The 56,698-nt window shown below is 66.0% G+C and carries 52 protein-coding genes and 4 pseudogenes (1 of these 56 cut by a window edge); 36 read left to right on the plus strand and 20 right to left on the minus strand.

All coding sequences use genetic code 11. From position 1 onward, the window contains the following. The first annotated feature begins 52 nt into the window (after positions 1-52). The 13 genes and pseudogenes from BLW44_RS18130 to BLW44_RS00295 all read left to right on the plus strand — a co-directional run bounded on the left by BLW44_RS18130 (position 53) and on the right by BLW44_RS00295 (position 11,275). Positions 53-433 (plus strand): DsbA family protein, encoded by a 381-nt coding sequence (locus tag BLW44_RS18130; protein WP_254775101.1) that lies wholly within the window; start codon positions 53-55, stop codon positions 431-433. Between the two features lie 51 nt (positions 434-484). Next, a complete protein-coding gene (locus BLW44_RS18135) occupies positions 485-679 on the plus strand; it encodes a DsbA family protein (protein ID WP_254775135.1) in 195 nt (64 codons plus the stop codon). Then, positions 679-924, plus strand: coding sequence for an NAD(P)-binding protein (locus BLW44_RS18140; protein WP_254775136.1), 246 nt, complete (start codon positions 679-681; stop codon positions 922-924). The genes BLW44_RS18135 and BLW44_RS18140 overlap by 1 nt, the downstream gene beginning before the upstream one ends. A gap of 795 nt (positions 925-1,719) precedes the next feature. Continuing rightward, positions 1,720-2,575, plus strand: a pseudogene (locus BLW44_RS00250) (cation diffusion facilitator family transporter). A 284-nt stretch (positions 2,576-2,859) separates the two neighbouring features. Beyond that, positions 2,860-2,997: pseudogene (locus BLW44_RS18620) on the plus strand (copper resistance protein CopC); the annotation flags it as partial. A gap of 228 nt (positions 2,998-3,225) precedes the next feature. Continuing rightward, positions 3,226-3,765, plus strand: coding sequence for a signal peptidase II (gene lspA, locus BLW44_RS00260; RefSeq protein ID WP_053098498.1), 540 nt, complete (start codon positions 3,226-3,228; stop codon positions 3,763-3,765). 101 nt (positions 3,766-3,866) lie between these two features. Then, the gene (locus BLW44_RS00265) at positions 3,867-4,094 is read left to right on the plus strand and encodes a DUF6804 family protein (protein WP_338061374.1); all 228 of its coding nucleotides are present in this window, start codon (positions 3,867-3,869) and stop codon (positions 4,092-4,094) included. Positions 4,095-4,280: 186 nt separating this feature from the next. Then, positions 4,281-5,065 (plus strand): annotated as a pseudogene (locus BLW44_RS00270) (cytochrome c oxidase assembly protein). Continuing rightward, positions 5,049-6,653, plus strand: a complete 1,605-nt coding sequence (gene lnt, locus BLW44_RS00275) for an apolipoprotein N-acyltransferase (protein ID WP_079112071.1) — start codon at positions 5,049-5,051, stop codon at positions 6,651-6,653. The pseudogene BLW44_RS00270 and the gene lnt overlap by 17 nt, the downstream one beginning before the upstream one ends. Further along, entirely contained in the window at positions 6,638-7,084 is a 447-nt protein-coding gene (locus BLW44_RS00280) for a DUF3515 family protein (RefSeq protein ID WP_254775102.1), read from the plus strand. Before lnt ends, BLW44_RS00280 begins: the two co-directional genes overlap by 16 nt. 246 nt (positions 7,085-7,330) lie before the next feature. Then, the gene (locus BLW44_RS17660; RefSeq protein ID WP_167347460.1) at positions 7,331-9,046 is read left to right on the plus strand and encodes a bifunctional copper resistance protein CopD/cytochrome c oxidase assembly protein; all 1,716 of its coding nucleotides are present in this window, start codon (positions 7,331-7,333) and stop codon (positions 9,044-9,046) included. After that, positions 9,043-9,726, plus strand: a complete 684-nt coding sequence (locus BLW44_RS00290) for a copper resistance CopC family protein (protein ID WP_026049677.1) — start codon at positions 9,043-9,045, stop codon at positions 9,724-9,726. Before BLW44_RS17660 ends, BLW44_RS00290 begins: the two co-directional genes overlap by 4 nt. Before the next feature lie 193 nt (positions 9,727-9,919). Next, complete coding sequence (locus BLW44_RS00295; protein WP_026049678.1) at positions 9,920-11,275, plus strand: M23 family metallopeptidase; 1,356 nt, start codon at positions 9,920-9,922, stop codon at positions 11,273-11,275. A 98-nt stretch (positions 11,276-11,373) separates the two neighbouring features. Here BLW44_RS00295 and BLW44_RS00300 read toward each other — a convergent pair whose 3' ends face one another. Together BLW44_RS00300 and BLW44_RS00305 are read right to left on the minus strand one after the other, a co-directional pair. After that, entirely contained in the window at positions 11,374-12,135 is a 762-nt protein-coding gene (locus BLW44_RS00300; RefSeq protein WP_060926728.1) for a cytochrome c biogenesis CcdA family protein, read from the minus strand. Continuing rightward, the gene (locus tag BLW44_RS00305) at positions 12,132-12,701 is read right to left on the minus strand and encodes a TlpA family protein disulfide reductase (RefSeq protein WP_053098497.1); all 570 of its coding nucleotides are present in this window, start codon (positions 12,699-12,701) and stop codon (positions 12,132-12,134) included. Before BLW44_RS00305 ends, BLW44_RS00300 begins: the two co-directional genes overlap by 4 nt. A gap of 445 nt (positions 12,702-13,146) precedes the next feature. Between BLW44_RS00305 and BLW44_RS00310 the strand changes: the two genes are divergently transcribed. The 4 genes from BLW44_RS00310 to BLW44_RS17665 are packed head-to-tail and all read left to right on the plus strand — an operon-like array spanning position 13,147 to position 19,361. Next, on the plus strand, positions 13,147-13,968 hold the full coding sequence (locus BLW44_RS00310; RefSeq protein ID WP_167347459.1) for a TnsA-like heteromeric transposase endonuclease subunit: 822 nt from the start codon (positions 13,147-13,149) through the stop codon (positions 13,966-13,968). After that, positions 13,961-15,997 carry a Mu transposase C-terminal domain-containing protein gene (locus tag BLW44_RS00315; protein WP_053098495.1) on the plus strand — a complete coding sequence of 679 codons (2,037 nt, stop codon included), beginning with the start codon at positions 13,961-13,963 and terminating at the stop codon, positions 15,995-15,997. The genes BLW44_RS00310 and BLW44_RS00315 overlap by 8 nt, the downstream gene beginning before the upstream one ends. Beyond that, positions 15,994-17,037, plus strand: coding sequence for a TniB family NTP-binding protein (locus BLW44_RS00320; protein ID WP_053098494.1), 1,044 nt, complete (start codon positions 15,994-15,996; stop codon positions 17,035-17,037). The genes BLW44_RS00315 and BLW44_RS00320 overlap by 4 nt, the downstream gene beginning before the upstream one ends. Beyond that, positions 17,034-19,361 (plus strand): zinc-ribbon domain-containing protein, encoded by a 2,328-nt coding sequence (locus BLW44_RS17665; protein WP_139305201.1) that lies wholly within the window; start codon positions 17,034-17,036, stop codon positions 19,359-19,361. The genes BLW44_RS00320 and BLW44_RS17665 overlap by 4 nt, the downstream gene beginning before the upstream one ends. Before the next feature lie 70 nt (positions 19,362-19,431). Here the strand turns inward: BLW44_RS17665 and BLW44_RS00330 are convergent. Further along, positions 19,432-20,399 (minus strand): annotated as a pseudogene (locus tag BLW44_RS00330) (IS481 family transposase). Between the two features lie 187 nt (positions 20,400-20,586). Here BLW44_RS00330 and BLW44_RS00335 point away from each other — a divergent pair. Further along, the gene (locus BLW44_RS00335) at positions 20,587-21,237 is read left to right on the plus strand and encodes a hypothetical protein (protein WP_139305202.1); all 651 of its coding nucleotides are present in this window, start codon (positions 20,587-20,589) and stop codon (positions 21,235-21,237) included. A 51-nt stretch (positions 21,238-21,288) separates the two neighbouring features. Here the strand turns inward: BLW44_RS00335 and BLW44_RS00340 are convergent, their stop codons facing one another. Further along, entirely contained in the window at positions 21,289-25,047 is a 3,759-nt protein-coding gene (locus BLW44_RS00340) for a hypothetical protein (protein WP_139305203.1), read from the minus strand. A gap of 377 nt (positions 25,048-25,424) precedes the next feature. Here BLW44_RS00340 and BLW44_RS00345 point away from each other — a divergent pair, with 377 nt between their 5' ends. The 3 genes from BLW44_RS00345 to BLW44_RS00355 all read left to right on the plus strand — a co-directional run bounded on the left by BLW44_RS00345 (position 25,425) and on the right by BLW44_RS00355 (position 27,613). Further along, a complete protein-coding gene (locus tag BLW44_RS00345; RefSeq protein WP_139305204.1) occupies positions 25,425-26,081 on the plus strand; it encodes a hypothetical protein in 657 nt (218 codons plus the stop codon). Next, entirely contained in the window at positions 26,078-26,716 is a 639-nt protein-coding gene (locus BLW44_RS00350; protein WP_053098490.1) for an RES domain-containing protein, read from the plus strand. Before BLW44_RS00345 ends, BLW44_RS00350 begins: the two co-directional genes overlap by 4 nt. 93 nt (positions 26,717-26,809) lie before the next feature. Then, positions 26,810-27,613 carry a hypothetical protein gene (locus BLW44_RS00355; RefSeq protein ID WP_139305205.1) on the plus strand — a complete coding sequence of 268 codons (804 nt, stop codon included), beginning with the start codon at positions 26,810-26,812 and terminating at the stop codon, positions 27,611-27,613. A 337-nt stretch (positions 27,614-27,950) separates the two neighbouring features. On the opposite strand, the gene BLW44_RS00360 is transcribed toward BLW44_RS00355, so the two are convergent. Beyond that, positions 27,951-28,706 (minus strand): SDR family oxidoreductase, encoded by a 756-nt coding sequence (locus BLW44_RS00360; protein ID WP_060926724.1) that lies wholly within the window; start codon positions 28,704-28,706, stop codon positions 27,951-27,953. 264 nt (positions 28,707-28,970) lie between these two features. Here BLW44_RS00360 and BLW44_RS00365 point away from each other — a divergent pair, with 264 nt between their 5' ends. Together BLW44_RS00365 and BLW44_RS00370 are read left to right on the plus strand one after the other, a co-directional pair. Next, entirely contained in the window at positions 28,971-29,888 is a 918-nt protein-coding gene (locus BLW44_RS00365; RefSeq protein WP_060926729.1) for an RNA polymerase sigma-70 factor, read from the plus strand. Positions 29,889-30,261: 373 nt separating this feature from the next. Then, positions 30,262-31,014, plus strand: a complete 753-nt coding sequence (locus tag BLW44_RS00370) for an SDR family NAD(P)-dependent oxidoreductase (RefSeq protein WP_060926723.1) — start codon at positions 30,262-30,264, stop codon at positions 31,012-31,014. 342 nt (positions 31,015-31,356) lie between these two features. Here the strand turns inward: BLW44_RS00370 and BLW44_RS00375 are convergent, their stop codons facing one another. The 4 genes from BLW44_RS00375 to BLW44_RS00390 all read right to left on the minus strand — a co-directional run bounded on the left by BLW44_RS00375 (position 31,357) and on the right by BLW44_RS00390 (position 33,757). Then, positions 31,357-32,580, minus strand: a complete 1,224-nt coding sequence (locus tag BLW44_RS00375; protein ID WP_060926722.1) for an MFS transporter — start codon at positions 32,578-32,580, stop codon at positions 31,357-31,359. A 67-nt stretch (positions 32,581-32,647) separates the two neighbouring features. Continuing rightward, on the minus strand, positions 32,648-32,932 hold the full coding sequence (locus tag BLW44_RS00380) for a hypothetical protein (RefSeq protein ID WP_060926721.1): 285 nt from the start codon (positions 32,930-32,932) through the stop codon (positions 32,648-32,650). Positions 32,933-32,934: 2 nt separating this feature from the next. Then, positions 32,935-33,264 (minus strand): DUF7882 family protein, encoded by a 330-nt coding sequence (locus BLW44_RS00385; RefSeq protein WP_060926720.1) that lies wholly within the window; start codon positions 33,262-33,264, stop codon positions 32,935-32,937. A 73-nt stretch (positions 33,265-33,337) separates the two neighbouring features. Then, entirely contained in the window at positions 33,338-33,757 is a 420-nt protein-coding gene (locus BLW44_RS00390) for a MarR family winged helix-turn-helix transcriptional regulator (protein ID WP_245647391.1), read from the minus strand. Positions 33,758-33,906: 149 nt separating this feature from the next. On the opposite strand from BLW44_RS00390, the gene BLW44_RS00395 reads away from it, so the two are divergent. Together BLW44_RS00395 and BLW44_RS00400 are read left to right on the plus strand one after the other, a co-directional pair. Continuing rightward, on the plus strand, positions 33,907-34,158 hold the full coding sequence (locus BLW44_RS00395) for a hypothetical protein (RefSeq protein ID WP_060926718.1): 252 nt from the start codon (positions 33,907-33,909) through the stop codon (positions 34,156-34,158). Next, a complete protein-coding gene (locus BLW44_RS00400) occupies positions 34,158-34,715 on the plus strand; it encodes a MarR family winged helix-turn-helix transcriptional regulator (RefSeq protein ID WP_060926717.1) in 558 nt (185 codons plus the stop codon). The genes BLW44_RS00395 and BLW44_RS00400 overlap by 1 nt, the downstream gene beginning before the upstream one ends. An 87-nt stretch (positions 34,716-34,802) precedes the next feature. On the opposite strand, the gene BLW44_RS00405 is transcribed toward BLW44_RS00400, so the two are convergent. After that, on the minus strand, positions 34,803-34,973 hold the full coding sequence (locus BLW44_RS00405; RefSeq protein ID WP_060926716.1) for a CsbD family protein: 171 nt from the start codon (positions 34,971-34,973) through the stop codon (positions 34,803-34,805). A 74-nt stretch (positions 34,974-35,047) separates the two neighbouring features. Continuing rightward, complete coding sequence (locus tag BLW44_RS00410; protein WP_139305206.1) at positions 35,048-35,302, minus strand: hypothetical protein; 255 nt, start codon at positions 35,300-35,302, stop codon at positions 35,048-35,050. Between the two features lie 91 nt (positions 35,303-35,393). Between BLW44_RS00410 and BLW44_RS00415 the strand changes: the two genes are divergently transcribed. Further along, a complete protein-coding gene (locus BLW44_RS00415; RefSeq protein WP_082724516.1) occupies positions 35,394-37,013 on the plus strand; it encodes an SDR family oxidoreductase in 1,620 nt (539 codons plus the stop codon). 732 nt (positions 37,014-37,745) lie between these two features. Here BLW44_RS00415 and BLW44_RS00420 read toward each other — a convergent pair. The 3 genes from BLW44_RS00420 to BLW44_RS00430 form a co-directional block, all read right to left on the minus strand. Further along, positions 37,746-39,839 (minus strand): BCCT family transporter, encoded by a 2,094-nt coding sequence (locus BLW44_RS00420; RefSeq protein ID WP_082724602.1) that lies wholly within the window; start codon positions 39,837-39,839, stop codon positions 37,746-37,748. 129 nt (positions 39,840-39,968) lie between these two features. Further along, positions 39,969-41,666: an ABC1 kinase family protein gene (locus BLW44_RS00425; protein ID WP_060927935.1), complete on the minus strand. Its 1,698-nt coding sequence runs from the start codon at positions 41,664-41,666 to the stop codon at positions 39,969-39,971. A 24-nt stretch (positions 41,667-41,690) separates the two neighbouring features. Then, on the minus strand, positions 41,691-42,278 hold the full coding sequence (locus BLW44_RS00430; RefSeq protein ID WP_060927940.1) for a PadR family transcriptional regulator: 588 nt from the start codon (positions 42,276-42,278) through the stop codon (positions 41,691-41,693). Positions 42,279-42,443: 165 nt separating this feature from the next. Here BLW44_RS00430 and BLW44_RS00435 point away from each other — a divergent pair, with 165 nt between their 5' ends. The 3 genes from BLW44_RS00435 (at position 42,444) to BLW44_RS00445 (ending at position 45,652) form a co-directional block, all read left to right on the plus strand. Beyond that, positions 42,444-42,821 carry a YciI family protein gene (locus BLW44_RS00435; protein WP_060927934.1) on the plus strand — a complete coding sequence of 126 codons (378 nt, stop codon included), beginning with the start codon at positions 42,444-42,446 and terminating at the stop codon, positions 42,819-42,821. Next, positions 42,818-44,005, plus strand: a complete 1,188-nt coding sequence (locus BLW44_RS00440; protein ID WP_060927933.1) for an RNA polymerase sigma factor — start codon at positions 42,818-42,820, stop codon at positions 44,003-44,005. Before BLW44_RS00435 ends, BLW44_RS00440 begins: the two co-directional genes overlap by 4 nt. 72 nt (positions 44,006-44,077) lie before the next feature. Next, the gene (locus tag BLW44_RS00445; RefSeq protein ID WP_082724601.1) at positions 44,078-45,652 is read left to right on the plus strand and encodes a glycosyltransferase family 2 protein; all 1,575 of its coding nucleotides are present in this window, start codon (positions 44,078-44,080) and stop codon (positions 45,650-45,652) included. A gap of 33 nt (positions 45,653-45,685) precedes the next feature. On the opposite strand, the gene map is transcribed toward BLW44_RS00445, so the two are convergent. Then, positions 45,686-46,453, minus strand: a complete 768-nt coding sequence (gene map, locus BLW44_RS00450; RefSeq protein ID WP_060927931.1) for a type I methionyl aminopeptidase — start codon at positions 46,451-46,453, stop codon at positions 45,686-45,688. 56 nt (positions 46,454-46,509) lie between these two features. On the opposite strand from map, the gene BLW44_RS00455 reads away from it, so the two are divergent. Both BLW44_RS00455 and BLW44_RS00460 read left to right on the plus strand, forming a co-directional pair. After that, positions 46,510-46,788: a helix-turn-helix domain-containing protein gene (locus BLW44_RS00455; protein ID WP_060927939.1), complete on the plus strand. Its 279-nt coding sequence runs from the start codon at positions 46,510-46,512 to the stop codon at positions 46,786-46,788. A 1-nt stretch (position 46,789) separates the two neighbouring features. Continuing rightward, the gene (locus tag BLW44_RS00460; RefSeq protein ID WP_060927930.1) at positions 46,790-47,548 is read left to right on the plus strand and encodes an SDR family NAD(P)-dependent oxidoreductase; all 759 of its coding nucleotides are present in this window, start codon (positions 46,790-46,792) and stop codon (positions 47,546-47,548) included. Positions 47,549-47,640: 92 nt separating this feature from the next. Here BLW44_RS00460 and BLW44_RS00465 read toward each other — a convergent pair whose 3' ends face one another. Next, positions 47,641-47,946, minus strand: a complete 306-nt coding sequence (locus BLW44_RS00465; RefSeq protein ID WP_060927929.1) for an ArsR/SmtB family transcription factor — start codon at positions 47,944-47,946, stop codon at positions 47,641-47,643. Between the two features lie 53 nt (positions 47,947-47,999). On the opposite strand from BLW44_RS00465, the gene BLW44_RS00470 reads away from it, so the two are divergent. The 3 genes from BLW44_RS00470 to BLW44_RS00480 all read left to right on the plus strand — a co-directional run bounded on the left by BLW44_RS00470 (position 48,000) and on the right by BLW44_RS00480 (position 50,164). Next, entirely contained in the window at positions 48,000-49,280 is a 1,281-nt protein-coding gene (locus tag BLW44_RS00470; RefSeq protein ID WP_245647459.1) for an MFS transporter, read from the plus strand. Between the two features lie 192 nt (positions 49,281-49,472). Beyond that, complete coding sequence (locus tag BLW44_RS00475) at positions 49,473-49,961, plus strand: DUF2975 domain-containing protein (protein ID WP_060927928.1); 489 nt, start codon at positions 49,473-49,475, stop codon at positions 49,959-49,961. Then, the gene (locus tag BLW44_RS00480; protein WP_060927927.1) at positions 49,961-50,164 is read left to right on the plus strand and encodes a helix-turn-helix domain-containing protein; all 204 of its coding nucleotides are present in this window, start codon (positions 49,961-49,963) and stop codon (positions 50,162-50,164) included. The genes BLW44_RS00475 and BLW44_RS00480 overlap by 1 nt, the downstream gene beginning before the upstream one ends. A gap of 444 nt (positions 50,165-50,608) precedes the next feature. On the opposite strand, the gene panB is transcribed toward BLW44_RS00480, so the two are convergent. The 4 genes from panB to BLW44_RS00500 form a co-directional block, all read right to left on the minus strand. Further along, entirely contained in the window at positions 50,609-51,475 is an 867-nt protein-coding gene (panB, locus tag BLW44_RS00485) for a 3-methyl-2-oxobutanoate hydroxymethyltransferase (RefSeq protein ID WP_060927926.1), read from the minus strand. After that, positions 51,472-52,326 carry a pantoate--beta-alanine ligase gene (panC, locus tag BLW44_RS00490; RefSeq protein ID WP_060927925.1) on the minus strand — a complete coding sequence of 285 codons (855 nt, stop codon included), beginning with the start codon at positions 52,324-52,326 and terminating at the stop codon, positions 51,472-51,474. Before panC ends, panB begins: the two co-directional genes overlap by 4 nt. Beyond that, complete coding sequence (locus tag BLW44_RS00495) at positions 52,323-53,195, minus strand: Rossmann-like and DUF2520 domain-containing protein (RefSeq protein ID WP_074731492.1); 873 nt, start codon at positions 53,193-53,195, stop codon at positions 52,323-52,325. Before BLW44_RS00495 ends, panC begins: the two co-directional genes overlap by 4 nt. Before the next feature lie 168 nt (positions 53,196-53,363). Next, positions 53,364-54,602 carry a hypothetical protein gene (locus BLW44_RS00500; RefSeq protein WP_060927924.1) on the minus strand — a complete coding sequence of 413 codons (1,239 nt, stop codon included), beginning with the start codon at positions 54,600-54,602 and terminating at the stop codon, positions 53,364-53,366. Between the two features lie 169 nt (positions 54,603-54,771). Here BLW44_RS00500 and BLW44_RS00505 point away from each other — a divergent pair, with 169 nt between their 5' ends. Together BLW44_RS00505 and BLW44_RS00510 are read left to right on the plus strand one after the other, a co-directional pair. After that, positions 54,772-56,274 carry a SulP family inorganic anion transporter gene (locus tag BLW44_RS00505; RefSeq protein ID WP_060927923.1) on the plus strand — a complete coding sequence of 501 codons (1,503 nt, stop codon included), beginning with the start codon at positions 54,772-54,774 and terminating at the stop codon, positions 56,272-56,274. 99 nt (positions 56,275-56,373) lie between these two features. After that, on the plus strand, positions 56,374-56,698 hold the 5' portion of the coding sequence (locus BLW44_RS00510; RefSeq protein WP_074731968.1) for a glycoside hydrolase family 127 protein. 1,568 nt of this gene lie beyond the right edge of the window; 325 of the gene's 1,893 nt are visible here — the first part of the coding sequence; it begins with the start codon at positions 56,374-56,376; its stop codon lies beyond the right edge, outside the window.

Genomic DNA, 56,698 nt, shown 5'->3' on the forward strand with positions numbered 1-56,698 from the left:
TGTGTGTCTGGAGTGTCTATGAAATCTTCTATGAAAGCGGTAACTTGTCACCGTGGCTCTCGCCGTGGTGTTGCTGATCGTTGCGCTGGTGTTCGTCCTTGTCAATCAGAGTCGAGCTGCCGCACCCGAGACGGGGGCCGCTGATGGTCCACAGGTCGTCCGTGAGAACTCGCATGTCTCGATGACGGAGGAGATGGGGCGTGACGGTGGTCGAGTTCCTCGATTTCGAGTGCGAGCCTGCGGTGCTTTTTATCCCCTCGTCGAGGATCTCCGTGGCAAGTTCGATGGCGAGATCACGTACGTGATCCGCTACTTCCCGTTGCCGGGTCATCTCAACTCGAAGAATGCCGCGATCGCTGCGAAGCGCAGCGCAGCAGGGACGGCTGGAAGAGATGTATCACCGCCTGTTCGAGACGCAGTCTCAATGGGGTGAGGCTCAAGAGTCTCGTGCGGACCTGTTCCGGGGATTTGCGGAGGAACTCGGATTGGATATGCCGCGTTCGATGATGCGGTCGCTGATCCGGCGACTGCAGAACGGGTCCAGTTCGATCTAGACGAGGGTGAGCAGCTCGGTGTCAGCAGTACCCCCTCGTTCTTCATCGATGGGGAGCCTGTCGTGCTGGAGACGTGGAATGACCTGGAGGACACCATTGAAGCCGCGGTGAACGGTGCTGAATGATGGCGCGTTCGCTATCGCACCGTCGCGTCATCATCGTCGGCGCCGGGCACTCCGGGTTGGCGACAGCCGCCGCACTCAGGTCCTCCGGGCTTGAGCCGCAGAAGGACTTCGTGATCATCGATTCTGCACCTCCCGGTCGACGAAGCTGGGCCACACGGTGGCAGTCGATGAAGCTACGCAGCGCGGCCCGCCACAGTGTCGTCGCGGGTTTCCTTTCCCGGCGATGGAGACCGTTATCCGAGTAAGGATGAGATGTCCGATTACCTGTCTTCGGTGGAGAACGCCCTCGGTGTGAAGACCGTGTGGGGCACTCGTGCTCTTGGAATCACCCGGTTGGGCGACGGATCCACACTGCATCTGTCGACCTCCGCCGGGAAGTGCAAACCCGAAATGTGGTCTGTGCAACGGGAGCTGCCGCGGTGCCGCGCGTGCCGGGCTGGCGCCTGGAATGGCAGTACCCGGTGTTGTGCTGCATTCCAGCCAGTACCTCTATCCGCCCAGATACCTCCCGGCCGCGTGTTGATCGTTGGCGGTGGATTCAGCGGAGTGAGATTGCAGAAGAGCTCGCTTCCTCCCACGACGTCACCCTCTCCACTCGAGCGGAATCCTCAGAGGTGTCGGAGCGGCCCATCTGGTCGAGGCTGCGACGTCGGGGTCCGATGTCTGAGTCACGCCCCCGCGTAGCTTCGACAGACGTCACTCATGCCGCCGCCGTGACGGAGGTACACGGAGACACCGTGATGTTCGCCGATGGGGCGTCCGTGAAGCCGCATTCCGTGATCCTTGCGACCGGGTACAGGCCGGCGGACGCATGGCTGCCCGATTCGGAGCCGCCCGGGCAGCCTTTGCACGTCAATGCACGCATCCCGGGACTGTTCACTGTTGGCATGCCGCGTTACTCCCGGGCAGATGCGGGCACCCTCGCTGGGGCGGGTCGTGATGCGGCGATCGTCGCCGGCACATCGTTGGACGGCCGTAAAGGAGCACCATGACAGACACAGGGCACAGTCACGTATCGGTGACGCCACTCCCGCAATCGCCTGGTCATCGCGTTCGCGATCACCTCTTCGGTCTTCATCGTCGAAAGTGATCGGCGCAATCATCACAGGCAGCCTCGCACTGCTTGTTGATGCGGCGCACATGCTCACCGATGTCGTCGGGTTGGCGATGGCCGTCACCGCTGCGCATCTGATGAATCGTCCCCCGACTCCCAAGTACACCTTCGGTCTTCGACGCACGGAGGTTCTCGGTGCGCTCGCTCAAGCAACTTTGCTGCTCGGGGTGGGCATCTTCGCGCTCGTGGAAGGCGTACGGCGGCTGTTCGAGCCCCCTGAGATCGCATCGGGGAGTCTGCTGTTCTTCGCATCGTCGGTCTCGTCGCCAACATCGCCTCCATGCTCGTATTGTTCAGCGGCCGCGGACGCAATCTCAACATGCGCGCCGCGTTCCTCGAGGTCGTCAACGATGCCTCGGTTCCGTCGGCGTCATCGCCAGCGCCATCCTCATCGCCGTTTTCGGTTGGTATCAGGCGGACGCCGTCGCGGGCGTCTTGATCGCGCTGCTCATCATTCCCCGCACTCTTATCCTGTTGCGAGCATCCGGTCGGTGCTGTTGGAGTCCACACCGCCGGCCTCGACCTCGAGGATGTCCGCCGCCACATCCTTGCCCTTCCGCACGTGGTCGCGGTGCACGACCTTCACGCGACCCAAGTCTCGACCGACCTCCCACGCTCACCGCCATGTCGTGGTCGATGACACCGTCACGATGGAAGCTTCCGCCGCATTGCTGACATCACTTCAGCAATGCGTCAACGAGCACTTCGCCGTGAGCATCGAACACTCCACCTTCCAGATCGAACCCGAATCCCACCCCGGAGAGCACGACACCCATGCATAAACGCCTCTCGGCACGTATCACAGCCTCGCCGCGCCGCCCTGATGGTGTCGGCATCCGTCGTGCTGGGACCACAGCCCGGCCGCCGCTCACGACGAGTTCGTCTCGGCGTACCCCGACGCGACTCGGCCGTCGACGGCTCTCCGACGAGATCTCTCTGATGTTCACCGGGCTGCTTCCGGATGGTGACGGCGCAACAGTCATCGACGTGGTCGATGAAACCGGAGCAAACGTCGCAGTCGACGCCCCCAGGCGACCGATGACGTTATCACGCAGCACCTCTCCCGGACGCCGCGACCGGTGTCTTCACTGTCCGATGGAAGACCGTCTCCGCCGATGGGCATCCGATCAGCGGAGAGTACGTGTACACCGTCAGACCGCGACGGACACGGGATCCGGCACAACCACCGCAAGCCCACCCCTGAAGCCTCACCACAGAGCAGCGAAGAAACGGAAACCGCATCGCCGGCACAAACGTACGGCGGCACACCATCCGGAGGCGGTGCCTTCGAAATGCTGCCCCTATTCTTCCTCTCCGGTTTGGCTATCATCCTGGGGGTCGGGGTTGTGGCGTGATGATGGCCGGGCGCCGCCGTCACCAGCGGGATCGCGCCGAAGTTGCTGAGGATGCCGCGGCCGCGGGGAAGACGCCGATGCGTGATCGAGTCCGCCGGTCGGCCGTGGTGCTCATCGTCGCCGCCATCGTTATCCTGATCGATCAAGGCACCAAGACTCTTGCTCTGAACACGTTGCGACAGGATGCGCGTATACCGCTGATCGGTGACTGGCTCGGTCTTCAACTGGCCTTCAACCCCGGGGCGATCTTCTCGCTCGGGGAAGGCTCCACATGGGTCATCACCGTCGTCGGGCTCGCTGTCACCGCGGCCCTCATCGGTGCCGCTACCCGAGCCCGCAACGTGTGGTCGGCGGTTGGTTTCGGTTTCATCGTGGGCGGTGCGATCGGGAACCTCATCGATCGCTTATTCTCGCCGCCCGCGTTCGGGATCGGGCACGTCACCGATTTCCTTGCCTACGGGAACCTGTTCATCGGCAACCTCGCCGATGTCGCTCTCGGCATCGGTGCCGTGTTCCTCATCGTCGCGGGTCTGCGCATAAGCCGTCGCCGGCCAGACCCCTCGTCCCGCCCCGATCCCGTCGACCCTGTACCCGCCGAAGAAACGGTTCACCCATGAGTCCCAAAGAACGTGTCCCCTCCACTTACCAGCGGAACGCCCTGGCCCCAGCCTCGTCGCCGCCGCGATCCTGTTCCTCGCCCGGCGCTCTTCCAGGCGAATTGGGCGCCCTCGTCCTCTTCATCGCCTCAATTTTCGGGCTGATCGTCGCGTGGTTTGCGCTGCAGGCACGCCACTGGTGGTGGATCCCGGTCTTCCTCGCGATCGCCGTGCTCTGGAACCCGGTAATGCCCTTCCCCTTCTCCGGTGTCGTGTGGACCACAGCACAGCCCATCGCGGCCGTGGCGTTCCTGGCAGCGGGGGCGACGATCAAGGTGATCCGGAAGTGAACAGCGCGATCTTCTTGTCACGACCATGCGTGTGAGCGGCCAGATCCTCGAAAGTCCCCGTCTTTGCAGGCGTTCCTCGCACCGGCGGACATCCCGCTTCCGGTGTTACCGATAGTCGCGGGGATCCTCGCTGTGCTGTATCTGGTCGGAGCGATCCGGTTGTGGACGCGCGGGCGTCGGTGGCCCGTGTGGCGAACGGTCAGCTTCCTTCTCGGGTGTGTTCTCCTCGCGGCGGTCACTGGTCTAGGCGTTGAAACCTACGGCCAGGCGCTGGTGTCCGTTTTCATGTTCCAGCAGCTCACTCTGATGATGATGGTGCCGCCGCTCCTCGTCCTGGGCTCTCCCGGCACCCTTCTTCTGCGAGCGACACCGCATCATGGAGCGGGACGGTTAGTCCTCACAGCGGCCCACGGTGCTCTTCGAAGCCGGCCGCGAAATGGATACTCAGTCCGTGGGCCACTGTCCCGCTCTACCTGTTCGCGTTCTACGGCATCTACCTTGCGGGTGCTGCCGATGCCATCCTCGCTCTCCCCGGGGTCACGTCGCACTCGAGGTCGGATTCCTCCTCGCCGGCGTGCTCTTCACCATCCCATCCTGTCCTCCGATCCGCTGCCGGTCAGGTTGGGTCATGGTGCCCGTGCACTGGACGTCTTTGCCGAAGCCGCGCTCCACGCATTCTTCGGGGTGTTTCTCATGATGGCCAGTACGATCCTGGTCGGCTCGTTCGTCGCGCCCACCGAAGCACTGGGCATCGATCCCTCGCCGATCAGCAGCTAGCCGGCGCTCTGGCATGGTCCTACGGTGAAGCCCCGACCGTACTGATGTTGATCTACGTGATGCATCGTTGGTTCCGAAGCGACACCGCTCGTGCTGCCGCGGCGGATCGGTATGCCGACGTGCACGGGAACGCCGACCTCGACTCGTACAACGCTTACCTGAAAAACCTGGGCACTCATGACCGTGACCGCTGACCCGTTGGTGGGACACGCCCTCTCCGTTCGACCACGGCGCGGCAACGCCAGTGCGCACGATGCGCTCCTGGCAGCTGCGGTGCCATTTCCCGTAGCGATCGTCGCGTCCGCCATCGCAGGAGGCATGCTGGATCTCGCCTACCCCGCGTCCGGGTGGTGGCCCGCGACGTTCGTGAGCGCAACCATCGGGCTGTGGACGCTTCGCGGACGCTCTGTTCCCGGGGCGTTCCTGATCTCCCTCGTCTACGGGACGGCCTTCTACTTCACTCACTTGGTATGGGTGACCCGGTTTCTGGGGCCCATCCCATGGGTCGCGCTGGCTGGCTTGGAATCCCTGCTGTTCGGTGCCGGCGGTGCGCTGATCGCACTCGCCTATCGTGTCGCCACCACGCGGGCGGGATTCGGGTATCACGCGATCACTCCTGTGCTCGTCGCCGGGGTGTGGGTGCTGCGGGAAACGCTGATGGGGAATGCGCCGTACACCGGGTTCCCGTGGGCGCGAATCGGCTTCACTCTTGCCGAGAGCCCGCTCGCGGAAGCCGCTTCCTGGGTGGGGACAACCGGGCTGACCTTCCTGACAATCCTCGTCTGCGCAAGCGTCGTGGAAGCCCTCACCCTCCGCCGGTGGGAGCCGGGAGCAGCAGCGGCGGTCATCGTCGTTGCCGCGATGGCCGTCCCTCTGTTCCCGACTGAGCAAGCGGGAATGATGCGCGTCGGATGGGTGCAGGGCAACGGTCCCAGCGGCTACTTCGACACCAGGACAACAGGTGACATCCTGCGCGCACAGGAAGAAGCGACCGCTCCGCTCCTGGGGCGTGAAATGGACCTTCTCGTCTGGCCAGAAGGGGCCGTCGACGCCGATCCCCTGCGCGATGCCGCCGTCGCAGGCCGCCTTGATCGACTCGTGCAGGGTGCTGGCGCTCCGGCACTGGTGAATGCGGCAACCACCCGCGGAGCTGACACGTTCAACACCTCGATGCTGTGGACCAGCGCCGGGCCGCAGCAGCTCCACGACAAGGCCAACCCCGTCCCTTTCGGCGAATACGTGCCGGACCGTTGGTTCTACGAAGCCATCGCCCCCGATCTCATCGGGTTGATACAACGCGAGTACACGCCCGGCTCCAACACGCCCCTCATGAACGTTGGCGATGTGCCCATCGGTCTGGCGATCTGTTTCGACGTCATCTACGACGACGTCATCCACCAGAGCGCGTCCTCTGGCGCGCAGATGTTCGTGTTTCAAACCAACAATGCGGATTTCAGAGGCACGGACGAGAACCTCCAACAGCTGACCATCGCCCGCATACGCGCGCTCGAAACAGGGAGAACTGCGGTGAACGTCTCCACCACCGGGACCAGTCAAGTCATCGGCCGCGATGGAAAAGTGTTGGCTCAGGTTGCGGTGGACACGACCGCGGCGAAGATCACCGAGGTCCCCCTCCGCGCCGGCACGACTCTCGCTGTCGTGCTGATGCCGTGGCTCGGCTGGATGCTCAGTATCGGAACGGTACTAGCGCTGCTCGTCATGTCGATCCGACAGCGACGGACGCATGCTGACTCCCAGGAAGACGGATGGATGACGTTGTGAAGCTCAAGATTCTGACCTCTGGCGCGGCGCTGTGCGCACTGCTTGTGCTCACCAGCTGCGCACCCACCGTCCACCTCGAGCCCGCAGCGAACGCGAATGACCCGCTGTGCGCAGAGGTCACCGTACGATTACCGGACTCGATTGGCGACCAGGCTCGCGTCTGGACGGACGCTCAGGCCACCGCAGGATGGGGCACCCCCAGTAGCGTGCTCCTCACCTGCGGGTTGGAGCCCCGGCCCCACCACGCTGCAATGTGTCAGCTTGGGGGGCGTCGATTGGATCGTCGACGAGGAGGAGACCCCGAATCTGCGGCTCACAACCTACGGCCGAGATCCAGCTGCCCAGGTGTACGTGGACACGACCACCCTGTCGGCGGACGCGGTTCTCGAATCTCTTGCCGGGGCGATCCAGCAGCTCCCCAAGACCGGTGAATGCACGGCACCTGTGACGGAAGACCCGGACGCTGCTGGCGCTCAGACAGGGGATACCACTCCATGAATCCCGTTGTTCTCCGGATCGTTGGACCGACGATTCTCGTTGCCGCCGCACTCATCGCTGTGGTCATCGGGCTCGTGATTGGTGGAGGAGCTGCACCAAGACTCGCGAGTGACCCTGGAGCGCTCGTGCGATGGGGACTCCCGGCCGCGAAACTGTTCGTCAATCTGTCCGGTGCGGCGATGCTCGGGCCCCTGGTGCTGGCGGTGTTCGCTCTCCCCTCGGCAGGGAAGCCCTTCACCGTCGCGCTCGATATTGCCTCCGCCGGCGCCGCGACCCTCACCCTCACAAGCGGGGTGGTGGCTTACCTCACCTTCCTGTCCTCATTCAATCCGCAAGTTAACCTGAGTGCCGAGTTCGGCACGCAGCTCGGTCGCTTCCTCCTCGACACGGAGCTGGGACGATCATGGCTCATCACCGCGATCCTCGCTTCGGTCGTGACAGTCCTCGCATTCGCTGTTCGCAGCTATGGTGCGGTCATGATCACAACCGTGCTTGCGATCATCAGTCTGATTCCCATGGCCACCCAAGGTCATTCGGGTGAGCTCGCCAATCACGATCCCGCTGTCATGTCCCTCGTCCTGCATGTCATTTCAGCAGCAGTATGGCTCGGGGGGCTCATCCTGCTCGTCGTCGCGCGACCGATCAGCTCGCCGCGCGAACTCGAGAACCTGCTCCGCCGGTACTCGACGGTGGCGCTCATCGCGTTCATCGGCGTCGCCGTCTCGGGATACGCGCGGACGCTCACAGCCCTCGGCCGGTGGGAGGATTTGGCCTCACCGTACGGCATCCTCCTTCTCACAAAGATCGGCGCGCTTTTGGTCATGGGCGTCCTGGGTGCCGCCTACCGCCGCCGACTCATCGCAAAGACCAGCGAGGGCCGTGGCGCCTTCTGGATGATCGTGTGCGTCGAACTCGGTTTCATGGGTGTCGCGAGCGGGGTCGCCGCCGCCCTCGCCCGCACCGCCGCCCCCGCCGATGCGATCACCCTGCCGCAGACCACCGCCGCGGAGATCCTCACCGACGCACCCGTCCCGGTCGCACTCACCCTGCAGAGATGGTTCACGGCGTGGAGTCCCGACCTCCTTTGGGTGCTCGTCGCGGGTTTCGGAATCGTCTTCTACCTCGTCGGCGTCCGACGCGCACGGCGCCGCGGGTATCCGTGGCCAGCCAGGCGCACGATCAGCTGGATTGCGGGGATGGGGGCGCTTCTGTGGACGACCAGTGGGCCGATCGCAGCCTATGACGATTCGCTCATCAGTATGCGATTCCTCGCCTTCGCTCTCCTCAGTCTCGCGATCCCCTTGCTCCTTGTCTTCGCGGCGCCGATCACCCTCGCAACCTTGGTCATCCACCCACGGGACGATGGAAGCCGAGGACCGCGCGAATGGCTTCTCTGGGCCGCCCACAGCCCCCTGGCCCGGTTTACTCGTCGCCCCGTCGTCGCCGCGTCCCTGTTCGCCACGTCGCTGTGGTTGTTCCACTACTCCGACCTGTTCCGATGGTCGCTCTACGACCAGCTCGGAGCGGAATGGATGATCAGCCAGCTCCTCGTCACCGGGTGCCTCTTCGTACGATCGCTTTCCCCGAACGCGTCCACGACTCCCGAGGGGCGGTGGCGTGTGGCCTCACTCACTGCGCTCACAGGCGTGGCCACTTTCTTCGGCATCGCCACTATCGCTCGCTCCGACCTCATCGTCGCGGAGTGGTTTGGCGCCATGGGGCGGACGTGGGGACCCACCCCCCTGCAGGACCAGGCCCTCGCCGGAGCCGCCACCTTGATGATCGCGGGAATGCTCGCAATCCTCACCGGCTTCTCCGTCCTCCACACGAAACGCAACAACAGACCTACCGACAGCACCCCCGTGCCCGCCGGACGAAAGGACCCACGCCCGTGACCTCCACCCACCGCACCCGCTGGCTCGCCAGCACACTTCTTGCCCTCATCGCACTGGGAATCGTGGCCGCACCGGCCCCCGCAGCTCTCGCGCACGACAACCTCCTGGACACCGTGCCCGGGGCAGACGAAACCGTCACCCAACTCGACGACGTCGCTCTCACGTTCAGCGGGGAACTCATTGACTTCAGCCAGGCAAGCTTCGCCCAAGTGCAAGGACCCGACGGCCTCTTCTACGAATCCAGCTGCTCCACCATCGACCGCAACATCCTCACCACCCCGGTCGCACTCGGAGAACCCGGCGTCTACACCGTGCTTTGGAACGCCGTCTCCAGCGACGGTCACCCCATATCCGAGAGCTTCACGTTCACGTACGCTCCCACCGGCATCGAGCCAGGGCTGGGATGGGACCAACCAGCATGCGGGAACGAACAATCACGGATGCAACCGGCAAAGGCGTCGCCCTCTGCTGTGCCAACTACCGAACCTCCCGCAGCGGACACCCCTGCCCCGGCGGCATCCGCAGGCGAGAACGAGGTGGCTTCGATCGCGATCCCGCTCATCATCGCCGTGGCTGTCATAGGTGCCGCGGTGATCGCCACCACCGTTGTCGTACGGCAAGTGAAAAAGAACAAACACAACAAGGTGAGCCCCGACATCCACACGGACCCGAAAGCGTGAACTTCGTGTCAGGACAGTCGAACTCGAATTCGATGCGACAGATATGGGCCACTGATCAGAGATCACGAGCGAGTCGGCGCGACTTCGGCGGCCACGTACGGCCGATGGACCAGACGGCGGGCAATGCAAGCGTGGCCAATCTGCGCGCCCATGGCAGCAGAATCCACGAAGCCGAGCTCGAGGAGAGGGCACAGTGAACGGACGACTCGTCTCTGCGGCTACGGAGGCGGCTGAAGAATGCGGTTGTGCACCCACGCCCGCCGAACGCGACTCGTTCTGGAAGCTGAGTGTTACTCGACGTGGCGCTTTCGGGCTCGGCGCGCTCGGTGTCGCTGCATTCGCTGCACTCGGCATCGGCTCCGGCGACTCAGCGGCGTACGCTGCGTCGTACCCGAGTTGGGACGATGTGCAACGCGCCAAGAACAACGAAGCTGCCAAGGCTGCCGAGATCACCCGAATCGAAGGGCTGATCCAGTCCTTGACGCGGAAGGTCGCTGAGACTCAGGTTGCTGCCGATACAGCCTCCGACGAGTTCTATGCAGCGCAGCAGGAGTACTTCGCTGCGATCACGGAAGCTCAGAGCCTGCAGGCGCAGGCGGACGAACAATCAGCGATTGCCGAAACCTCTGCGCGCAGGGCCGGTCAAGTTGCGGCACAGCTGTATCGCAACGGTGGAGATGATTCAGCACTGCAACTGTTCTTCTCCGGTTCCGCGGCCAACGCCGATGAGCTCCTGTCACGCCTGGGCACCATGGACAAGCTTCTCGAGTACAACCGGTCGGTCTACGATGGCGCAATCTCGGCGCGCAACACCGCCCAATCGCTGACCGATCAGGCGAAGGTTGCCCGCGACGAACGAGACCGCCTGCAGCAGGTCGCAGAGCAGAAGATGATTGCGGCACAAGAAGCGGCCGACGCCGCACAGGCCGCGCTCGACGAGCAAGCCGCGAACCTCGAGACGATGCAGGCGCAGCTCGCCGCGCTGAAAGACACCACCACGCAGACTGTCGCTGGTTACCAGTCGGGTGTGGCCGCGCGCGAGGCCGAAGAGCGCGCCCGTCGCGAACGCGAAGCCGCGGAAGCGGCAGCCAACGGTGGCGGCAACGGCGGCGGCGGAGGCTCTGCCGGTAGCGGCGGTTGGGTCCGGCCCCACGGGGGCGGCCGAAGTTCAAGCTACGGCCCGCGGACCCCGATCTGCGGTTCGCAGGGCTGCTCCTCGAGCTACCACTACGGCGCGGACATGGCCAATGGCTGCGGAGCGGCGATCTACGCCGCCAACTCCGGAACAGTGGACTACGCCGGCGCGAACGGCAACTACGGCAATTACGTCCGCATCCAACACGGCGGGGGCGTCAGCACCGGGTACGCGCACATCAAACCCAGTGGCATCCTCGTTGGCAGGGGGCAATGGGTCAATTCGGGCCAGGTCATCGCTTACGCGGGTGACACTGGACGCTCCTTCGGTTGCCATCTGCATTTCGAGGTCTACATCAATGGTGGTTACACCAACCCCGTCCGATTCATGGAAGACCGCGGCGTCTATATCTAAGGCTCCGACATGGGAGCACGAAGTGGCGCCACCCACAATGACCAGTTGGGTAGAGAGGGCTGCTCCAGTCGTCACTCGCGACATCCTTGCTAGGGATCTCAGAGAGGGAGAATGACGCTACCCATCACCGCCGTCAGCCGCGACATGATGTCGGTCCACAGCCCTGTCACCATCAGGATTCCGAGGACGATCAGCAGTATGCCTCCGCATACGTTCACCACCCGGATGTGACGACGGAGGAACTCGACCGTCTTCGCCGCCCAACCGAACCCGAATGCGACCAACAGGAACGGGATGCCGAGGCCGAGCGAATACGCGAGGCCGAGGAAGCCGGCACGGACAGGGTCGCCAGCATTGAACGAAAGCGCGATGATCGCGGCAAGCGTCGGACCCATGCACGGTGCCCAGCCGATACCAAGTGCCACTCCAAGTAGCGGCGCCCCTGCGATTCCGGCCCGGGAGCCGACGTGGAAGCGGACCTCCCGCTGGGCGAAATTGAACAACCCGAGAAAGACGAGCCCCATCAGGATGATGACGACTCCGAGGATGCGTGTGACCAGGTCGCCCCAGCGTAGGAAGAACACGCCGGCCGTGCCGCCCAGCGCGGTGATGAGAACGAAGACGACGCTGAAGCCGAGGATGAACAGCGGTACGCCGACTACGAGCTGACGGCGCTGGGGCGCGACTGCGTTCGTCGCGCGACCCTTCGAGTCCGGCGCGACCACCCCGCCAAGGAAGCCGAGGTAGCCGGGGACCAGCGGGAGCACGCAGGGCGACAAGAACGACACGAGGCCAGCGAGCATCGCGACGGGGACTGCGAGCCAGAGCGCACCGGACCCGATGATGGTGTCGGCGTTCACGGTGTCTCCGCCAGAGCGTCCTTGACGAGCGTCGAGAGGATCGAGGTGCCGTCGATGGGTCCGATGATGCGGGCGGCGACACGGCCCTGCCTGTCGAGCACGAGAGTCGTCGGTGTCGCCTGGATCGGCACGACCTCGGAGAAAGCGAGTTTCGCCTCGGCCGTGTTCACGTCGATCAGGCTCGGGTAGGTGATGCCGAACTCGTGAGAGAAAGCCTGGGCAGTGTCGGCCTGGTCGCGGGTATTGATGCCGATGAAAGCTACATCCTCGCCGCCGTATTCTTGCCAGACGCTTTCGAGATCCTTCGCCTCGATGCGGCACGGCGCGCACCCGGCGTACCAGAAGTTCACCACCGTGACCTTGCCGGCGTTGTCTGCGCTGTCGAAATCATCACCAGTTTCAGTGATGCCGCTGAAGTCGACCGGTTCGCTCCGCTCGTCGATCGGGATCTCGACGATCGCGCCGCCAGCGGCCACATACCCGGTGTTCTCACCCTTGAGGAAGGAATCGCTGACCGGATCCGGCGCACACCCGCTCAGACCGATGGCGAACACCGCGGCGAGCATGGCTCCGATCGCACCACGAATGGTGCGAAAGCGAGGATTTCGAGGCACATCTCGCACTCTACGCAGATCCCCTATGCGTCCGCCGAACCGGGCCACCGTCCTGCGGGCCTCTTACCGCTTCCGACGTCCGCCAGGGCAAGTCGCCGCGTCGGCAACTTCGGTCTGCTGACACACAGAGCACCTCCGGGAGGATGACGTGTCAGCTGAAGGCCAACTGCGTCATTCCAACGCAATTCCGACGACGACCGCCTGCACACCGTCTCAGCGTTGCAGATTGCTCGGCGGTGGCATCAGTGTTCTCGTTCGGTCGTTGCCGGACATCAGATCGAACTCTAATCCGAGCCATACCGGTGTGTCGGGAGCCAGGCAAAGCCGACCCGGCGGATCCTGGGCGCAGGCGACAACGATGTGCCTACTCAGGTACTCCGCCTTCCTTGGAGTGGTGATGAAGCCAGCTGAGATTGCACGGTTGATCGCACGGCGACGATTCTCGAAGGGCTCGGAGCTGCACTGGGTGCCGCGCGATCATCGTTCCGCATCCGGCTACGCGGATAGCGTCTCGTTCGCACCGGTCAACCGAAGTCTCGGCCGTTTGGATTGGTCGGTCATCGACCCGATGAAGGTTCGAGTATCGAAGGGCGCAAGCCACTTTTTCACGGGGTCTGAGTACTTCTGGAGTCGCACCCGTAGCCACGTATGGTGTGAGTCTCAGTTCGAGCGCGACGAGTTGATGTGGCTCGATTTCGGCGGGCAAGTAGCAAAGGTGTGGTCGCAGCCATTTGGCGTGGTGTTCGGCGTTCGCTCGCCGATGGCGGGTCACTGGCACGTGCCGGATTTCCTATTGCAGATGTCGGACGACTCCTACGCCGTTCGAGACGTGAGGCCAAAGGAACGCATCGACAAGTCTGCGCAACTGCAGTTCGATGAAACCGCGGTTGTGTCGGCAACGCTCGGCTGGCACTATCAGGTACTTTCCGGCCACAGCATCCATGCGACCCGCGTGGTCGAATGGTTGTCGGCGTCGCGTCATGACCGTTGCAGGCCGCCTGCTGACGTCGAGGACAGGATCCTCGACGCGGCAACTGACAGCAAGACTCGCCGGGAGTTGTGCGAGCTGGCATCACCAGATTGCCCACCTCTTGCCTGCGCATGGGTTGACAACCTCGCCTGGCGCAGACTTCTCGCGCTCGATCTGTCTGCGGTCTTCAATAGCAACGCGCTACTGACTACCGCACGTCGGGAGAGAACGGATGCGATCAGTGTCTGACGAGAGCAAGCTGAAACTCGGGGACTCTTTCGACATTGACGGCGAGATCTGGGTCTGGGCCCACATCATCCCCGGCCTAGAGGTGAAGCTCCGGTCCGAGAACGCACCCGATCGACACCTCATCATGTCCGTAGACGAGTTCCTGCGCCATGCCGGCACGGCTCAACGCGAGCGCGCGGTATCGCTTCGTCCGGACGGGGACGCGTGGCCGACCAACGTGTGCGATATGGAGGCCCATCTCCTTGAGGCGTTCACCGGGAGACCAATGGATCCGTTGGCTTCCACTCCTCGGGCGCAGTATGACCCTGCGCTGACGACTCAGAACGCACGCGTTGACGCGAAGCTGCTGGAGTTGAAAGGCACGTCACTGGGGCGAGCGCGCAGTACCTTTCACCTCCTATGGAAGACCTACCAGCAAGACGGTGCAGCGGGGCTGAATGCCCGCATGCACCGGAAGGGCGAGCAGCGACTCGCCATCAGCCGGGCAGATCCGCGGCTGGTGACGATCATCGATCGATTCCTCGATCGCCAGACGGACAAGGCCACGAGTAGCAAAAAGCGTTGCGCTGTCTTGGTGAGGCGAGCGCTCGAGACAACCTACCCGGGCGACCCCATTTGTGAGATCAAGGCTCGCACCCTCCAGGGCTACATCAACGAGCGGGCTGCAGGCCGTTACAGCTTCGACAAAGCGACCACCCGGAGAAACACCGACAACAGCCCAAAGCGTCAGTACCACTCCGGAGCTGCCTATCAACTTGGAGAGCGATGCGAGATCGATTCAACGGACCTCGACGTTCTCGTTTGGGATGAGACCAGTGAGTTCCGTCCGAAACTCACCGTGCTTCTCGACGTCGCCAGCCGAGTGCCGCTCGCTTGGGCGATCCACGCGGATAGCCCTGGCGGATTCGATCATGCGCTCCTGCTCGCCCGAGCCATCATCGGGCGCAAAGCCGTGCCTGGTTCGGGCGCTGCCACTCTCTCGGGGTCAGCCGCCTTGCCTTCCGCGCTGATGAAGCAGGTGAACCCCTACCTCAGCGACGAGTCTCTGGCTCTCCCATGGATCTTTCCGCGATCAATCACCATCGACGGCGGAGCTGATTTTCGGTCCCGCACGTTCAGAGATGCCTGCCGTGCGTACGGAATCCACAGGGAGCTCGCGCCCTCCGGAACGCCGACGGTGAAGCCACATGTTGAACGCAACTTCGGCACCCTCTCATCAGATTTCGCCGCATGGTTGGCCGGTTTCGTGGGGAACTCCGTGGCGCATCGAGGCGCCCGCGACAACCCCACGCTCACCTTGGACTCGCTCCGGCTCATCCTGGACAGTTGGATATCCAACATCTACCTGAACAAACCGCACCAGGGCCTGAAGTCGACGAGCTCCCCCGGACGGATCTTCACCCCGAATCAGATGTACACCGAACTCTTCAGCGTCGGGCCTGGCGTCCCAGTGCCTTTCGGAGTCGAGGAGTACCTCGCCCTGTTGCCGACCGAACGTCGCATGATCGGTCGTGCAGGGATCGATCTCCACAATCGCCGCTACGACTCGCCCGACCTGGAGGACCTCCGCAGTCGCTCCCTCACGGGCGCTGAACCGGGATCCGCGAGAGCGAGGAAGTTCCCGGTGAGCTTCGACCCCTACAACGCGAATGCCGTCTGGGTACGTCACCCGGAAACCGGCTTGTGGATCGAGTGTTGGGACGTCGCTCTGCGAGAGAAGACGGCACCGATGGTCGCCGAGATCGACATGAAACTCCTTACCCGATACCCCGACGCCGCTATCGACGATCCCGATCGCCGCCGGGAGTGGATCGATCATGTCGAAAGCCGCGAGCGAGGAGACAAGCGCAAGCGCACCCAACACAAGCGAGAGCAACAGCGCCTCAAGGTCGAAGCTCAACGCGAGTCAGGCCCCTCGACAACGACACCGATCCCATTACGGCAATGGGCCAAACCCGTCGACATCAGCACCATCGATTGGACGTCCCCCGACATACATCTCGCTCAAGCAGAGGAGCTTGATCCATGAAGATCACCCCACTCGTCCTCCACCATGACCGCAAGACCAGCCTTGCAGGGCTTCGAGAAGCATTCGACGCCGAGCCCGCATCGCCGCCGAAGATCACCTTCCGGCAGTACACAGATCTGGATAGTGAAGCCCGAGAGCTATACGACCAAGCTCGCGAAGACTTTCTCCGGCTGACGTTGAGGGTGAAGACGCGCGAGCAAGCAGTCTGCGCTCGCATTCTGGAGGACCTCATCCGAATCAACCCTCGGCTGAAGAACTCGCGGCGCGGGCTGATGGTATCCGCGCCGATGTTCTCCGGCAAGACAGAACTCGCTCTCCTGTTGGCTCGATCCGTAGAACGCAGACACGCAGCCCAACACCCCGACTACCTCAGAGACGGAGACGCACCGGTCGTCTGGGTGGAGATGACCGAACACTCGACCGGGAAAGCTCTCCTTGCCCAGATCGTGGAGTTTCTCGCCCCCACCATCGTTCTCCCCAAACAGATTGCCACCGACCGGCTGCGGAAGCTTGCCGTCGAAGCCCTCCATCGACATGGCACGAAGCTGCTGGTGATCGACGAAGCGCACAAGCTTGGCGGGACTGAACCCTCCAGTGTCATCAAGGCTCTCCAGAATGAGTCCTGTGCGACCGTCGTCCTGGTTGGAATCAATCTCGACCAAGCATTCAAGACGGGCGACGGGCTGCAAGTCAGCGCACGCTGCGACTTCGTCACACTCGACAAGATCGACCCCGCCGTCCAAGAGGACTTCGAACAATGGATCAAATGGGTCGCCACCTTCGACAGCTTCCTACCACTATGTGGGCACGTCCACGGCCTTCTCACCCGCAACGCCGGCACGCTAGTCCACGCCGCCGACGGGAAACTCGCCGTTCTCGCGATGATCGTGGACCGCCTAGTCGCGTCCATCTTGCGCGACGAATCGCGCACCTCGGAGACCGTAACCCGCGAGGGACTCTTCGGGGTTCTCGATACTCTCCGGCGCACCACGCTCAACACACACAACGTCACCCTGGACGACTTGGTGGACGCCGCATGACCAGCACGCAGGCGTGGGCGAAACGACCCAAGTGGCATCATCTTGAGACGCCACGCTCCTACGCGCAGCGGCAATGCCGCGCCGCAGGAGTGCCGTTCGATTTCGCCGAGAGGGCACTGACCAGCCGAGCGCAACCGAACATCCACCGCGTCTGGATCGACGATGAAGCGGCCGCTCGGGCGGTCGAGGCGACGGCAGGGCGCCCGGCCGGTCACTACCTCCGCATGAAACGTCTAGCGCAACCGGACTCCACACGGGCCTACCCGCAGCGCTTCCTGTGCCGCCTATGCAGTGCCGGGGAGACGATCGAGCAAATTTCCCATGATCGGGAAAACTTCTGTCTCCGACACCCGGGGCAGATGGTGTGGGTCGGTCCCGGAACCGAACTCGATACCCAGGTTATCGTTCCCTTCGATCCCACGCTTCGGAACGCGGAACTCTCCTTCCGTCGACTCGTCGCTACTGGTCGGGTCACCACGCAGCTGCACAGTCAAGTGTGGGCCATGGTGCGCGACAACGACACCCTCTCCGCCCAGGACGGAGAGACCGGGCAGAATCAGTCCTTGATGAGCGCGGCAGGCGAGATCGATCGCCGCGCACATCTGTACCGCGCGACGGTGCGCGTTCTGCAGATCTTGTCCAATCGTTCGCACTGCGCACGATGGCGCACTCAGTCGGCGGCAGATCTACGACTCGACATCAACGCAACGTTGGGCTTCGCCAACAGCGACGTCCTCGTCGAACGGGTGATTCTCTGGCTCCGACCCCTCCGCCGCCACACCATCCCCACGAAGTTCCGCCCCTTGGAAGCCGCCCTCGACACCGTCGACGTCCCCCGCATCCTCGACGCCACCGCCAACTACCCGCTATGGATCCTCCGACACCCGCAAGCCATCTCCGAATGGGACTGGGATCGCAACCCGCCCACCCGAGACCCCTGGTCGGGAGTAGATGTCTCCCACAAAGCCTGGTGGTTGTGCGAAGAGGGGCACTCCTGGGAAGCAAGCCCCCACGTGCGAGGCTTTGCCGAGACGAACTGCTCATACTGCATCGGCATGGACTTCTGGCCTGGACATACCGACCTCGGCACCCTGCGGCCGGACATCGCCGCGGAATGGGACACCACCCCAGGAGCCAACCGCGGGGACCCTCATCACGTCAGCGTCACCTCCGCACGGAAAATCAACTGGCTGTGTACTGCTCAAGAGCACACCTGGCCCGCCCAGGTGCGCTCCCGCACCACGCAAGAAAGCAGCTGCCCCTACTGCAGCGGTAGCCGGGCGATACCAGGTGAAACAGACTTAGCCACTCTTCACCCAGGCCTCGCAGCAGAGTGGGATTACGAACGCAACGACAGCTCCATCACTCCGGAGACAGTCACCCCCGGATCAGATCGTGTCGTCTGGTGGCGAGGCCCCTGCGACCATAGCTGGGACGCGGCTGTCGGCGGCCGTTGCTCAGGATACGGGTGCCCGTACTGCTCCAACCAACGCACCCTCGCCGGTTTCAACGACCTCGCCACCACCCACCCTCAACTCGCCGAACAGTGGGACCCCGCGAACTCCAAGACTCCGAGCGAGGTCACCGCGGGCTCGGATTACCCCGCGGTATGGCGTTGCGGCCTGAGTCACACGTGGGAGCTTCCCGTCTGGGGTCGCACGACGGACAAGACGGGATGCCCCGTATGCGCGAATCGGGTCGTCCTCGCAGGATTCAACGACTTGGGAACTCTCGACCCTCATCTGGCTTCGGAGTGGGACCACGAAGCAGGGGCGAACGACCGGACACCGTCCGAAGTGACCGTTAGTAGCTCCTATGAAGCCCTGTGGCGCTGCGCGAAGAACCACACCTGGCCAGCGACAGTCGCCAATCGACATGCTGGTTCCGGTTGCCCCTCGTGCTCCGGACGGGTCGCCATCCCGGGAGCCACTGACCTCGCGACACGCCGACCGGATATCGCCGCACAATGGGATCCCAGCAACGACTGCTCACCGAACCAGGTCACAGTCTCATCCCACGTGAAGGTGTCATGGATCTGCCATCGCAACCACTCGTGGCCGGCGACCGTCAAGAACCGCACTTCCGGCTGCGGCTGCCCCTACTGCGCAGGAAAGCTGCCCATCCCTGGCGAGAACGACCTTGCGACGCTGCGCCCCGATCTCGCCAAGCAATGGGATCCAGCGAACGCCCTCTCTCCTACCGAGGTCACCGTCGGGTCTGGTCGAAAAGTCATGTGGATCTGCGCTTGCGGATATTCGTGGCCGTCCAAGATTCAGACCAGAACCCGCAGACCCCACGCCCACTGCCCCGAATGTCGCAAGTAGTAACAGGACCCGATGCGAACCTCGTCTGGGCTTTTTGACCTGTGGCGCTGAGTCCTCCTCGCCCCCAGCGCTAGCTGTTCTTCCCCGTGAGGTTGTGAACGCGGTCTGAGGGTGTGTGGCCGCCGATGCCGGTGTGTGGGGTCTGTGGTGATTGTAGTGATGGAGCCAGGCGTCGTAGGTGGCTGCTCGGGCTTCGTCGCTGGCGTAGGTCTCGGCGTAGGCCCATTCGTGGGCGAGGGTGCGGTTGAAGCGTTCGACCTTCCCGTTCGTCTGCGGGCGGTAGGGCTTCGTGAATCGGTGTTTGATGTCGGGGCCGAGAGCGGTCGCGAACGCGTGTGAGCGGTAGCAAGAACCGTTGTCGGTGAGGACCTCTCGGACGGTGATGCCCGCGCGTGTGAAGAAGGCCTCGGCTCTGGCCCAGAACGCTGATGCGGTCTCTTTGCGTTCGTCGTCGAGGATCTCTGAGTAGGCGAGCCGGGAGTGGTCATCGACGGCGTGATGGAGGAACGCGTAACCGCGGCCCTTCTTCTTGTTGTTCCGGTTCCCGATGGTGCGGCCCAGCATGCGATGCCCGCCGCCGTCAGGGATGCGGCCTTGCTTTTTGATGTCGACGTGGATGAGGTCGCCCGGCTGTCCTCGTTCGTAGCGAACGGGTTTCGGTCGCCGGACAGGGAGGCCGGTGGCCTGATCGACGTGCGTCAGGATCGGCATCCGGTATCGGTGCAGAACCCGCTCGACGGTGGAGCGGGGCATGCGGAGGTGATATCCGATCCGGTGCGGACCCCATCGTCTCGTGAACCGCAGTGCGATGATCCGCCGCTCGAGGCGCCGCGCGGTGCGCGCAGGACTGCGACGAGGCCGCGAAGAGCGCTCCGCCTCAGAGGCGCCCGTGCGAGCTCGCCGGGCCTACTTCGATGCTGTTGCCGGCGACACCTGGAACCGCTCGGCCGCTCGCCGCACCGACCAGCCTTGAGTGTTGATCAGGTCGGCCAGCCGAGCCCGACCAACGGGCGTCAGGGGTGCGTTAGCGTGAGTCACGAAGACCTCCGTGTGTGGAATGTGAGTGTGGTAACCCACATCCTGCCCGGAGGTCTTCGCTAACTCACGTGATCACAACGTCCCGAGGAACTACATCTAGTCGCCTGACATCGACTCTGTGGCGTGCGCGACGTCGATGCCCAGGGAGGCCTCCCCTTCCGGCGAAGGCTCATCTACGCTGTCGCACATGGATGAAACCGATGGCCAGCCACGGACCCGCCCTTGGCATGCACAGCCATCCACCGATGTGATCGCGGCGTTCACTGACGCCGTCGCTCGGTTGAACGCCGACGGGGACTTCATCGTTCGAGCGCTGACTGACCAGCTGCTCGCAGAGCGACCGATCGCGGATCAGGAAGAGCTGACGCCGCAGGAGATCAGCTATCTCACCCGGTCCAAGGCCTTCACGCCCGAGTCGTTCGAGAAGACATCGACTCGGGTTGCTCGCGGCGGTGTTCTGGCGAGTGTAGCGAGCACCCTTCTGACGGGCGTGCTTCAAACCATGTCCGCGTCCGCAGCCGCTGCCTTCTTGAGTATGGACGAGGACTCGCTCTTCGCCGCCGCCGATCGTGGCGAGTTGTACGCCGTCGATGTTGCCCACTCCAGACGGTTTCCGTCGTGGCAGTTCAGTCTCTCGTCGCCAGGAAAAATCCTGCCGCACCTGACCGAGATCATTGACATTGTGAAAGACAAAGGATGGGTGTCGGTATCGGCTCTCATGGCGACGCCCCAGCCGGTCATGGTCACCGACGGGCAGCAGAGCCCTGTGGAATGGTTCAGGCGCGGCGGCGACGTGGAAACCCTGGCTCGGATCATCGAGGCTCAGAAGTGGCGATAGAGCTCCTGCTGGGGACGCGAACTCGTGCGCGCCGCCGCTCTCGCATGTCGCCTACGGCGTTTGGCCTCGAGCTGCGAGAAACTCCGTCGCCGTCTCAACCCGATACCGCTCGTCGACGTAGCTTGCCGGAGTGAGATTACGGGTTACGAAGAGGGTGCTCAGGTGGAACTGCTCTCCCTGCGGGGGGTCGCCGAGTCCCAGACGCGCCGCAATGCTCGCAACGTGGGGCGCCAGTTCGCTCTCCTTTCGGGACAGCTGCGTGGTGTAGCAGGGCTTGGTAGCGCGGGTCCCTAGCTGGTCCCGGAAGAAAGAGCGCAGTTGGCGTGCCGTCTCGGCGAATCCGTGAACTGATGCGGGGTCTTTGGCCTCAATCAGCCACAGGGTGCTGTCTCCAGGGCGTCCGCACACGAGGTCAACTTCGGTAGTGAGAGTCGGCACGCCGAGTCGCGCGTGGTCGTTGGGTTTCACGCGGGCGACCGTGGTGTATCCGAGTTGCTCTAGCCGGTCTTGGAGGAACCTTTCGAACCGAATGTTGCGGCGCGCACGGCGGTCCGCAAGCGCGTCGGTGACAGGCTGAGGAACGTCCCCCGCCCAGGGAAGAACTCCTTGGAGTAGGTGGCGGTAGTAGACCTGAAAGGACGTCAGCAAGTACTGCGGGCTGACAATGAGCCGTCCGTCCGAGTCTTGCACCAGCGGTTGCACGAGGAGCCGGTGACGCCGCGTGCGCGTTTGCCAGGGTTTCCACTCGACGGCTTGTATCTGGACGGCCGTGCTGGTGAGCATCCGGATAGCGGCTTCGACACGCGTTCTCTTCGCCTCATCCGCGCCCGGGCCTAGCGCGTCACAGCCCCATGCTGTTGCCTCGGCCACTGTGACGTGCGCGGTCGTCCTGCCTGGCTCAAAGGTCTCCCATTTCGCGAGTGCGGCGAGGGTGGAGAGCATGTCCTGCGACGTCGCCCCCCATGCACGCTGGAAAGCGCCCTCAAGGTCGTCTCCTTCGTTCGTCTGTAGAAGCGAATCGCCATCTTCAGCGCCATACAGCCGAACGCTCGCGGCCGCGCGGCTCAGTTCGTCGTTTCGCAGGCCCCACGCCGATGCGTCGGGATGCGGATCATCGTCGACGGCGAGCTCGTACATTGGGCTGAGGTTGATGACTGCGGGCGCGACTTGGTGATACATCCGCTCGCTCAGTGTGGTCGCGGTGAGGTATGCGTCTGCGGCGGCAAGAAGACCGCTCCACGCCTGAGGAGTGATCGGCTTCGCTTCCGTCGGCTTGTCCAGGATGCGCAAGGCAGCTTCCACCACGATCTCGTTACATTGACGAAGCTGAAGTGTCTCCGCCGAGAGCTCGGCGGTGCGGGTGAGCGGGTCCCATTCGGTAGAGAGGTTCGCGGCGACTCGGGACAGATCGTCTTGCTGATGAATAGCGCTGTCCATCACTCTCGCCAGCTGCTCCATCCCCGTCAACACCACCTCGCTCACGTCGTGTCTCTTGATTCCTTCCAGCAGAGTTTCGAGAGCAACCGGCGCAAGATGCTCGCGGGTAAGTCGATTCGCGTCGTCCGCTCGGTACTCTCCCGGTTCGACGCCGGCACCGTGGAGTCGTCGCCCCAAAGCCGCAACCATGCGGCTCTCGTCAGAGGGTCGTAGACCCCACGGACCAGGCAGGTGATTGAGAGTGGTCCGCGCCTGCTTCATCTCCAAGATGAGAAAGGGCTTCGCTGTGCGCCACTGGTCGCGGAGCGCCGCCGCCGCTTCGACATCCACGCCTCCCGCGCGGAGCAGATCGAACACTGCGTCCCCTGTTAGGAGATTCGCCGCGTACGGATCTCCATTCGCCGAATCTGCGAATCCCTCGACATCGATGCGCCACAAAAAGTTGACTGGTTCATCGACGGCACGCGCGTGCGGGTCGAGATACGGCGTGACCACGCCGGATGATTCACCCGAGACCGCTTCCGATGTGTGGAGATGGAGGACGTATCCGGGCACATCGATCGCCTGGTGCGCGGAACGCCATCGATCACCAAGCGCAGCAAAGCCGTAGATCAGCCCGCCGCACAAGTCAAAGACGAACCGTCGGTAGTCGGCGGACAGGTCCTCCGAGCTCGCCCGTGCCACAGCGACGGGGGGTTCGGTAAGCGCGAGGGACCACCCGACGACATCCGGCGCGGTATTGACGCCGCGGTCGACGTCGTAGGTGGCGTCACCTTCGAGCGCCGCGACATTGGCGACCGGCCCCGGAGCAACCTCCGCTGCTCGCAGGTCACGAAGCGGAGGGAGCCCGACTCTGAGGAGCGACGCTTCGAGATCCGATAGCTCTACCGCGCGATCCCACTCGGCCTCGCCCGCGTGGGCTTCAAAGTAGATGGCGGTGGGTACCATGCCACCCTTGAAGAACGACTTGCCATTGGCCTTCCATGGCTCCCAGTAGTTGATCGCCTCCCACCCGAAACTCTCGGGGAAATCGGGAGCGCTCAGATCCCGCGCGAATGCGTAGAGATCATCGCGGGACGTGGCCGTCTCTGAGATCCAAGTCAGGTCTTCGAGCGCGAGGTTTGCTTCGCCGAAAGCTTGCGGCACAGCGATGTGACCGGCCGCGGCGAAAACCGTCAGCGGGATGACCTCCGCGCCCGGCCTGATGGTCCCTTGTCGTCCGCCCGCCATGCGCACCGACAGTGGACCGGCGTGCGACCTCATCTGTTTAGCCAGCTCCACTGAGCCGATGCGCGGCGGTGGGGTGGACCCCAGGTCGGGAACATAGATGACCGAGACAGCTATGCATGTGGATGGATTCACCGGCACCAGCCACTGAACGTCGATCCCTCGAAGCGGGGAATCGACACTTTCGCTGTTCGGAGGGGATTCGATCAAGCTGTTGGAAAAGCGCCATAGGGCCCGGCGGATCTGGTTCAGACAAGAAACCCTGAGGGCTCGTCGCGCATGCCCGTCTCGATCAAGCGCGGATACCAGTTCTTGTACGGCATGAGCCATGATCTCTGGGATGAAGAGTGGCGGCACCCATCGGAATCCGCCCGCTGAGTCAGCAAAGCGAAGGAACCTCCCGAACGGACTGGACGGACTCTCAGCATCGAATGCGGCCTCACTTGCGGAGATCGTCATCCATTCCAACGCTCTCTTGTCAGCCTCACCGAGTTCGATGTGGTCGAGAGGGCCCAGGTTGAGGAAGGCCCGCGTCGCTTCGAACTCAACGTCCGGCAATGAAACCTCATCGTTGAGCTCGAGATCCGGGGCTGGCACCCACGCGTCCGCAAGGTGGCGGACGCAGAAGTCGCCGTACCTCATCGCCACGTTCACCACGTTCGCAATACCGAATCGAAATCGCCTGCGGAGCCGACCGTCTACCGCTTCCGCCATTCGGAGCGAACGCGTGAGGTCGGCGACCGGCCGTTCGGTGAGGCCAGGCACTGCACGCAGCGACTCCGAGCCGACGGTGAGTAAGGCTGTTCGGGTCGGGTCGGTCGGGATGAAGTCTTCACGCGCCGGGCCGATCCCATAGGTGGTAGCCGCTAGATCGGACAGTGCTTGGATCGACGGCAGCGGGTGGTAATCGTCTGATGCCGGAGCGGCGGAGGCTCGTAGTGCGGCCGCGAAGCTGCTTCCCAATGTCACCGATCGATGCCTGTTGCCCGGGGACGTGGCGGCGGCGAATACCAACGTCCAGAGCTCGTCCGGATCGTACGCTGAAAAAGCCTGTTCGAGTGCGTCTGGCTCCCGTTGCGCGGCGCTCACCGCGCGCGGTTGAGATCGAGGCCGCTTGTTTCTACGAGATTTTTTGTTCTTCCCCACGCAAGCATTTAAGCGTAGGCCAACGACACCCTCGCTGATTGCTGCGCGTTGAAGACGTGGCCCGCCGGGGAGGAAGGTGGTCAGGGGATGGGGTGCCGCCTTGAATGCGCGGACGATATGCCTCCTTCAGCGCCCTGCTCCCACGCCAGGGGAGCGCTTGACCGCTCGCACCTTGACACCTTCCTCGGATCCATACACGCAAAAGCGCGCGTAAGATAATGCGTGTACGCGCTAACCAGATGACGACGCGAGGAGGCCAGATGGCCGTGAAGAAAAGTCGCACCCGTGCCGCCTCGGCTCGCGTCGCCGGTCGCGAGGTCGCTGTGGGCCGCGGCACTGTGACAGGTCGATCCCTCGACGGGAACCCAAAGCTCGTCGTGGCGACCAAGGCCCCAGCAAAGACCGACGTACAAGCCGGTGTCGAGCGCCTTGCGCAGGTGGCGAAGACGTCAAACGTCGACGTATCCGTGTTCAACGCACTCATCGACGAGCTCGCCGATGCGATGACCGACCGTCAATCGACCGAACTGGGCCTCACAGAGCAGGAAGCCAACTTCCTGATCGAATCCGGCGATTTCACTCCGGAGGAGTTCGCCGAGGCATCCGCATTCGTCACCAGCGGCGGGCTCGCCAAGCTCGAGCGCGAGACTCACGTGCGCGCCCTCACCAATACGTACACCGCGTCCGAAGTTGCAGCGCTGCTCGGGATCGATGCCTCCAGTGTGCGTCACCGACAAAGCAAGAACACTTTGTACGGCTTCCGGGCCGGAAGGATCCGTCTCTACCCTCGATGGCAGTTCATTCCAGGCGAGAAGGTCTCCACGATCCCCCATCTCCCCCTGCTCGTTAGAGCAATCCCATCCGACTGGGATCCAGCCGACGTCGAAGGCTTCATGACAACGCCTCAGGATGACTTGCGGTCGACCGAGGACTCGGTCGACCCCAAGGAGTGGATGACGCCGATCGAGTGGCTGGCTGCCGCGAAGGACCCCGCACCCGTAGTGGGAATCCTCGAAGACGCCGACATCAGGTGAGCCCGTCGAGCGCGAAGGTCCCCGCAACGCCCCCGGCGTCGCTCACACTCGACGCCAGCGAGCACCTGAGAACATACGATGGGCTCCTCTGGCGGGTCTTCGCTACAAGGGGTGCTCATCCACAGGCGTGGGACGAGCTGCGGCACTTCGGGCCGGTCAGAACCATGCGCTTTGACCCGCATCCCGAGCCGCAGCAGCATCATGCCGATTATGGCGTGATGTACGTAGCCGCTGGATCTACAACAGCTCTCGGCGAGGTGTTTCAGAAGGGGCGGATTATCAACCGGCGCGCTCGTGGAAGTACCCTCGCGGCTTGGCGACCGACGCGGGAGCTTCGGTTGCTGGACCTCACCAGCAACTGGCCTGTGATCAACGGCACGACCTCTTCGATTCAGATGGGGCCCAAGCGATACACCCGGAACTGGGCGAATGCGATTCATGACCAGCTTGGGTCGAGCATCGACGGGCTCTACCATGTGTCATCGATCGACTTCGGCCCGATGGTGACACTGTTCTCGCCCGCCGAGGACTCGTTCCCCCAGCTGCCGTTGGTGCACACCCGCCTGGACTCATCCAGCGCGAACGTGTACCTCGCGAAAGCCGTGAAGAGACTCGGCTACCGCGTCAATAAGTAGGACCGCCTAGATGAGCAGGAGTCATTCGCTAAAGGCGAGACCGCGATTCTCGGTGTATCAGACGGCGTTCAATCCACCCGTACGCTCAGTGTTATGACAAAGCGTTCGACATTGCAGACTCTCGGCGGTGCCGTCGAAGGCTTCCGGGATTTCGCGGCGGCGATCAAGAGTGGAGTGCCCACGGTTCGACAGGGGTCGATGGCAGAGGAAGATCAAGCCCTCGCAGGAAACATCGTCATCCCTCACGCCATAGTCTCCGGGCTCGTCCTCACCGTTGCAGACCATGTATCCGCTTGGGCGGAGCTTGCCGCTAGCCCCGACGAGGACGTGTTGCTCCTCCACATGCAGGCTGACTACACGTTGTTCCGCCCGGTCTTGGAGGGGCTCGTGGAGGTCATCTGGATTCTTGACGGCACCGATTCCTCTACTAGAGTCCGCAGGGCACTCGAGATTGCTCGTATCGAGTACAGGCACGGGCTGAAGCTGACGAACGCTCTGCGCAAAGCGCGAACGCCGGATGACAAGACGGAACAGGGAATAGCAGCACTCGGGCGTTTTCTCAGGACCACGGCGACCAACCTCGGGTCTGATCCCAAGGACATTCTCAGCGCACCATTGATCGACCCCTCCTCGATCACAAGGAAGATAGCGAGTCGCGTTCCAGGCCCCACGCTGCAGACCTTCAACTATTGGGCAATTACTTCGGCTCACGCGCACGGGCAGTTCATCACCACTCTGCGCCACGCGATCGAGACGCCCCCATCTACACCTCAGATGGGCGGGGCTCTATACGAACCAGACGAGGAGTTGATTGCAAACCTCATCGAGTTCATTGGGGCGCTGCTCGAGATCGCAATCAAACTCCTCAACGAGCAGGGCTACGAACTTCGACGCTAGAGCTGTCGTTTCGGGGGATCGGGAAACGACGGGTCGAGGAGATGCACACCATCGAGATGCAGAAGTCTCGGAGGCGGACTGTCCGACCCCATCCGTATGATCGAAACAACCCGTCGCGGGTGCGGGATCGCGACGGAGTGGATCTTGCGCTTTACATCGGACTTAGTCCGATTACATCGCGATTCTGACAGTGGTTCAAAGATCTTCCCCTGCGATCCGGGGAACACGAGTCGAGACGGAGACGCAGCGCGGCACCCTGCGACCTCGCCGACCGCGCGGAGGGCGATCGAGTCGCAGGGGGCCACCGTGCGGCACTGGCGCGCTGCGCCCCACCGTCTTACTTCCGGGGCGGGTTGAGCGGCAGCCAGTCCTCGAGGCGCGTCTCGAAGATCTGCGCACCCTCGACCGGGACGAGGGTGCGTTCCTCGATCTGCGCGCCGTAGTAGGGCGCGCTGTCGTCGCGCACGACCCGGCGAGGATCCTTGCGGAACGCGAGCCCCCGGCGGATGAACTCGTCGAGGCCGAACGCCTCGGGTCCCGCGATCTCGATGTCACCCTGCGGCGATCCTGCGGCGGTGCGGGCCACGGCCGTGGCGACATCCTCCGCCGCGATGGGCTGCACCAGACCGCCGGGAAGGGTGACCGTGTCGCCGTCGGTCGAGATGTCGGCGATGCTGCCGATGAATTCGAAGAACTGCGTGGCGTGCACGAGCGAGTACCCGATGCCCGATTCACGGACCAGCTTCTCCTGCGCGACCTTGGCTGCGAAGTACGGGATGCTCTGCGGCCTGTTCGTACCGACGATCGTGAGTGCGACGTGGTGCTTCACTCCGGCTGCGGCCTCGGCGCGCAGGAGGGTGGTCGTCGACGTGGTGAAGAACTCCATCACGTCATCCGGGGCGAACGACGGCGAGTTCGACACGTCCACGACGGTGTGCGCACCGTCGAGCACCTCCGCGACCCCTTCGCCCGTGATCGTGTTGACGCCGGTGTTCGGCGATGCGGCGATGGCCTCGTGGCCGTGCGCGATCAGCTTCGAGACGACCTTGGACCCGATGAGCCCCGTGCCTCCGATGACGACGATCTTTGCCATTTCATGCCTTCCTCTCGAGGGCACAGGATGGTGCGCCCATCAGTGGTGACCGGACGGAGGCGCCGGATGTGACAGGAACGTTCGCCGAACTGTCACAGATCGTTCCCCAGCCCGGTCAGACATAGAGGACGGCACGCACGTACACCGATGCCGTCCAGAACGGAGCCAGCGGAGATGCGGATCCTCGAGGCGGATGGCAGAGTCGAGGCGGGCGGCAGGGTCGAAGGCGTCGCGCGATCTCCCGTGGGCGCAGATCGGATCGCCATGGCAGCGCCATCGGCGACCGACGACAATCGAGGAGTGCACACCGAACCGGATGACGCGCTGGCGACCTTCGACGCGCACCGACGACGCGTCTTCGGGATCGCGTACCGGATGCTGAGCACGGTCTCGGATGCCGAGGACATCGTCCAGGAGACCTGGCTCAGGTGGCAGAACACCGATCGTTCGACGGTCCAGGAACCCGCGGCCTTCCTCACCACGATCGCGACCAGGCTCTCGATCAATGTCCTGCAGTCCGCCCGCGCACGGCGCGAGACCTACATCGGCCCCTGGCTTCCCGAACCCGTGAACACGGAAGACGATCCGGCGCTCGGTGCAGAGCGTGCGGAGGCGCTGCAGTTCGCGATCCTGCTCACCCTCGAGAAGCTGACCCCCACCGAGAGGGCGGCGTACATCCTTCGCGAGGCGTTCGACTACCCCTATCCGCGGATCGCGGAGGTAGTCTCCGGCAGCCCCGCCGGCGCTCGCCAGCTGGTGAGCCGCGCTCGCGCTCACCTGTCATCCGCCCGCCAGCGGACCGTGGACCCGGCTGCACAGCGTCGCCTCCTCGACGCCTTCCTGACCGCGGCGCAGCAGGGAGATGTCGACGAGCTCGAATCGCTCTTCGCCGCCGACGTCGTGAGCTACACCGACGGCAACGGCGTGAAGCAGGCCGCACGGATCCCGGTGATCGGCCGCCGACGGGTCGCGACATTCGTCTCCGCGTTCGCGCACCACTTCTGGACGAACAAGGCCATCGACCGGGTCGAGATCAACGGGCAGCCCGCCGCGACCCTGACCGAAGACGGCGAGGTGACCACCGCCGTGACCGTGACCGCGTCGGCCGACGGCATCCTGCAACTCCTCTGGGTGATGAGCCCGGCGAAGCTGCACCATGTCGCTGCGCTCCGCGCACGGTGATGGCTGGTCATGAATCATTAACTAGTCTTGGTTTCTTCTCGCTTGGCTAGTAGATTGAGCCTCGATAGCAGGTCCGCTCCGCGGGCCTGGCACGGTGACAGAACATCGGCCCGCCCGTCCCCAGCGCGGCGGCCACCACACCGCAGGGCATGACGCTAGCCACGAGCCCTGTCCCGCCCCTCCGCCCGCGGTCCCAAACTTCGGCGGAGGGCCGGGAGCCTCCACCCTGACGGCCTCTCGATCCGGTATCCCTCCACGCGCGATGTCCATTCACGCGCATCCATTCACCTCCCAGAGGCGTAGGCTGGAAGCCTAGGACGGACCGTCCGAGAAGATCTCCCGGCACCGCGACCGTCCGGAAGAGGAGTCACTCGTGGCTCAGTACGACGTCTCGAACCGCTCGGCGATCGTGACGGGAGCAGGCAGCGGAATCGGACGCTCGACCGCTCTGCTGCTCGCCCAGAACGGCGCATCCGTCGTCGTCAACGACCTGAACGCGGACCACGCGAACGCGGTCGTCGACGAGATCCGCGCCGCCGGCGGCACCGCCGAGGCATCCGTCGGCGATGCGACCGACCGCGACTGGATCGCGAGCTCGATCGAAGTCGCCAACACGCTCGCGCCGCTGCGCATCGGCGTGAACAACGCCGGCATCGGTGGAGCGTCCGCCCCCACCGCCGAGTACGACGACGAGGCATGGGACAAGGTCATCGCGATCAACCTCAACGCCGTCTTCCGCAATATGAAGGCGCAGATCCCCTCGATCCTCGCGAACGGCGGCGGATCCGTCGTCAACATCGCCTCGATCCTCGGCAGCGTCGGGTTCGCGAACTCCCCGGCATACGTCACCGCCAAGCACGGCGTCGTCGGCATGACGAAGTCTGCGGCGCTGGAGTACTCCGCCCAGGGCGTGCGCGTGAACTCCGTCGGCCCCGGCTTCATCGACACCCCGCTGCTGGCCACCATGGGCGACGAGGCGAAGGACTTCCTCGTGAGCAAGCACCCGATCGGCCGCCTCGGCCAGGCCGACGAGGTCGCGAACCTCATCGCCTTCCTCGCCAGCGACGCGGCGAGCTTCATCACCGGCAGCTACCACTTGGTCGACGGCGGTTACACCGCCCTCTGAGGTTCGACCGGGTTCGGTGCGCGCGTCCTCCGCTCACACTGCCGAATTCAGGACGACAGCGCGAGTGCAGGATGAAATCGATGATTGCGTCCTGCATCCGTGCTGAGGTCCTGCATTCGCGACGGGTTCGGAGACGGATGCCGGCGCGCGTCCCGGCGCGTCCCTGGTGCGTCCCCGGTGCGTCCCCGCGAGCGACCCTCCGCTCACGCTGCCGAAATCAGGACAACAGCGCGAGCGCAGGACGGAACCTCCGATTCCGTCCTGAATTCGCGCTGAAGTCCTGCATTCGCGCCGGCTTCGAAGACGGAGGCATCGCAGCCCGCCGGCACCAGCCCCCCGGCATCACCCCCGCGGGCGTCGCTTCTCGAGCACGCCGGCGAGCAGCACGGCAACCACTGCCGCCGCGGGCGCCACGATCAGCCCCGCCTGCAGGCTCTGGGTGTCGGCGATGAACCCGACGAATGGCGGCGACAACAGGAATCCGAGCCGCAGCAGCCACGACACGATCGTGAGTCCCGCCCCGCGACGGAGGCCAGGCAGCTCGTCCGCAGCGTGCATGGCCGCCGGGATCAGAGTGGCGATACCGAAGCCCACCGCCGCGAATCCGGCGATCGTTCCCGGGACGCTGGGGAAGACCAGAGCGAGCGTCATTCCGACCGCGGCGATCAGACCGCCCACGCGCGCGACGGCGCGCTGACCGAAGCGGTCGGTCAGCGGGTCACCCAGCATCCGTCCGATGAACTGCGCCCCGACGAGTGCGATGAAGCCGAGCGGGGCGACCACGGCCGGCGCATCGAGCGACTCGGCCAGGTACAGCGTGGCCCAGGAGTTGCCCGCGTCCTCGGCGATGGCTCCCGCCATGGCGATCAGCGTGAGGGCGATGAGCATCATCACGATGCGCGGGCTCAGACCCCGACGCACCGCGGTCTGGATCTCGGCCGGCTCGGCCGTAGCCTCGGCGTCCTCGTCCTCGTCGAGCCCGGGAAGGCAGAACCACAGCGCGGTGAACGCCACCGCCGCAAAGACCGCCGTCGAGATGCCGAGGTGCACGCCGAGCGGCAGCTGGAGGGCGATCGCCGCGGCGGCCATACCCCCGCCGAGCACGGCGCCGATCGACCAGATCGCGTGGAAGGAGTTGATGATCGAGCGCCCGTAGCGGCGCTGCACCCGCAGACCGTGGGCGTTCTGGGCGACGTCGGTGATGGCATCCGACGCTCCACCCAGCAGCAGTGCCACCGCGAAGAGGATGCCGGAGGGAGCGACCGCCGCCGCGAGCAGTCCGAGTCCCGTGGCGATCGTGCCGATGACCGCGATGCGCGCCGAGCCGAACCGGCGGATGAGCACGGCGGCGAGAAGGCCCGCCGCGATGGCACCCGCGGGGAAGGCCGCGATCGCGAGACCGTAGCCGGCGTTGTCGAGTCCGAGCGCTGCCTTGATCTCGGGATACCGCGGCAGGATGTTCGCGAACAGGGCGCCGTTCGTGAGGAACAGCGCCGAGACGGCGATGCGCGCACGGCGTGACGCCCGGTCGGGAGTCACGGATCGAATCGATTCGACAGCAGTCATGGCAACGATGCTACAGGTCAGCGCGAAGCATCCCGCAACTCCGGCGTCAGCTCAGCGACTGCTCGAGTCAGCTCAGCAGCGGCTCGGTATCGGCCGCCGGGGCTCCGGCCACCAGAGCGACCGCAGCCTTCGCCTCATCGAGCTGCTCGAACCGTCCGATGACCTCCGATGTCGGCCCGAAGGCCGTGAACCCTTCGACGATGTTCCCGGTGATCGACCCGAGGTACTGCTGACCGTCGTTGCCGACGTGGAAGCCGGGTTCGACCTCGACCCACAGGCCACGAGCCCGGGATGCCGCCGTGATCCGCGTGCCCGCAGGCGCCTTGGCCGCTTTCCTGATTCGCGCAGACATCGTCACGCACTCATCGCGTGCAGCCGCCGAGATCCCCCGAGGGCTGGGGCGAACTCACCGCGGGTGAGGTCGAGGCCTCCCGCCGAGTTTGCCGCGTTCATCATCGACACCACCAGCGCGCGGTCGATCGCGACTTCTTCCTCCATCACGAAGCGCAGCGGGATGGACGCGTGCACCCACAGCGTCTCGGCGACGCCGTCGCCGATCGCAAGCGTGAGCGGGAAGGACTCGTTGCGTCGCAGCTTCGTGACGATCACGAGCCGCAGGTGGCTCAGCAGTTCGTCGTCGACTTCGATCGGTGCTGCGGTGTTGCCGTATGTCAGGTAACCCATGATCTCTCCCTCACCCTGAAGACTGGTCTGAGAAATAGATTACTAGGTTACCTAGTAAAACGACAGTCGACCGTCACGGAAGGTCGCTGATCTCCTCCGTCAGCCTGCGCAGGAAGCGCGCGACAGCCTCGGTCTGCTCGGGCGTGAACTCGCTCGCGATCGATTGGATTCGCTGCGTGAGTTCGTCGGCGGGCTGGTGCAGATCGCGCAGGGAGGGGCGGAGCACCTTCGATCGTGCATCGGCCGGATGCGGCGCGACGACGATCTGCCCCCGGTCCTGCAGGCGACGGAGCAGGCTCGTGATCGCTGCCGTGCTCACGTTCAGATGGGCGGCGAGGCCGCCGGGAGTGGCCGGGGCGTCGTCGGGCGCGTCGATGATGAAGCGCATCGCCTCGCGGTCGGTGTCATTGGGGGCACGCACTGCTGCCAGACGACGGCCGAACTGCGCGTCGGCACGGCGAAGCTCATCGACGCAGGTGACGAGATCCGTCATCCGCTTCGTATCGATCCCGGTTTCCATATGCCACCCCCTGACGCATCCATTCTACTCGAAGAACAGGTAACCAGGTTGCCTAGTGAAATCCAATGCGACCAGGCACTCTCATCGGATGCGAAGATAGAAGTAAACCAGAGAGGACTGCGATGGTCGAGCGATTCACACTCGAGGATGGCGGGTACATCATGTACGCCGACATGCTCGATCGCCTTCGCGCGCGGTTCCCCTCGGTCCCGGCCTGGCGCCTCGACCAGATCGTGACGGCGGAGCATGACGCGATCACGGGCGGGATCCTCCGGATCGTTCCCGCGGAGGTCGAGAGCGGCGCCGTCGAGATGCTTCTGCGTGAGCAGGGAGAGCTCGAGGATCCCCTGACTGACGACGGCGAGGTGGCGTGATGGAGCGCTCGGAGGAGTTCGGCCGTTCCGGCTATTGGTACCCGGAGTCCGACACCGCCAGCACGGTCGACGTGCTGAACATGCTGCGGCGCTATCGATCGGCCGAGACCGCGATGCGCACGCGCACCCGGATCTCGATGGGCATGAACGAGACCGACCTGGTCGCCCTGCGCTTCCTGCTCCGCGAACAGCGGGCCGGACGGCTCGTGCGCCCGATCGACATTGCGCGGATGCTGGACATCTCCACCGCCTCGACGACGACCCTGATCGACCGGCTCGAGAAGGGCGGTCACGCCCGACGCGAGCCGCACCCGACGGACCGCAGGGCCGGCGTCATCGTGCCGACAGTGAGCAGCGATGACGAGGTCCGCGAGACCCTCGGCGCGATGCATCGCCGCATGCTCGCCCTCGTGGACGAGCTCGATGACAAGGAGCGCGCGATCATCACGCGGTTCCTGGCCGGCATGACCTCGGCGATCGAGGAGGCATCCGACCTCGATCAGGAGCTGCGTGACGTCATCCGCGACCATGAGGAATCGGAGTCGGCCGGCGAGTAGCCGAAGCGGGCGCACCGAGGTCGCCCACCCTCCGGACAGAGAACGGGGAGGTGGCGATCGCCACCTCCCCGTTCTGTGTCACTGCTCTCAGTTGAGGGCGTCCTTGACGTTCTCGCCGGCCTTCTTGACGTTGGCCTTGGCCTGGTCGGCGCGACCCTCGGCCTCGAGCTTCTCGTTGTCAGTCGCCTTGCCGACGGTCTCCTTCGCCTTACCGGCGAGGTCCTGAGCGGCGTTCTTGATCTTGTCATCGAGTCCCATGGGGGCTCCCTTCTCTCTTCATCGGTGGTCTTGCGGCGGTCTTCGTGGTCTTCGGGGCACGCTCGTGTCGGCACTCAGAGCGGAAGCGACAGGATGCTGGCAATCACGGGCAAGGCGGCAGCGGCCACGAGGGCGATGAGTCCGACGATGCCGGCCGTGCGCCAGGTCGGCGGGTCCTGGGTGATCAGGGGTGCGCGACCGAGACCGGTCGCGCGCCCCACGGCCTCGCTCGCGGGGAGCGGCGCGAGACTGACCGCATCCGAGAGCGTGGACGGCGCGGTGCGCTCGGCGGCGTCGACCCGGCTGAGGGAATTCATTGCTCCGGACATGTGATCACCTTCTTCGCCACAAAGATTACTAGACGAACTAGTGAATTGCCAGCCTAGTGAAAAACTCAGGCTTCCGGCTTAGTCTCGTGAGATGACCGAGCTCACCCAGCCCACGGGGCACGAACAGGCGCTGCGCGCCGATCCTCGCGACGACGGATCGGCTCCCCGAGCCCTCGTCCTGGGCGCGACCGGGTACATCGGAGGGCGCCTCACCCCACGGCTGCTGAACGCCGGATACCGGGTGCGCGTGCTTGCCCGCGACGCGGCGCGCGCGGCATCCTTCCCCTGGGGAGCGGACTGCGAGATCGTCGAGGGCTCCGCCGGGAATGCGGATGCCGTCGCCGAGGCAATGCGTGACGTCGACGTCGTGTACTACCTGATCCACTCGATGACCGCGGGCAAGGGTTTCGAGGAGAGCGACGAGCGCGCGGCGACGACCGTGGCGGATGCTGCGGCAGCGGCCGGCGTGCAGCGGATCGTGTACCTCGGGGGACTCCATCCTGACGACGTGACGCTGTCGCCGCACCTGCGGTCGCGCGTGCGGGTGGGCGAGATCTTCCTCGAGTCAGGGGTGCCGACCCTGGTGCTCCAGGCAGGGGTCGTGATCGGCTCGGGTTCCGCGTCATTCGAGATGATCCGCCATCTCACCGACGTCCTTCCCTACATGCCCGCGCCGAAGTGGGTGCGCAACCGCATCCAGCCGATCGCCGTGCGCGACGTGCTGCACTACCTGCTGGGTGCCGCGCGCGTCGCCCCCGACGTGAACCGCGCCGTCGACATCGGCGGACCGGATGTGCTGCGCTACGGCCAGATGATGAACGGGTACGCGCTGGAAGCCGGGCTGCGACAGCGGGCGATCGCCGCCCTCCCCGTGCTGACGCCGGGACTCGCCTCCCACTGGGTGAACCTCGTGACCCCGGTGCCGCGGTCGATCGCCCGTCCGCTCGTCGCCTCGCTGCAGAACGAGTGCATCGTCAAGGACCACGCGATCGACGATCTCATCCCCCGCCCCGCAGACGGGCTGACGCCCTACCGCACCGCCGTATCGATGGCGCTGGGTCGGGTGGACGCCGACACGATCGAGACGAGCTGGCAGGATGCCGAGGTGTCCGGCGCTCCGAGCGACCCCCTCCCCAGCGATCCGGACTGGGCCGGGCGCACGGTCTTCACCGACACCAGGAAGCTGCGCACCGCCGCACCGGTCGACGGACTGTGGCACGTGATCATCGGCATCGGCGGCTCGAACGGCTGGTACTCCTCGAAGTTCCTCTGGGCTGTGCGCGGCTGGATGGACAGGCTGGTCGGCGGGGTGGGCCTGCGTCGCGGCCGGCGCAGCAAGGTCGAGGCCAGGGTCGGAGACGCCATCGACTTCTGGCGCGTCGAGGCCGTCGAGGAGCCAGGGCGCGCGACGGACTCCTCCCCCGCGAGCGGTGGACTGCTGCGGCTGCGCGCGGAGATGAAGGTGCCGGGCGAGGCGTGGCTCGAGCTGCGGGCGCTCCCGGACGGCGACGGCTCGCGTTACGAGCAGCGGGCCGTGTTCTTCCCCCGCGGACTCGCCGGCCGCCTGTACTGGCTCGGCGTCCTGCCGTTCCACGGGTTCATCTTCGCCGGGATGGCGGCGCGGATCACCGCCGCCGCGTCCACCCCGGTCGAGACGGTCGCGCCGGGTGCGGACAGGGCGACCCCTGCCGAGGCGGCCTCCGTCGCCTGATCCCTGCCGATTCGGCATCCGGAGTCCGTTCTGCCCGAGAAGTTCGCGCGCGGGGTCAATTTCGCACCCGAGGTCGCGTGCGGGGTCAACTCCGCACCCGAGGCGGCGGTTTCGGATGCTTTATCGACCCCGCACCCGAATTGAGGGTGCGTGCGCCGCGTGCGTGGTCAGTTCCGCCCCCGGAGTTCGCGTGCGGGGGTCGATTTCGCACCCGAAGGTGCGTGCGTGGTCACTTTCGCACCGGAAACGGCGGTTTCGGATGCTTAATTGACCCCGCACCCGAATTGAGGGTGCCTGGGGGATGCGGGGTCAGTTCCGCACCATAAGTTCGCGTGCGGGGTCGATTCCGCCCCCGAAGGTGCGTGCGTGGTCACTTTCGCACCGGAAACAGCGGTTTCGGATGCTTAACTGACCCCGCACCCGCACTCTGGGTGCGTGCGCCGCGTGCGTGGTCAGTTCCGCACCATAAGTTCGCGTGCGGGGTCGATTCCGCCCCCGAAGGTGCGTGCGTGGTCACTTTCGCACCGGAAACAGCGGTTTCGGATGCTTAACTGACCCCGCACCCGCACTCTGGGGTGCTGGACGCAGGCGGGGTCAGTACCGCGCCGCGACCGGCTCCGTGGGATGCGTTATTGACCTCCCACCGGACGGAGCAGCGTGCGTGGTCGATTCCGCATCGGAAACGAGCGCTTCGGATGCTTTTTCGACCACGCACGCACGCGCGCCGCGGAGTCAGTCGACGGGGCGGTCCGGAGTGCGCGGCGGGTCACCGTGCACGGCACCGGGGGCGGTGTCCGCCTCGGCCGGCTGCTCGGCGAGACCCGCAGGGTCAGCACCAGCACCCGCACCAGCACCAGCACCAGCACCAGCACCAGCACCAGCACCCGCACCCGCACCAGCACCAGCACCCGCACCCGCATCCGCATCCGCATCCGCATCCGCATCCGGGATGATGTCGATCGCCTCTGTGGCTGTGGCGTAGACCTCGGCGAGGCTGTCGTCGACATCGGCCTCATCGATCCACGCGAGGTCGTCTTCGGAGTGGTCGTACTCGACCGGCACGAGTGCGAAGTCGTCGCCGTACTCCTCGAGTCCCGCCATGACGCTGTGCCGCACGGCCATGCGTGCGTAGCGATCGCGCAGGATCATCGGATCCCGCCGCAGGTCCTTCATGAACGCGACCATCATGAACGCCATGATCACCGCGAACGGCAGCGCGGCGATGATCGTCACGTTCTGCAGCGACTTCAGACCGCTGCCCTCCTCGCCGGTGACGAGGAGCACCGCGGCGATGACACCGACCAGCACTCCCCAGACGACCGCGACCCAGCGAGCCGGCTCCGGCCGTCCCTGCTGCGACAGCGTGCCCATCACGAGCGAGGCGGAATCCGCTCCGGTGATGAAGAAGATCGAGATCAGCAGGATGAGCACGATGCTCGTGATCAGCGGGAAGGGAAGGTTCTCGAGCACGCCGAAGAGCACTTCCTCCGGCGGGTCCACCGTGAGTCCGGCACCCTCCATCTGCTGCTGGATCGCCGTCGTGCCGAAGATCGCGAACCAGATCAACGAGATCACGGCGGGCACGACGATGACGACGGAGACGAACTGACGCAGCGTGCGGCCGCGCGAGATCTTGGCGATGAACATGCCCACGAACGGAGACCACGAGATCCACCACGCCCAGTAGAAGATCGTCCAGCTCGACAGGAACATCTGCGCCTCGTCGCCCTGCGAGGCGGAGCGGGCGACCATCTCGGGCAGGTCGCCGAGGAACTGCACGGCCACCGACGGGATGACGTTGAGGATGAGCAGCGTCGGTCCGACGAAGAACACGAAGAACGCGAGCAGCAGAGCCACGACCGCATTGATGTTCGACAGCGCCCGGATGCCCTTCGAGACGCCGGACACGGCCGAGGCGATGAAGCAGGCGGTGAGCACGGCGATCGCGGCGATGAGCACGCCGTTGCCGAGCTCGCCGATGCCGCTGACGATCTCGACGCCGTGGCCGATCTGCAGGGCTCCGAGCCCGAGCGATGCGGCGGTGCCGAACAGGGTGACGATGATCGAGAAGATGTCGATCGTGCGTCCGAGCGGCCCGGTGGTGCGACCCTCCCCGAGCAGCGGCGCGAAGATCGATGAGATCAGCGGGGTGCGGCCGCGACGGAACGCGCCGTAGGCGATCGCGCCACCCACGAGTGCGTAGAACGCCCACGCCTGCGGGCCCCAGTGGTAGAGCACCTGCGCCTGCGCGGTGTGCATGGCCTCGAGGGTGTTCGCCTCGACCGTGCCGGGCGGCGGGCTCTCGAAGAAGGTGAGCGGCTCGGCGGCGCCCCAGAAGACGAGGCCGATGCCCATACCGGCGGCGAAGAGCATCGAGATCCACGAGAACATCGAGAACTCGGGCTCCTCGTCGTCGCGTCCGAGCGGGATGCGTCCGTAGCGGCTGAAGCCGACGAACAGCATGAAGACGAGGATGACGGTCGCGATCGTCGTGAAGAAGAAGCCGAAGTACTCGACGACCCAGCCGAGCACGGCCGCAGTGGTGCCCGAGAGGTTGTCGCCCGCGAAAACGCCCCACGCGATGAACGCGATGGTCAGCGCGACGGCGATGCCGAAGACGAGCGGATCGGTGCGGTAGGTGCGCCCGGTCTCCTCGACCGAGACGCCGGGAACCAGCGCCGGATGCACGCCCCGCGGGGGGACGGTGGCGATGTCACGAACGATCTTCTGGGCGGCCTCACTGGCCTTCGCGGCCTGCCTGATCGCGGCGGTGGAGGTCTTCGGATGGTCGTTGCGCAGGGGCGTCTTCTCGTCCGGAGTGTCCATGAGAACCCATTCTCCCATGCCGGCATTCCGCCGCCGTGGTGGGAAAACCCAGGTGAACCAGCCGATCCTCGGCGTGTACCGGTCCGGCGCGCCGAGTGGATGCCGGATGCTCCGGGTTTTCAGGGCGCGTCAGCGCGAGCGACGCCCGCCGAAGACCGAGTGCAGAAGCGGCAGCGCCGAGACGCAGATCAGGGTGATGCCGAGCGGCGGCAGAGTGGCCACGAGCAGCGCGCCCCCGACCAGCATCGCGGCGAACAGCACGCCGGATCCGATCCGCCGGGCGATGCCCTCGAGCCGGTCGAGCCGACGCTCGAGGGCCGAGGTGTCGAATGTGACGTCACCGTCGTCGACCCTGGTGATGATCGCGTCGATCCGCTTCGGGAGGCGGTAGGTGACGGCGGCGGTCTCCATGGCCTGCTGCGCCATGTCCTGCATGAGGTTGCCTGACTCGTCGCGCAGCAGTCGCCCGGCGTAGGGCTCGGCGGCATCCCAGACGTTGAAGGCGGGGTTGAGGCTCGAGCACATCCCGGAGGTCAGCGACACCGCCCTGATCAGCAGCAGCATGTTCTCGGGCAGCTGCAGCGGGAGCGAGCGCACCATGTCGCCGAACTCGTCGGCGAACGCCGTGAATTCCCGCGGATCGACCGTGCTCAGCTCGGCGAAGCCCATGCCACCGAAGCGGGCGAACAGCGCCCGGAGCGCGCGCTCCAACTCGGCGGTGTCGGCGGACGGCAGCAGCACGCCGATCTCCTGCGCCGCGGTGACGAGCCCGCGGCTGTCGCGACCGGCCACCGCGATGAGCAGGGTGCGCAGACCCGCACGCAGGTTGTCGGGCACCTCGGCCATCATCCCGAAGTCGATGAACGTGAGGCGGAAGTTCCGCCCGGCACTTCCGGCGCCGGATGCCGCGACCGGCGTCACGAAGATGTTGCCGGGGTGCGGGTCGGCGTGCACGAAGCTGTGCGTGAAGACCTGGTCGAACATGACCTCGGCGAACACGTCGGCGACCTCGGAGGGATCGATGCCCGCTGCCCGCAGAGCATCCTTGTCGTTGATCTTGATCGCGGTGACATCCGAGAGCGTCAGCACCTTGCGGGTCGACCGCTCCCAGACGATCTCGGGGGCGCTGACGCGCGGGTCGTCGGCGAAGTTCTCGCGGAAGCGCTCGGCGCTGGCCGCCTCGTGCAGGTAGTCGATCTCCTCGAGGCTGGTCTGCGCGAACTCCTCCACGAGCCCCGGCGCATCGACCCGGTCGGCGACCAGTCGCACGCGCATCGCCCAGCGGGCGACGCGGCGCAACGCCGCCAGGTCAACCGCGACGATCTCGTCGATGCCGGGACGCTGCACCTTGACGACGACCTCGCCGAGGCCGGTGTCAGCGGCATCCTGAGCGGAGAGGCGCGCTCGGTGCGCCTGACCGAGGGATGCGGCGGCGACCGGCGTCTCGTCGAACCACGCGTAGGCCTCTTCGAGCGGACGGCCGAGCTCAGCCTCGGCCGCAGCTCGGATGCCGGTGAACGGCACGGGCGGCACCTCGTCCTGCAGCCCCTCGAGCTCCTTCGTGATCTCGGGCGGCAGCACGTCGAGGCGCGACGACATGAACTGCCCGACCTTGATCATGAGTCCGCCGAGTTCGACGGCCAGCACGTGGAAGCGCTTCGCGAAGCGCTGCATGCGCGGCGCGCGGGTGCGCTCCGAGACGGAGCTCAGACCGAGCTTGGGCAGGACGAGCTCGAACCACCAGATCTTCGCGAACTCGCGCGCCGCGAACGACACGATGCGGCGGTATCGGGCACGATGGGCGCCCTGCGCCGCAGCATCCGTCATGTGTCGTCCCTGGGTCGTGTGCGATCAGTCCTGAGCGAGGATCGAGTACAGCCTACGGCGGGCCTCATCGAGGATCTCGACCGCCTGCTGCACCTGCTCGGTGCTGCCGCTGCGGCCGACGGCCGCGGCTGCGGCCGCGAGGTCGACGCCCGCCTTCGGGAGCGCGGTGTAGCGGGGGTTGTCGTGCGAGCTCTCGCCCTTCGACTGCGACTCCCACGGGGCAGGGGTCTCGGTGTGTTCCGCGGCGACGGCACGACCGGCCTCGGTGAGCGAGTAGGTCTTGCGACCGTTCTGCTCCTCAGCCTCGATCAGGCCCTCATCGGCCAGCAGCTGCAGGGTGGGGTAGACCGAGCCTGCGCTCGGCTTCCACGAGCCGCCGCTGCGCTCGGCGATCTCGTTGATGATCTGGTAGCCGTGCATCGGCTTCTCGACGAGGAGCGAGAGCACCGCGGTGCGGACGTCGCCCTTCGCCATGCGCGAGCCGCCGCTGGGGCGCTGCTCGAACGTCTTGCGGAGCTGGTCCATGGCATCGAAGATCGCGGATGCGGGTCCGCCGGGGCCCGAGCCGAAGCCGGATCCGCCGAACGGGTTCGAGGGGAATGCGTTGTTCATGATGACCTCCCGGAAGTGGTGAGCGATAGTCAACGATATATCGTTAAGGCTGTGTGGTGGGTGTGAGTCCGCCGGCGGAGACCAACTTCGGCCGATGTGTCGATCGGCCCGCTGCTCGATCGTCATCCCTCTGTACGCTGACCGACGAACAGTGAGGATGAGACCATGCGCTACACACTGCTGTTGCACTACGAAGAGCTCGACGCCGAGACCCTGGGTGCCGAGGCGCTCGAAGAGGGGCAGGCCGCGTTCGCGAGCTACGCAGCCACGCTCCACGCGGCGGGAGTCCTGATCGCCGCCGAGGTCCTGCAGCCGTCAGCCGTGAGCACCACGGTGCGCGTGCGCGACGGCGCGCTGCAGGTGCAGGACGGCCCGTTCGTCGACACGAAGGAGCAGCTCGGCGGAACGGTCGTGATCGACGTCGCCGACCTGGATGCCGCGATCGGCTTCGCCCGTCAGGCGCCGCCCGCGTTCTGGGGCACCGTCGAGGTGCGTCCGGGCGCCGTTTTCACGGTCGACGGCGTCTGGACGCCGAACCGATGATCCCCGAGGAGGTCCGGGTCGCCGCCGAGCGTGCGGCGCGGACCTCCTACGGCCGACTCGTCGCACTGCTCGCCGCCCGGAGCGGCGACCTGGCGCTCGCGGAGGACTCCCTGTCCGGGGCTTTCGAGGAGGCGCTGCGGCGCTGGCCGGACGACGGCATCACGCACAATCCGGAAGGATGGCTGCTGACCGTGGCGAGGAACAGGCTGCGCGACGTGTGGAAGTCGGCCGCGGCGCGCGCATCCGCTCCCCTCCACGAGGAGAGCGCCCGCATCGATCCGCTCGCCGACCACGACCCGCTCGCGATCGGCGACAAGCGACTCGAGCTCCTGTTCGTCTGCGCGCACCCGGCCATCGATCCTGCCGTGCGCGCGCCGCTCATGCTGCAGACCGTGCTCGGCTTCGAGGCGGCGGAGATCGCACGGGCGTTCGCGGTGCCGCCCGCCGCGATGGCGCAGCGAATGGTGCGGGCCAAGCGGCGCATCCGGGATGCCCGCATCCCGTTCTCGATCCCCGATCGACGCGTGCTGCCCGAGCGGCTGCCGGCGGTGCTCGAGGCGGTGTACGCGTGCGCCGCGCTGACCTGGCGCGGGGATGCCGAGTCGATGGCCGGCGAGGCGCAGTATCTCGCGGCCACTCTCGCTGGGCTGCTCGTCGACGAACCGGAGGCCTGGGGACTCGCGGCCCTGACGACCCTGACCCTCGCGCGGCGCTCGGCCGAGTTCGTGCCGCTCGACGAGCAGGATCCGCACACGTGGGATGCCGCGCTGATCGCCGAGGGCGAGGCCTATCTGCGGCGAGCGCGACCGGCGGATGCACCGGGACGATTCCAGCTCGAGGCCGCGATCCAGGCGGTCCATTGCGACCGGCTCCGCACGGGGCGCACGGACTGGGACGCACTGCGGATGCTGTACGCGGCGCTCCTCGCGGTCGCGCCCACGCTCGGCGCTCGGGTGGCATCCGCCGTCGTCGTCGCCAGGATCGAGGGACCGGAGGCGGGGCTCGTGGCACTGCCGATGAATGCGGACGACTTCCAGCCGTATCAGGCGGCCAGGGCGGAACTGCTCGCGGATGCCGGACTCGACCCGAGAGAGGCGTATGCGCGCGCGATCGCCCTGGCCGATGACGACGCCGTCGCCGCCTTCCTCCGCGCCCGCGCGGCCTCGTACGAAGATGGCCGCTGACACGCCTGCACGCACTGCCGCCTGAAAGCAAGCCCCCTGTGCTCCACAGGTGACGATGTTTGACTGCCGGTGATGTCGAATTCTGCTGCCGTTTCCCCTGCGTCCACCTCCGTCCGGGTGAGTGTGGTCGTTCCCGTGTTCCGTCCGGGCGATGCCTTCGACGAGCTCCTCGCGTCACTCGACGCGCAGACCCTCGCGCACGACCGGTTCGAGGTGCTGCTGTGCGATGACGGGTCCGGAGACGAGACCCGAGTGCGGCTGGAGGAGGTCGCCCGCGACCGCCCGTTCGTGCGCGTCGCGCTGCTGCCGCACTCGGGTTGGCCGGGGACGCCCCGAAACCACGGCATCGACGAGGCGAACGGCACGTACATCCAGTTCGTCGACCAGGACGACTGGCTCTACCCCGGCGCGCTCGAGGCGCTGTGCGACTACGCCGACGCGAACGCCTCCGACGTGATCGTCGGCAAGGAGGTGGGGATCGGGCGCCGGCTGCCGAGCCGCATCTTCCGCCGCGACGTCCCCAGGGCCCGGCTCGGCGAGGACCCGCTGCTGGAGATGCTCACCCCGCACAAGATGTTCCGCACGTCATTTCTGCGCGAGCACCGCATCCGCTTCCCCGACGGCAAGGTCCGCCTCGAAGACCACCTCTTCGTCATGCGGGCGTACTTCGAGGCGTCGACGATCTCGGTCCTCGGCAGCCAGCCCTGCTACGCGTGGGTCAAGCACGCCGGCAGCGCGAGCTCGTCGCGCATCGACCCTGAGTCGTACTTCCCGCACCTCGAGGCCGTGCTCGATCTGGTCGAGCGCTACACCGAGCCGGGGCGGCTGCGGGATCGCCTGCTGCGGCATTGGTTCCGCGGCAAGATCCTCAAGCGCCTCACCGGCAAGAAGATGCTCGGATACCCGGACGACTACCGCGAACGGCTGCTCGACGTTGTCGGGCCGCTCGCGCAGCGGCGGTTCGGACCGGGGGTCGACGGCGGCCTGTCGTTCCCGAACCGCATCCGCGCGGCACTGCTGCGCGCGAACCGGCGTGCGGACCTCCTGACCTTCGCCCGCTTCGAGACCGAGATGACCTGCCGTGCGGTCGTGACGTCGGCCCGCTGGTCGCGCGGCGGCGGCCTGTACCTCACGGCCGACGTGTCCGTGACGCGCGACGGTGCGGATGCCCTGGTGTTCGAGCCCGGCACGAGGATCCTCACCTCGTTGCCGGTCGCGATGGACGGCCTGCCGACCGGCCTGCTCGAAGCGGGCCGCGAACTGAAGAACGACCAGGTCGGGCTGGTGCTGCGCGACAAGGCCGCCGGTCTCGAGCGGAAGATCGCCTCGGTGCAGCCGCGCGATCCACACACGACCTCGTTGGCGATCGATCCGCTCAAGGTGTTCGGCCGTGACGACGAGTCCCGCGGTGCGAAGCTCGTCGTCACCGTGCGGCGGGCGGGCTGGACGTTCGACGTGCCCCTCACCGCGGATGCCGCCACCCTCGCCGCAGCCGGACCCTCACCCCTGCTGGCCGGGCGTCGCTGCACGCTGGTCGCCGGTCGGGGCGGTGCGGTCGAACTGCGTCGCGAGTGGCCGGGCGGTCGCGTCAGGGACCTCGCGGGTCGCGCCGCGCGACGCCTGCGGAGTGCTGCACGCCGGAAATGAGCCGGGGTCGGGCGCGGCGGGCGATCGCTGCGGTCAGCGCGCGAGCGTCAGGATCTCGGCGCCCGTCTCGGTGATGGCGATCGTGTGCTCGGTGTGCGCGGTGCGGCATCCGGTGGCGCTGCGGAGGGTCCAGCCGTCAACATCCGTCACGAGTACGTCCGTGTCGGCCATCACCCACGGTTCGAGAGCCAGCAGCAGACCGGGCCGCAGGACGTAGCCACGACCGCGGCGTCCGTCGTTCGCGACGTGCGGGTCCTGATGCATGGTCGAGCCGATGCCGTGGCCGCCGAACTCGAGATTGATCGGGTAGCCGGCGCCGCTCAGCACGGTGCCGATCGCGTGCGAGAGGTCGCCGATGCGGGCCCCGGGGCGGGCGGCGTCGATCGCGGCGGCCAGGGCGCGCTCGGTCGCATCGATCATCGCCAGGTCCTCGGGCGAGGCTGTGCCCACGACGAAGCTGATGGCCGCGTCAGCCGAGATCCCACGGAGGGTGACGGCGAGGTCGAGGGTGAGCAGGTCGCCGTCGGCGAGCGGGTAGTCGTGCGGCATTCCGTGCAGCACGGCGTCGTTGACGGCGGTGCAGACGTAGTGGCCGAATGGTCCGCGGCCGAAGGACGGCGCGTAGTCGACGTAGCAGGACTGCGCCCCGGCATCCTCGATCATCGCCTTCGTCCACCGGTCGAGGTCGAGCAGGTTCACGCCCGCGCTCGTGCGGTTCTTCAGCGTCTGCAGGATGCTGCCGACGAGCGCGCCGGCTTCGCGGGCTCGGTCCATCTCGGCGGTGGTGAGGATCTCGATCATGATGCACTCCAATAACTATCCCGGTAATACTATCCCGGGATTAGAATGGGCACATGATGGTTCGGATGCCGCTCACCCCCGCCGAGGTCGAACGCGGCGAGCGCCTCGGCGCCCTGCTGCGCCGTGCGCGCGGAGAGCGGTCGATGCTCAGCGTCGCCCTCGACGCCGGCGTCTCGCCCGAGACGCTGCGCAAGATCGAGTCCGGCCGTGTCGCGACGCCCGCGTTCTCGACGATCGCCGCGATCGCCGGAGTCCTGCACCTGTCACTCGATGCGGTGTGGGCCGAGGTCGAACCCGCCACGCAGATGGTCAGCCGGGCGCAGGTCGCCTCCTGAGATGGCGCATGCGCTGATCACCGGCAGCTCGCGCGGCATCGGCCGTGCGATCGCGCAGGCGTTCACCCGACGAGGCGATCGCGTCGTCGTGCACTACGGCCGGGACCGGCAGGCCGCGGAGCAGACGCTCGCATCGCTCGACGGCTCGGGCCACGCGCTGGTCGGTGGGGACCTGGGCGATCCGGTCGAGGCGCAGCGCGTGGTCGACGAGGCCATCGCCGCCCTGGGCTCCCTCGACATCCTGGTCAACAACGCCGCCGTCGCGCCGAGTGCGGCGAACGAGCATCGCGTCGACTCGGTGTCGTATGCCCAGTGGCAGGAGGCGTGGTCGGCGATGGTCGCGGTCAACCTGCTCGGGGCGTCAAACGTCACGATGCGGGTGGCGCAGCACCTGATCGAGCGAGGATCGGGCGGATCGATCGTGAACGTCGGGTCGCGGGGCGCCTTCCGCGGCGAGGCCGATCACCCCGCCTACGCCGCGACCAAGGCGGGACTCCAGGCGTTCGGCCAGTCGATGGCGCTGACTCTCGCGCCGCACGGCATCTCAGTGACTTCGGTGGCACCCGGCATGGTGGCGACCGAGCGCCAGACCGCGAAACTCAAAGGCGAGACCGGCGACAGCATCCGCGGTCAGAGTCCGTTCGGACGCGTCGGCACACCCGAAGAGGTGGCGGATGCCGTGGCCTACCTCACCTCGCCGACCGCCGCGTGGGCGTCGGGGACCGTGCTCGATCTGAACGGCGCGTCATACTTCCGGTGAGCGCGCGGTCCGGGTCGCTCGCTCTGGGGTCTCGTGACCTGGAGCTCGCGCGCTAGGACCGCAGCGGGCTCTCGCCACCTGAGGCTCGCGCTCTAGGACCGCAGCACCGACTCCAGGAGTCCGGGGAACAGCGCATCCAGGTCGTCGCGCCGCAGCGTGAGCATCCGTCGCCGTCCGTTCGGCTCGTTGCGGATCACCCCCGCCTCGCGCAGCACCTTCATGAAGTGCGACTTCGTGGACTTGGGCAGATTCGGATCGGTGGCGTGGCAGGCGGCCATGTCGAGCGGACCGTCGGCGAGCTGGCGCGCGATGGCCAGGCGCTCGGGGTCGCTGAGCGCGAAGAGCACGTCGGTGAGCTGGATCTCGGAGCGCTCGGGATGCGGAAGGTCGCCAGGCATAGTTCGAGAATAGTTGAACAATCGCGTGAGGGCGAGTACGCTCCGATAGTTCGATGATTCTCGAACCCAACCTCACCTCCACCTCCGACGCCCTCGCGGGAGCACGCATGAGCACCACGTCACCCATCGCCACCTCATCGTCGACGGCGCCCTCCGCCGCACCGATCCGACGTCCACGGTTCGGGTTCGCCCTGGCGATCGTGACGCAGATCGCGATGATGATGGGAGCCAGTGCGCCGTCGCCGTTCTATCCGGTGCTCGCGGCCGAGATCGGATTCGACGCGATCGTCATCAGCGCGGTGTTCGCCGTCTACGCGATCGCCCTCCTGCTCGCCCTGCTCACCGCAGGCTCCCTCTCCGACCACGTCGGACGCCGCCCCGTCGCGATCGGCGGGCTGCTGATCCTCGCCGCGAGCATGGTCCTGTTCTGGCATGCCGATACCGTGGCCACCCTCATGCTCGCGCGCATCCTGCAGGGCGCCGCGAGCGGTGTGCTCATCGCTGCGCTCTCGGCCGCCGCGCTCGACCTCGCCCCCGGCGGACGCTCGAGGACCGCCGCCCTGTGGAACGCCCTCAGCCCCGGCATCGGCCTCGCACTCGGCGCACTCGTCTCGGGCATCGCGCTCGACCTGACCGGCGAACCGCTGCTCGACGTCTTCGCTCCGCTCACCGGCGTCTACCTCGCGCTAGCGGGCCTCTTCTTCCTCGCCCCCGAGACGGCACCGTTGCGTGCCGGAGCGCTGGGGTCGCTGCGATTCCGGTTGTCGGTGCCTGCCGGCATCCGCTCGGACTTCTGGCGCGGGGCGCCCGCCATCATCGCCGGCTGGGCCACCGGCGGACTCTTCCTCTCTCTCGGCTCCACCATCGTGCGCGGTGAGCTCGGCGGGGAGGCGCATGTCTGGCAGGGACTCGCGGTCGCCATGCTCGCCGGAGTCGGCGCGATCACCGCGTTCGTGTTCCGCAACCGCCGTCCGCGCACCTCGGTGATCTTCGGCACCGCGGCGCTCGCGGTCGGCACCGCGCTGTCGCTCTGGGCCCTCGGCGTGGAGTCGCTCCCCTTCTACCTGGCAGCGACCGCCGTGACCGGCATGGGATTCGGCACCGCATTCTCGGGAGTGGTCGCGTCGCTCGCGCCCCGCATCCCGGCGAGCGACCGCGCCGACACGTTCGCCGTCATCTACCTGCTGGCCTACCTCGCCTTCGGTGTGCCGGCGGTCATCGCCGGCCTGCTGGTCGGGGTACTCGGGCTCGAAACCGTGTGCATCGGATACGGCGTCGTGGTCATCGTGCTCGCGGTGGTCGCGCTCGTGCTGCGGGTGCGCCGGGCGGAATAGGAGGGCCGACGGTCTACCCCTCGCGCAACGAAGGAGATCTCGCACACCGAAGGACGGATGCGCCGGATCGGTCCTTCCGACCGAGAGATCTCCTTCGCAGGGCGTGAACCCCGCGTAAGCCCCCGCATACGACCTTGCCTGATCCAACGATAAACGATAGATTCCTACTGTTATTCGACGAGAGGGACTGCCATGGCAAAGTCGACGATCCTTGTGCTCCAGGTGGTGATCGCGCTGGCATTGGCGGGTTCGCTGGTCGTACAGACCGTCATCGTGCCGCTCCTGTGGGTCGACCTCGAGGGCGAGGCCTTGTGGGGTCGCATCGCGCTGGTCATCATCGCGGTGCTGGGCGTGCTGACGCTGCAGGTCTTCGCGGTGTGCGTGTGGATGCTGCTGACCAAGGTGCGCCGCGGGTCGCTGTTCTCGCCGACCTCGTTCCGGTATGTCGATGTGATCATCGGAGCGATCGGGGCTGCGGCGGCACTGGCGCTGATTCTCGCTGTACTGCTGGCTCCGGGATCCACGGCGCCCGGCGTGGTCGCACTGATCTGCGGCGCCGCTCTGGTGCTCGCCGGGATCGCCCTGCTGGTCGTCGTCATGAAGGCGCTGCTGCGCCAGGCGATCGACCGCGACGCAGAGGCGCGCGCCCTGCGATCCGAGCTCGACACTGAGGTGATCTGATGCCCGTGGTCGTCGACATCGACGTCATGATGGCGCGGCGCAAGCTCGGAGTCGGCGAGCTCGCCGAGCGGATCGGGATCACACCGACCAACCTCGCGGTGCTCAAGAACGGCCGCGCGAAGGCCGTGCGGTTCTCGACCCTGGATGCGCTGTGCGAGGTGTTGGACTGCCAGCCGGGCGACATCCTCCGTTGGGAGCCCTGAACCGCGACAGCCGTGCTCGCATCGGTCATTGTGCGCTTCAGAAGTCCTGCGCTTCGGGGGTCAGCGTACAGCCCAGCCCGCCCATGTGCGCTTGAGAAGTCCAGGGGCATTCGAATTCCAGGTGCCCTCGGAGTTCCATGTGCGCCTCCGAATTCCATGTGCGCCTCCGAAGTCCATGTGCGCTCCAGAAGTCCATGTGCGCTTCAGAAGTCCATGTGCGCTCCAGAAGTCCATGTGCGCTTCAGAAGTCCATGTGCGCTTGAGAAGTCCGGATGCGAGGAACCCGGCCTTGTCAGGCGCACATTGACGTGCGAGGCGTTCAGGCAGGAGTCGGATGTCGGGGCACCGAGACCGGCGGACCTGCCGCGCCGCGCGTACCTCCTGCAGGCGCACATGCGAGGCGCACAGGCAGGGGCGAATGCCGCGGCACCGAGCCCGGCGGACCTACCGCGCCGCGAGCAACTCCTGCAGCCGCGCAGCCTCACCGTCTGCCATCCCGTACCCGTGCTCGGGCGCGGGGTACTCCCCGCCGCGCACCTCACCGGCATACGCCGCGACGCCGGCGATCGACACGCCTCGCACATCGGCATAGCGCTTCACGAACTTCGCCACCCCGCCAGCGTAGATGCCCAGCAGATCGTGGAAGACGAGCACCTGGCCGTCGGCATCCGCTCCGGCTCCGATCCCGATCAGGGGGATCCGCAGCAGTGGCGCGAGCGCGGCAGTGACCTCCGATGGCACGGCCTCGATGACGAGCAGCGAGACTCCGGCATCCTGCAGTGCGAGGGCGTCGTCGATCACGGTGAGCGCGGCCTCGGCGGTGCGGCCCTGCGCGCGGTATCCGCCGAGCGAGGTCGCAGTCTGCGGCGTCAGCCCGACATGACCGACCACGGGGATGCCGGCATTCACGAGCGCTCGAGCGCGGTCCACGGTGGTGCCGCCGCGTTCGATCTTGACGAGGTCGACGCCGGCCTCCTTGATGAAGCGCTGCGCGGTGGCGAGGGCCCGCTCGTCCGACGCCTCGTACGACCCGAAGGGCAGATCGCCGACGAGCAGCGGCCGGGTGAGTCCCCGTCGCACGGCCTTCGTGAGCATGAGCATCTCGTCGGTCGTGACGGGCACGGTGCTGTCGTAGCCGAGCACGGTCATCGCCGCGGAGTCGCCGACGAGCACGATGTCGACGCCGGCCTCTTCGACGATCTGCGCGCTCGGATAGTCGTAGGCGGTGACCATGACGATGGGTTCGCCGGCATCCTTCTTCGCGCTCAGATCGCGGAGGGTCAGGCGCGTCATCGGGGCGTGGGCGCTCATGGGGCGGTCCCTCTCAGCAGGTGGTTGTCGATCAGTCGGGCGGCGCCCACTCGGGCAGCGACGAGGAGCAGCACGTCTCGTTCGACGCGGGTGACGGGCTGCAGGGTCTCGGCATCCCGGAGCTCCAGGTACTCGGCATCGATTCCCGCCTTCGCGAGCACCGACTCCGCAGCGGAGAGGATGCGGTCCGCATCGCGCTCCCCCGATCGGTGCGCTCGGTCGGCCGCGTCGAGTGCACGGCTGAGGGCGGTGGCCTGCGCGCGCGCTTCCGCGTCGAGGTAGAGGTTGCGCGAGCTCATCGCGAGTCCGTCCGGTTCGCGGACGATGGGGCACGCCTCGATGTGCACGTCGAGGTCGAGGTCGCGTACGACCTGGCGGGCGACGAGGACCTGCTGCGCATCCTTCTGCCCGAAGTAGGCGACGTCGGGCTGGACGATGCCGAACAGCTTGGTGACGACCGTGGCGACCCCGTCGAAGTGATGGGGTCCGCGACTCGCGCCGTCGAGTGTCTCGGTGATGCCCGCGACGTGGATGGTGGTGGCGAAGCCGTCAGGGTAGATCTCGGCGGGTTCGGGCGCGAAGAGGATGTCGACGCCCTCGGCGTCGGCGAGCGCCGCGTCGCGAGCCTCATCACGCGGATAGGTGCTGAGGTCTTCGTTCGCGGCGAACTGGGTCGGATTGACGAACAGCGAGACGACGACGAGGTCGTTCGCCTGGCGTGCCGCGCGCATGAGCGAGAGATGACCCTCGTGGAAGGCACCCATCGTGGGGACGAGGCCGACGGACTCGCCCGTGGCCTTGGCCTCGCGGACCGCGGCTCGCACCTCGGCGATCGTGCGGAGGATTCTCACGTCTGCGGCTCCTCAGGTGTCGCGTGGTCGGATGTCGCGTGATCGGTGGGCTCAGCCGTGGACGAGTGATCCGTGGAGGCGTCGGCGCTGCTCGCGTGATCGCCGGACACGCGATCGGTGGGCGCATGGTCGAGCGTCGTGCTGCTCGCGCCACACGCGCGCCGGGCGATTGCGCGGGTGGCGATAGCGAGCGCGTCGAAGAGTTCGACCTGGTCCGCGGATGCTGCGCGCTGCCGCGCCACGGTCTCCTCGTCGCCGCGAGCGATTGGGCCGGTGAGAGCGGATGCCGCTCCGGAGGCCACCCAGTTGTCGACCGTCCGCCGCACGAGCGGCGCGAGGTGGGCACGGTCGACTCCGGCATCCCGTCCCAGCTGCTCCGCCGCGTCGAGCACGGTGAGTACGAAGTTCGAGGCGAAGGATGCGGCGGCGTGATAGCCCGCCCGATGGTCATCGTCGATGGCGAACGACGTCGCGCCGAGCGCGTGGGCGAGCCGCTCGGCGACCGCGAGCGCCTCGGGCGTCCGTCCGTCGACGGCGATCCCGATGTCGTGGAAGACGTCCGGAGTCTCACGTCCGGTGAAGGTCTGCAGCGGATGCATGCTGAAGTCGACGTGGGTGAGCGGTGTTGCACCCGAGACATGTCCCACGAGTCGCACATGCGGCCGGACCGCGAACGCCACCGGAGCGATGGCGGCATCCGGAACACAGAGGAGGGCGATGTCGGCATCCGGAGCTCGGTCGTCGCGGCGCAGAGGTCCGAGGACGACGAACCCCGCCGCGCGCAGGGCCCGCGCGAGTACGCCGCCGAGACGGCCGGCGCCGACGATGGCGATGGTCGTTTCGGGTGCGAGCGAAGGGGTGCTGTGCATGTCGATTCCCCGGCCGAGACGGTCGGCGCGGATGGGATGAGTATCCGCCCGACACGGTGTGCGCGCAAAATCTGGGAGCAAAGTGCGAACCAAAACAGCACGAACAACGTGCACAAATTTGAGCTCAATCCCTGACGGATTGCCATTTCGATCCGACACCGCAACCGCTCAGATCAGCGCTAGCCGAGCGACTTCACGCATCGCGGGTGTGACGACGCCGAACTGCTTCGGCCCCGACAGCGCCGCGAACCCTTCCCCGAGGCGCGCGATCTCCTCGCTCTTGTCGCCCACGTCGTCGCTCATGCCGGAAGAGAGGATCCTGTCGAATTGGTCGCTGCCGTAGATCGAATTCGTCGCATCGAGAAGAACGGCTCCCGCGGCCACGTGGCTCGGGAGCTCGTCGAGATGAAGCGCGGTTCCGTCGGCGATCGCGAGGAGAGCGAGGGCCCCCTCGGCATCCCGTCGCGGAAGCGGCATGCCGTAGCGCTCGCGAGTCGATGCGCCGATCGTCCCCGCCAGCGCCGCCAGCGTGCCTCGCGAGGGTTGGACGAGGCTCTTGGCATACGCCGTCGCCACGACGCGTCCCTTGAATCGCCGGATCAGTTTCGCGCGACGAGCGAACGAGATCACGGTCTCAGCACTGCTGCGGGTCTCGTCCGAACCGCCGTTCCACCCCACCGCTCGCGTCAGTCGTTCCACGTCCGCTTCGGAGAACCACCCGGTCACCGGATCCTGAGCGGCGCCGGTTCCTCCGAGATGTCGCAGCAGTGCGGCGAGGGGAGCGACAGCGGTCGCAACCATCGCGCGATCATGCACACTGTCACGCAGTAGACCGACAGCATCGATGTGCGCGAGCAGAGCCAACCGCCGGGCCGAGGTGAGTCCGCTGAGAAGAGTGGCGATCCGCGAGGAACGACGGATTCGGGGATCGACGTCTCTCGTGTCGCTGTCGTCGAAGTAGGGCTTGACCACACCGTGTCGACGCATCAATTCCCGGTTCACGTCGTCCTCTCGGAACGGCGCCGCCTGAGTCAACCAGTCCCGCCTGGCCGTGGGCGACGGCGCCGATGCGCTGGCTGCGACCACCGGGGCGCCCAGCGGGGGAGAATCCACGGGGCGCACGATGACGTCGGGCCGGTGATCGAGCGCGGGCATCGCCATGCGCCACCTGTCGATGGTGTCGGCGTGCGGGCGCGGTCGCGGGCGCTCCTCGTAGTCCTCCTCGTCATCGCCGAACTCGACGTCTTCGACGGGCTCCCGTCCGATGCTCAGAAGGTAGGCGTCGATGATCCATTCCATCGGAGCCGTCTGGGGCAAGGTGATCGCCCGATCGAGCTCCGGATGATCGGCAGTCGTGAATTCGACGCGCATGAATGAGGTGACACGGACGGGGATCTGGATGCTCATGCGAGCGAGGCTATTGAGCCCGCCCGACACCGGAACGTCGTCATCCCACGATCTGTGAGCAACCCCAATCTGGTGTCACCTGTGGAGGAGAGAAGCGCCGAGCGAGACGTCTCGGAAGCCGTACCCTTAACTGTCTCGCCCATCCCCGGGCACTTCTCTGGAGCATCCCATGTCTGCACTCACGGTCGACGATCGTGCCCGTTACCGGGCGAATCCCACCGTTCTGCAGGCGCTGAAGAGTCCGAGGATGCTGACGCGCGAGGTCCTCGCGGGTCTCGTCGTGGGGCTCGCGCTGATCCCCGAGGCGATCGCGTTCTCGGTCATCGCGGGCGTCGACCCGAAGGTCGGGCTGTTCTCGTCGTTCATCATGGCCGTGTCGATCGCGTTCCTCGGTGGACGTCCGGCGATGGTGACCGCCGCGACCGGAGCCGTGGCGCTCGTGATCGCGCCGGTCGCGCCGACGTATGGGATGGACTACTTCATCGCGACGGTGATCCTGGCCGGCATCTTCCAGGTGATCCTCGGGGTGCTCGGCGTCGCGAAGCTCATGCGCTTCATCCCCCGCAGCGTCATGGTCGGGTTCGTGAACGCGCTGGCGATCTTCGTCTTCAGCTCGCAGTTCCCGCAGCTGATCGACAAGCCGTGGATGGTGTACCCGCTGGTCGCGCTGGGAATCGTCGTGATGATCGTGATGCCGAGGATCACCAGGGTCGTGCCGGCACCGCTAGTGTCGGTGATCATCGTGACCGCTGTCGTCCTGACCTTCGCGATCGCAGTCCCGACGGTCGGCGATCAGGGCGAGCTTCCGAAGAGCCTGCCGGAGCTCTTCATCCCCAATGTCCCGCTGACCTGGGAGACGTTCACGATCATCGCGCCGTTCGCGCTCGGGGTCTCGCTGGTCGGGCTCATGGAGTCGCTGCTCACCGCGAAGCTCGTCGACGAGATCACCGACACCCACTCGAACAAGACGCGGGAGTCGTGGGCGCAGGGCGTCGCCAACATGCTCTCGGGGATCTTCGGCGGCATGGGCGGATGCGCGGTCATCGGTCAGACCATGATCGGCGTCAAAGCATCCGGCGCCCGCACCCGCATCTCGACGTTCTGCGCCGGGATCTTCCTCTTCCTGCTCGTCGTCGTCTTCGGCGACTTCGTCAGCACCATCCCCATGGCGGCGCTCGTCGCGGTGATGATCATGGTCGCAATCGGAGCGTTCGACTGGCACAGCGTCAAGCCGTCGACCCTCAAGCGGATGCCGAAGAGCGAGACGTTCGTGATGGTCGCGACCGTCCTGCTGGTCTTGGTCACTCACAACCTCGCGGTCGGCGTCGTGGGTGGGGTGCTCGTGGCGTCGGTGCTGTTCGTCCGCAGGGTCGCGCACTTCGTGTCGGTGTCGCGGACCGTCTCCGAGGACGGGGATTCCGTCACGTATGTCGTGAACGGCGAGCTGTTCTTCGCGTCGAGCAACGACCTGACGACGCTGTTCTCTTACTCGTCCGACCCGGAGCGCGTGGTGATCGATCTGACGGGATCGCACATCTGGGATGCGTCGACCGTCGCCGCGCTGGATGCGATCGAGACCAAGTACGCGGCGCTCGGCAAGAGCGTCGAGATCATCGGGATGAACGACAGCAGTCAGCGGATGCGTGGGCGGCTGACCGGCGGGTTCGAGTAGGGCGATTCGTCCTGCAGGCCTGGCCTGCTCGGTGCGGTACAAGTACAATTGCACTCGCGACGAGAGGTGCCGCACTGCGCCTCGGAGAAGAGTCACGACATGCCCGAGACACCCGCGACCGCCCCCGCCCCGGTCGGCCCCACGGCGCACGGACGGCGCCGCCCCCTGCGCTCCGCTCCTCTGATCGAACGCGGGCTCGTGCACGAGTGGCACATACGCAACCGGCAGGTCACGCTGCCGCACGGCATCGCAATGCTCGAGGAATACGGCACCCTCGACAACGTGCGACGGCTCACCGGCGAGTCGGACGCGGAGTTCCGAGGGATGCTCTTCGCCGACTCCGACATCTACAAGACCCTCGAGGCCGCGGCCTGGGAGCTCGGACGCGACGAGGATGCCGATCTGAGGTCGTTCTTCGACCGCA

This window comes from Microbacterium hydrocarbonoxydans, from assembly GCF_900105205.1.
Taxonomy (GTDB): domain Bacteria; phylum Actinomycetota; class Actinomycetes; order Actinomycetales; family Microbacteriaceae; genus Microbacterium; species Microbacterium hydrocarbonoxydans.

Excerpts from the sequence above, each read along its gene's own strand:
- BLW44_RS00440 (WP_060927933.1), top strand. The coding sequence starts at position 42,818 with ATGATCCCCGAGGAGGTCCGGGTCGCCGCCGAGCGTGCGGCGCGGACC.
- BLW44_RS00365 (WP_060926729.1), top strand. The coding sequence starts at position 28,971 with ATGGCAGCGCCATCGGCGACCGACGACAATCGAGGAGTGCACACCGAA.
- BLW44_RS00385 (WP_060926720.1), bottom strand. The coding sequence starts at position 33,264 with ATGGGTTACCTGACATACGGCAACACCGCAGCACCGATCGAAGTCGAC.
- map (WP_060927931.1), bottom strand. The coding sequence starts at position 46,453 with ATGATCGAGATCCTCACCACCGCCGAGATGGACCGAGCCCGCGAAGCC.
- BLW44_RS00305 (WP_053098497.1), bottom strand. The coding sequence starts at position 12,701 with ATGCTCGCCGCGGTGTTCGCCATCGGTCTGAGCGGGTGTGCGCCGGAT.
- BLW44_RS00335 (WP_139305202.1), top strand. The coding sequence starts at position 20,587 with ATGGATGAAACCGATGGCCAGCCACGGACCCGCCCTTGGCATGCACAG.
- BLW44_RS00495 (WP_074731492.1), bottom strand. The coding sequence starts at position 53,195 with ATGCACAGCACCCCTTCGCTCGCACCCGAAACGACCATCGCCATCGTC.
- BLW44_RS00395 (WP_060926718.1), top strand. The coding sequence starts at position 33,907 with ATGGTCGAGCGATTCACACTCGAGGATGGCGGGTACATCATGTACGCC.
- BLW44_RS18140 (WP_254775136.1), top strand. The coding sequence starts at position 679 with ATGGCGCGTTCGCTATCGCACCGTCGCGTCATCATCGTCGGCGCCGGG.
- BLW44_RS00420 (WP_082724602.1), bottom strand. The coding sequence starts at position 39,839 with ATGGACACTCCGGACGAGAAGACGCCCCTGCGCAACGACCATCCGAAG.
- BLW44_RS17665 (WP_139305201.1), top strand. The coding sequence starts at position 17,034 with ATGACCAGCACGCAGGCGTGGGCGAAACGACCCAAGTGGCATCATCTT.
- BLW44_RS00460 (WP_060927930.1), top strand. The coding sequence starts at position 46,790 with ATGGCGCATGCGCTGATCACCGGCAGCTCGCGCGGCATCGGCCGTGCG.
- BLW44_RS00380 (WP_060926721.1), bottom strand. The coding sequence starts at position 32,932 with ATGTCTGCGCGAATCAGGAAAGCGGCCAAGGCGCCTGCGGGCACGCGG.
- BLW44_RS00310 (WP_167347459.1), top strand. The coding sequence starts at position 13,147 with ATGAAGCCAGCTGAGATTGCACGGTTGATCGCACGGCGACGATTCTCG.
- BLW44_RS00415 (WP_082724516.1), top strand. The coding sequence starts at position 35,394 with ATGACCGAGCTCACCCAGCCCACGGGGCACGAACAGGCGCTGCGCGCC.
- BLW44_RS00360 (WP_060926724.1), bottom strand. The coding sequence starts at position 28,706 with ATGGCAAAGATCGTCGTCATCGGAGGCACGGGGCTCATCGGGTCCAAG.
- BLW44_RS00430 (WP_060927940.1), bottom strand. The coding sequence starts at position 42,278 with ATGAACAACGCATTCCCCTCGAACCCGTTCGGCGGATCCGGCTTCGGC.
- BLW44_RS00320 (WP_053098494.1), top strand. The coding sequence starts at position 15,994 with ATGAAGATCACCCCACTCGTCCTCCACCATGACCGCAAGACCAGCCTT.
- BLW44_RS00480 (WP_060927927.1), top strand. The coding sequence starts at position 49,961 with ATGCCCGTGGTCGTCGACATCGACGTCATGATGGCGCGGCGCAAGCTC.
- BLW44_RS00410 (WP_139305206.1), bottom strand. The coding sequence starts at position 35,302 with ATGTCCGGAGCAATGAATTCCCTCAGCCGGGTCGACGCCGCCGAGCGC.
- BLW44_RS00435 (WP_060927934.1), top strand. The coding sequence starts at position 42,444 with ATGCGCTACACACTGCTGTTGCACTACGAAGAGCTCGACGCCGAGACC.
- BLW44_RS00400 (WP_060926717.1), top strand. The coding sequence starts at position 34,158 with ATGGAGCGCTCGGAGGAGTTCGGCCGTTCCGGCTATTGGTACCCGGAG.
- BLW44_RS00375 (WP_060926722.1), bottom strand. The coding sequence starts at position 32,580 with ATGACTGCTGTCGAATCGATTCGATCCGTGACTCCCGACCGGGCGTCA.
- BLW44_RS00425 (WP_060927935.1), bottom strand. The coding sequence starts at position 41,666 with ATGACGGATGCTGCGGCGCAGGGCGCCCATCGTGCCCGATACCGCCGC.
- BLW44_RS00405 (WP_060926716.1), bottom strand. The coding sequence starts at position 34,973 with ATGGGACTCGATGACAAGATCAAGAACGCCGCTCAGGACCTCGCCGGT.
- BLW44_RS00505 (WP_060927923.1), top strand. The coding sequence starts at position 54,772 with ATGTCTGCACTCACGGTCGACGATCGTGCCCGTTACCGGGCGAATCCC.
- BLW44_RS00445 (WP_082724601.1), top strand. The coding sequence starts at position 44,078 with ATGTCGAATTCTGCTGCCGTTTCCCCTGCGTCCACCTCCGTCCGGGTG.
- BLW44_RS17660 (WP_167347460.1), top strand. The coding sequence starts at position 7,331 with ATGCTCGGGCCCCTGGTGCTGGCGGTGTTCGCTCTCCCCTCGGCAGGG.
- BLW44_RS00455 (WP_060927939.1), top strand. The coding sequence starts at position 46,510 with ATGGTTCGGATGCCGCTCACCCCCGCCGAGGTCGAACGCGGCGAGCGC.
- BLW44_RS00355 (WP_139305205.1), top strand. The coding sequence starts at position 26,810 with ATGACAAAGCGTTCGACATTGCAGACTCTCGGCGGTGCCGTCGAAGGC.
- BLW44_RS00390 (WP_245647391.1), bottom strand. The coding sequence starts at position 33,757 with ATGACGGATCTCGTCACCTGCGTCGATGAGCTTCGCCGTGCCGACGCG.
- BLW44_RS00500 (WP_060927924.1), bottom strand. The coding sequence starts at position 54,602 with ATGAGCATCCAGATCCCCGTCCGTGTCACCTCATTCATGCGCGTCGAA.
- panB (WP_060927926.1), bottom strand. The coding sequence starts at position 51,475 with ATGAGCGCCCACGCCCCGATGACGCGCCTGACCCTCCGCGATCTGAGC.
- BLW44_RS00280 (WP_254775102.1), top strand. The coding sequence starts at position 6,638 with ATGGATGACGTTGTGAAGCTCAAGATTCTGACCTCTGGCGCGGCGCTG.
- BLW44_RS00470 (WP_245647459.1), top strand. The coding sequence starts at position 48,000 with ATGATTCTCGAACCCAACCTCACCTCCACCTCCGACGCCCTCGCGGGA.
- lnt (WP_079112071.1), top strand. The coding sequence starts at position 5,049 with ATGACCGTGACCGCTGACCCGTTGGTGGGACACGCCCTCTCCGTTCGA.
- lspA (WP_053098498.1), top strand. The coding sequence starts at position 3,226 with ATGCGTGATCGAGTCCGCCGGTCGGCCGTGGTGCTCATCGTCGCCGCC.
- BLW44_RS00465 (WP_060927929.1), bottom strand. The coding sequence starts at position 47,946 with ATGCCTGGCGACCTTCCGCATCCCGAGCGCTCCGAGATCCAGCTCACC.
- BLW44_RS00475 (WP_060927928.1), top strand. The coding sequence starts at position 49,473 with ATGGCAAAGTCGACGATCCTTGTGCTCCAGGTGGTGATCGCGCTGGCA.